General features: G+C 48.7%; 48 protein-coding genes and 4 tRNA genes (2 of these 52 running past the window's edge). 24 read left to right on the top strand and 28 right to left on the bottom strand.

The window, feature by feature from the left end; translation table 11 throughout:
• On the bottom strand, positions 1-1,556 hold the 5' portion of the coding sequence (locus ACTHUR_RS10080) for a TonB-dependent copper receptor (protein WP_004520636.1). Its footprint begins 421 nt before the window's first position; the window shows 1,556 of its 1,977 coding nt (coding positions 1-1,556); it begins with the start codon at positions 1,554-1,556; its stop codon lies beyond the left edge, outside the window.
• A 339-nt stretch (positions 1,557-1,895) separates the two neighbouring features.
• On the opposite strand from ACTHUR_RS10080, the gene ACTHUR_RS10075 reads away from it, so the two are divergent.
• Together ACTHUR_RS10075 and ACTHUR_RS10070 are read left to right on the top strand one after the other, a co-directional pair.
• The gene (locus ACTHUR_RS10075) at positions 1,896-2,669 is read left to right on the top strand and encodes a FadR/GntR family transcriptional regulator (protein WP_004520637.1); all 774 of its coding nucleotides are present in this window, start codon (positions 1,896-1,898) and stop codon (positions 2,667-2,669) included.
• A 110-nt stretch (positions 2,670-2,779) separates the two neighbouring features.
• Positions 2,780-3,970 carry an amino acid aminotransferase gene (locus tag ACTHUR_RS10070; protein ID WP_070695302.1) on the top strand — a complete coding sequence of 397 codons (1,191 nt, stop codon included), beginning with the start codon at positions 2,780-2,782 and terminating at the stop codon, positions 3,968-3,970.
• A 94-nt stretch (positions 3,971-4,064) separates the two neighbouring features.
• Here ACTHUR_RS10070 and ACTHUR_RS10065 read toward each other — a convergent pair.
• Positions 4,065-4,140 (bottom strand) — tRNA-Arg (locus tag ACTHUR_RS10065).
• Between the two features lie 285 nt (positions 4,141-4,425).
• Between ACTHUR_RS10065 and ACTHUR_RS10060 the strand changes: the two genes are divergently transcribed.
• A complete protein-coding gene (locus ACTHUR_RS10060; protein WP_070624823.1) occupies positions 4,426-5,292 on the top strand; it encodes a c-type cytochrome in 867 nt (288 codons plus the stop codon).
• A gap of 216 nt (positions 5,293-5,508) precedes the next feature.
• The gene (glmM, locus tag ACTHUR_RS10055) at positions 5,509-6,846 is read left to right on the top strand and encodes a phosphoglucosamine mutase (RefSeq protein ID WP_004520640.1); all 1,338 of its coding nucleotides are present in this window, start codon (positions 5,509-5,511) and stop codon (positions 6,844-6,846) included.
• Positions 6,847-6,939: 93 nt separating this feature from the next.
• Here glmM and lolA read toward each other — a convergent pair whose 3' ends face one another.
• Positions 6,940-7,560: an outer membrane lipoprotein chaperone LolA gene (gene lolA / locus ACTHUR_RS10050; RefSeq protein ID WP_004520641.1), complete on the bottom strand. Its 621-nt coding sequence runs from the start codon at positions 7,558-7,560 to the stop codon at positions 6,940-6,942.
• 289 nt (positions 7,561-7,849) lie between these two features.
• Between lolA and ACTHUR_RS10045 the strand changes: the two genes are divergently transcribed.
• The 4 genes from ACTHUR_RS10045 to ACTHUR_RS10030 all read left to right on the top strand — a co-directional run bounded on the left by ACTHUR_RS10045 (position 7,850) and on the right by ACTHUR_RS10030 (position 11,651).
• A complete protein-coding gene (locus tag ACTHUR_RS10045) occupies positions 7,850-8,680 on the top strand; it encodes a ferritin-like domain-containing protein (RefSeq protein ID WP_070624822.1) in 831 nt (276 codons plus the stop codon).
• Between the two features lie 15 nt (positions 8,681-8,695).
• Entirely contained in the window at positions 8,696-9,640 is a 945-nt protein-coding gene (locus ACTHUR_RS10040) for a cation diffusion facilitator family transporter (protein WP_070695303.1), read from the top strand.
• Between the two features lie 69 nt (positions 9,641-9,709).
• Positions 9,710-10,360 (top strand): HAD family hydrolase, encoded by a 651-nt coding sequence (locus tag ACTHUR_RS10035; RefSeq protein WP_004520645.1) that lies wholly within the window; start codon positions 9,710-9,712, stop codon positions 10,358-10,360.
• A gap of 97 nt (positions 10,361-10,457) precedes the next feature.
• Positions 10,458-11,651: an amino acid aminotransferase gene (locus ACTHUR_RS10030; RefSeq protein ID WP_004520646.1), complete on the top strand. Its 1,194-nt coding sequence runs from the start codon at positions 10,458-10,460 to the stop codon at positions 11,649-11,651.
• A gap of 65 nt (positions 11,652-11,716) precedes the next feature.
• On the opposite strand, the gene ACTHUR_RS10025 is transcribed toward ACTHUR_RS10030, so the two are convergent.
• Positions 11,717-12,130, bottom strand: a complete 414-nt coding sequence (locus tag ACTHUR_RS10025; RefSeq protein ID WP_004520647.1) for a YqaA family protein — start codon at positions 12,128-12,130, stop codon at positions 11,717-11,719.
• A 274-nt stretch (positions 12,131-12,404) separates the two neighbouring features.
• Between ACTHUR_RS10025 and ACTHUR_RS10020 the strand changes: the two genes are divergently transcribed.
• From ACTHUR_RS10020 to nth, 4 genes are all read left to right on the top strand, one after another.
• Positions 12,405-13,628, top strand: coding sequence for a sugar MFS transporter (locus ACTHUR_RS10020; RefSeq protein ID WP_004520648.1), 1,224 nt, complete (start codon positions 12,405-12,407; stop codon positions 13,626-13,628).
• Between the two features lie 92 nt (positions 13,629-13,720).
• Positions 13,721-14,344 (top strand): alpha/beta fold hydrolase, encoded by a 624-nt coding sequence (locus ACTHUR_RS10015; RefSeq protein ID WP_004520649.1) that lies wholly within the window; start codon positions 13,721-13,723, stop codon positions 14,342-14,344.
• A gap of 180 nt (positions 14,345-14,524) precedes the next feature.
• Positions 14,525-15,904 (top strand): Na+/H+ antiporter NhaC, encoded by a 1,380-nt coding sequence (nhaC, locus tag ACTHUR_RS10010; RefSeq protein WP_039862424.1) that lies wholly within the window; start codon positions 14,525-14,527, stop codon positions 15,902-15,904.
• Positions 15,905-16,040: 136 nt separating this feature from the next.
• On the top strand, positions 16,041-16,670 hold the full coding sequence (nth, locus tag ACTHUR_RS10005) for an endonuclease III (protein ID WP_049323145.1): 630 nt from the start codon (positions 16,041-16,043) through the stop codon (positions 16,668-16,670).
• A gap of 57 nt (positions 16,671-16,727) precedes the next feature.
• Here the strand turns inward: nth and putA are convergent, their stop codons facing one another.
• The 4 genes from putA to ACTHUR_RS09985 form a co-directional block, all read right to left on the bottom strand.
• Positions 16,728-20,333, bottom strand: coding sequence for a bifunctional proline dehydrogenase/L-glutamate gamma-semialdehyde dehydrogenase PutA (gene putA, locus ACTHUR_RS10000; protein ID WP_049344640.1), 3,606 nt, complete (start codon positions 20,331-20,333; stop codon positions 16,728-16,730).
• Positions 20,334-20,556: 223 nt separating this feature from the next.
• Positions 20,557-22,083, bottom strand: a complete 1,527-nt coding sequence (gene putP / locus ACTHUR_RS09995) for a sodium/proline symporter PutP (protein WP_049336262.1) — start codon at positions 22,081-22,083, stop codon at positions 20,557-20,559.
• A 452-nt stretch (positions 22,084-22,535) separates the two neighbouring features.
• Positions 22,536-23,330 carry a formate/nitrite transporter family protein gene (locus tag ACTHUR_RS09990; protein WP_004520655.1) on the bottom strand — a complete coding sequence of 265 codons (795 nt, stop codon included), beginning with the start codon at positions 23,328-23,330 and terminating at the stop codon, positions 22,536-22,538.
• 198 nt (positions 23,331-23,528) lie between these two features.
• Positions 23,529-25,742, bottom strand: coding sequence for a RelA/SpoT family protein (locus ACTHUR_RS09985; protein ID WP_070695305.1), 2,214 nt, complete (start codon positions 25,740-25,742; stop codon positions 23,529-23,531).
• Positions 25,743-25,830: 88 nt separating this feature from the next.
• Here ACTHUR_RS09985 and ACTHUR_RS09980 point away from each other — a divergent pair, with 88 nt between their 5' ends.
• Positions 25,831-26,541, top strand: a complete 711-nt coding sequence (locus tag ACTHUR_RS09980) for a GrxB family glutaredoxin (protein ID WP_070695306.1) — start codon at positions 25,831-25,833, stop codon at positions 26,539-26,541.
• A 54-nt stretch (positions 26,542-26,595) separates the two neighbouring features.
• On the opposite strand, the gene ACTHUR_RS09975 is transcribed toward ACTHUR_RS09980, so the two are convergent.
• The 3 genes from ACTHUR_RS09975 to ACTHUR_RS09965 are packed head-to-tail and all read right to left on the bottom strand — an operon-like array spanning position 26,596 to position 30,082.
• Positions 26,596-27,114, bottom strand: a complete 519-nt coding sequence (locus tag ACTHUR_RS09975) for a PqiC family protein (RefSeq protein WP_070695307.1) — start codon at positions 27,112-27,114, stop codon at positions 26,596-26,598.
• Complete coding sequence (gene pqiB, locus ACTHUR_RS09970; protein WP_049336255.1) at positions 27,114-28,775, bottom strand: intermembrane transport protein PqiB; 1,662 nt, start codon at positions 28,773-28,775, stop codon at positions 27,114-27,116. Before pqiB ends, ACTHUR_RS09975 begins: the two co-directional genes overlap by 1 nt.
• Entirely contained in the window at positions 28,772-30,082 is a 1,311-nt protein-coding gene (locus ACTHUR_RS09965; protein WP_079453695.1) for a paraquat-inducible protein A, read from the bottom strand. The genes pqiB and ACTHUR_RS09965 overlap by 4 nt, the downstream gene beginning before the upstream one ends.
• Before the next feature lie 404 nt (positions 30,083-30,486).
• Here ACTHUR_RS09965 and ACTHUR_RS09960 point away from each other — a divergent pair, with 404 nt between their 5' ends.
• Together ACTHUR_RS09960 and ACTHUR_RS09955 are read left to right on the top strand one after the other, a co-directional pair.
• Positions 30,487-31,110 carry a biliverdin-producing heme oxygenase gene (locus ACTHUR_RS09960; RefSeq protein WP_440361277.1) on the top strand — a complete coding sequence of 208 codons (624 nt, stop codon included), beginning with the start codon at positions 30,487-30,489 and terminating at the stop codon, positions 31,108-31,110.
• Positions 31,111-31,284: 174 nt separating this feature from the next.
• Positions 31,285-33,657 carry a TonB-dependent hemoglobin/transferrin/lactoferrin family receptor gene (locus ACTHUR_RS09955; RefSeq protein WP_440361278.1) on the top strand — a complete coding sequence of 791 codons (2,373 nt, stop codon included), beginning with the start codon at positions 31,285-31,287 and terminating at the stop codon, positions 33,655-33,657.
• Positions 33,658-33,734: 77 nt separating this feature from the next.
• On the opposite strand, the gene mnmC is transcribed toward ACTHUR_RS09955, so the two are convergent.
• Positions 33,735-35,345, bottom strand: a complete 1,611-nt coding sequence (mnmC, locus tag ACTHUR_RS09950; protein ID WP_440361279.1) for an FAD-dependent 5-carboxymethylaminomethyl-2-thiouridine(34) oxidoreductase MnmC — start codon at positions 35,343-35,345, stop codon at positions 33,735-33,737.
• A 125-nt stretch (positions 35,346-35,470) separates the two neighbouring features.
• Between mnmC and ACTHUR_RS09945 the strand changes: the two genes are divergently transcribed.
• Positions 35,471-36,061, top strand: a complete 591-nt coding sequence (locus tag ACTHUR_RS09945) for a tyrosine-protein phosphatase (RefSeq protein ID WP_440361280.1) — start codon at positions 35,471-35,473, stop codon at positions 36,059-36,061.
• Positions 36,062-36,134: 73 nt separating this feature from the next.
• Here the strand turns inward: ACTHUR_RS09945 and cysE are convergent, their stop codons facing one another.
• Entirely contained in the window at positions 36,135-36,953 is an 819-nt protein-coding gene (gene cysE, locus ACTHUR_RS09940; protein WP_004520667.1) for a serine O-acetyltransferase, read from the bottom strand.
• 150 nt (positions 36,954-37,103) lie between these two features.
• Here cysE and grpE point away from each other — a divergent pair, with 150 nt between their 5' ends.
• From grpE to ACTHUR_RS09925, 3 genes are all read left to right on the top strand, one after another.
• Entirely contained in the window at positions 37,104-37,664 is a 561-nt protein-coding gene (gene grpE / locus ACTHUR_RS09935; protein WP_440361281.1) for a nucleotide exchange factor GrpE, read from the top strand.
• A 304-nt stretch (positions 37,665-37,968) separates the two neighbouring features.
• Positions 37,969-39,897 carry a molecular chaperone DnaK gene (gene dnaK, locus ACTHUR_RS09930; RefSeq protein ID WP_440361282.1) on the top strand — a complete coding sequence of 643 codons (1,929 nt, stop codon included), beginning with the start codon at positions 37,969-37,971 and terminating at the stop codon, positions 39,895-39,897.
• A 267-nt stretch (positions 39,898-40,164) separates the two neighbouring features.
• A complete protein-coding gene (locus tag ACTHUR_RS09925) occupies positions 40,165-40,383 on the top strand; it encodes a hypothetical protein (protein ID WP_440361283.1) in 219 nt (72 codons plus the stop codon).
• A 73-nt stretch (positions 40,384-40,456) separates the two neighbouring features.
• On the opposite strand, the gene ACTHUR_RS09920 is transcribed toward ACTHUR_RS09925, so the two are convergent.
• From ACTHUR_RS09920 to ACTHUR_RS09860, 13 genes are all read right to left on the bottom strand, one after another.
• Entirely contained in the window at positions 40,457-41,797 is a 1,341-nt protein-coding gene (locus tag ACTHUR_RS09920; protein WP_440361284.1) for a DUF2868 domain-containing protein, read from the bottom strand.
• A 768-nt stretch (positions 41,798-42,565) separates the two neighbouring features.
• Positions 42,566-42,940, bottom strand: coding sequence for a CopM family metallochaperone (gene copM, locus ACTHUR_RS09915; protein WP_070440423.1), 375 nt, complete (start codon positions 42,938-42,940; stop codon positions 42,566-42,568).
• Positions 42,941-43,169: 229 nt separating this feature from the next.
• Positions 43,170-44,915: a DUF927 domain-containing protein gene (locus ACTHUR_RS09910; protein ID WP_440361285.1), complete on the bottom strand. Its 1,746-nt coding sequence runs from the start codon at positions 44,913-44,915 to the stop codon at positions 43,170-43,172.
• Positions 44,912-46,012, bottom strand: coding sequence for a DUF7146 domain-containing protein (locus ACTHUR_RS09905; protein WP_440361286.1), 1,101 nt, complete (start codon positions 46,010-46,012; stop codon positions 44,912-44,914). The genes ACTHUR_RS09910 and ACTHUR_RS09905 overlap by 4 nt, the downstream gene beginning before the upstream one ends.
• Positions 46,009-46,224: a hypothetical protein gene (locus ACTHUR_RS09900; protein ID WP_049344711.1), complete on the bottom strand. Its 216-nt coding sequence runs from the start codon at positions 46,222-46,224 to the stop codon at positions 46,009-46,011. The genes ACTHUR_RS09905 and ACTHUR_RS09900 overlap by 4 nt, the downstream gene beginning before the upstream one ends.
• Before the next feature lie 199 nt (positions 46,225-46,423).
• The gene (locus tag ACTHUR_RS09895; protein WP_070646041.1) at positions 46,424-46,750 is read right to left on the bottom strand and encodes a hypothetical protein; all 327 of its coding nucleotides are present in this window, start codon (positions 46,748-46,750) and stop codon (positions 46,424-46,426) included.
• 277 nt (positions 46,751-47,027) lie between these two features.
• Positions 47,028-47,294, bottom strand: a complete 267-nt coding sequence (locus ACTHUR_RS09890; RefSeq protein WP_070587516.1) for a helix-turn-helix domain-containing protein — start codon at positions 47,292-47,294, stop codon at positions 47,028-47,030.
• A gap of 118 nt (positions 47,295-47,412) precedes the next feature.
• A complete protein-coding gene (locus ACTHUR_RS09885) occupies positions 47,413-47,619 on the bottom strand; it encodes a helix-turn-helix transcriptional regulator (protein ID WP_070587518.1) in 207 nt (68 codons plus the stop codon).
• Between the two features lie 193 nt (positions 47,620-47,812).
• Entirely contained in the window at positions 47,813-48,229 is a 417-nt protein-coding gene (locus ACTHUR_RS09880) for a hypothetical protein (protein ID WP_070587521.1), read from the bottom strand.
• Between the two features lie 8 nt (positions 48,230-48,237).
• Positions 48,238-48,822, bottom strand: coding sequence for a Panacea domain-containing protein (locus tag ACTHUR_RS09875; RefSeq protein ID WP_083300551.1), 585 nt, complete (start codon positions 48,820-48,822; stop codon positions 48,238-48,240).
• 251 nt (positions 48,823-49,073) lie between these two features.
• Entirely contained in the window at positions 49,074-49,895 is an 822-nt protein-coding gene (locus tag ACTHUR_RS09870; protein ID WP_070587524.1) for a hypothetical protein, read from the bottom strand.
• A 338-nt stretch (positions 49,896-50,233) separates the two neighbouring features.
• Positions 50,234-51,475, bottom strand: coding sequence for a tyrosine-type recombinase/integrase (locus ACTHUR_RS09865; protein ID WP_150540677.1), 1,242 nt, complete (start codon positions 51,473-51,475; stop codon positions 50,234-50,236).
• A 196-nt stretch (positions 51,476-51,671) separates the two neighbouring features.
• Positions 51,672-51,756 (bottom strand) — tRNA-Leu (locus ACTHUR_RS09860).
• Between the two features lie 161 nt (positions 51,757-51,917).
• Here ACTHUR_RS09860 and ACTHUR_RS09855 point away from each other — a divergent pair.
• The 4 genes from ACTHUR_RS09855 to ACTHUR_RS09840 all read left to right on the top strand — a co-directional run bounded on the left by ACTHUR_RS09855 (position 51,918) and on the right by ACTHUR_RS09840 (position 53,479).
• Positions 51,918-52,583 (top strand): hypothetical protein, encoded by a 666-nt coding sequence (locus tag ACTHUR_RS09855; protein ID WP_070695313.1) that lies wholly within the window; start codon positions 51,918-51,920, stop codon positions 52,581-52,583.
• A complete protein-coding gene (gene ribA, locus ACTHUR_RS09850; protein WP_070695314.1) occupies positions 52,576-53,169 on the top strand; it encodes a GTP cyclohydrolase II in 594 nt (197 codons plus the stop codon). The genes ACTHUR_RS09855 and ribA overlap by 8 nt, the downstream gene beginning before the upstream one ends.
• A gap of 125 nt (positions 53,170-53,294) precedes the next feature.
• A tRNA-Val gene (locus tag ACTHUR_RS09845) sits at positions 53,295-53,370 on the top strand.
• Positions 53,371-53,402: 32 nt separating this feature from the next.
• A tRNA-Asp gene (locus tag ACTHUR_RS09840) sits at positions 53,403-53,479 on the top strand.
• Between the two features lie 191 nt (positions 53,480-53,670).
• On the opposite strand, the gene parE is transcribed toward ACTHUR_RS09840, so the two are convergent.
• Positions 53,671-55,656, bottom strand: a complete 1,986-nt coding sequence (gene parE, locus ACTHUR_RS09835; protein WP_440361287.1) for a DNA topoisomerase IV subunit B — start codon at positions 55,654-55,656, stop codon at positions 53,671-53,673.
• A 68-nt stretch (positions 55,657-55,724) separates the two neighbouring features.
• A complete protein-coding gene (locus tag ACTHUR_RS09830) occupies positions 55,725-56,261 on the bottom strand; it encodes an RNA pyrophosphohydrolase (RefSeq protein ID WP_070583356.1) in 537 nt (178 codons plus the stop codon).
• 328 nt (positions 56,262-56,589) lie between these two features.
• Between ACTHUR_RS09830 and ACTHUR_RS09825 the strand changes: the two genes are divergently transcribed.
• Positions 56,590-57,671: the 5' portion of a polyamine ABC transporter substrate-binding protein gene (locus ACTHUR_RS09825; protein ID WP_070646723.1), read on the top strand. It continues 58 nt past the right edge of the window; the window shows 1,082 of its 1,140 coding nt (coding positions 1-1,082); the start codon lies at positions 56,590-56,592; the stop codon falls past the right edge of the window.

Below are 57,671 nucleotides of genomic sequence, written 5' to 3'. Positions count from 1 at the left end.
AATGTCCATTTGACTTCGGCTTCGCCGCCAAAGCGTGAAGCGTTGATGTTGCGCACGTTGAAAATCTTGTCTTTGCTCTCCATCATGATGAAGTCTTTGATGTCGCTGCCGAATACGGATACGGATGCGTGGAGATTAGGACGTTTCCAGATTACGCCTGCATCGATTTGGCGGTTTTGCTCTGCGCGGATGGCTTTGTTTTCAGAGTGCAGGCGTTCCCAGTAGTCAGGCGCGCGTTCGGCAATGCCGAATCCGGCATAGTATTTCAGACCGTTGTCCGTATTTCTTTCCCAACGCAGGAAGCCTGAGTTCAAATTGAATTTCTGATGTTTCAAAACGGGGTCGGTAACACGCGCGGTATCGTAATGCGCTTTGACTTGGTCATGGCGAAAACCTGCTACCCAGCGTTGATTGTCGGTTTGTTGCCAAGAGGCTTCGGTGAAAATACCCCATTGTTTGAAACTTTGGTTGGGCATGTAAGGCTTGTGGCTGTAGCCGTCGCCGCCACGCTCATGACGCGCGACGTGGACGTCGTCCAAATAATCCAAACCGGTTTGCAGGTTGAGCTTGTCCCAATCGAAAGTGGCTTTCAGACGGCCTGTATCGGTATTGCGTTTAGGGTTGTTGGCATTTTTAATCTGCTTGCCGGCAGGATTGTAGATGGTACGCAGGCTGTATGTGTCCATCACGTGGTCGATTTCGCTTTTACCGTAGCGCAGTTCCAACTCGCTGAACCATGGTGTGAGGTTGCGTTGGGTAAAACGGATATTCCACGCATCACGGTCGAATTTGCTGCCGTCCATCATGCGGTCGGCGTAGGCAACCTTGGCTCTGCTGCGCTCGTATGTGCCGGCAATGGTGGTGTTTTCTGTCGGAGTAACACCCAGTTGCAACATTTGGCTGTCGCGTTTGAAGTGGGAGTGAATGCGGTTGCCGTCGCCGTCTTTGTAATCGTCGGCTTCGTTATGGGAGATATTGGTACGGACATAGCCGTATTTGCCGCCGAACTCGGCTTCCAGCGAGCCGTCAAGGCGGTCGTTGCTGCCTGCTGTCAGGGTGGCGTTAATATTGTAAGGTTTCTCAGTGAAATCAGGATCTGTACGGATAAATTGCACTGAGCCGCTGACCAAACCCATGCCTTGGGTAACGGTTTGCGGGCCTTTAGTAACCACGACTTTATCAAATGAATTGGGGTGGATATAGGCAGTCGGCGGGTCCATGCGCATACCGCAACCGCCATAAATAAACTGATCGTCGGCATTGACGGAGAGGCGCGAGCCGCCCAAACCACGGAACAGCGGATCGCCCGAGCTACCTCCTTTACGGATGATGCTCATGTTGGGCACGGATTGTAAAAGGTCTGCCCCGTCTCCGGCAGGGAGGGGTTGCAAAGCAGCTTTGGGGTTGAAAGTAACGCGGTTGGCTTTTTGTTGTTGTGTGCCGGTGACGGTGACAGGGGAAAGGGTAACCGTTTCTTCAGGTGTAGGATCGGTATCTGCCCATGTTTGGGATACGGCTAAGGTAATGGGTAAGATAAGTAATGGTGGGTATTTCATATTGTTTCTCTCTATTATTAGGAATTATGTTAACTAATACCTAAGTATTATACATAAAGTCTAGTTAAATAGAAGCAGCGGGATTTTAATCTAAATCAATATTTTCAGATTTTGGGCGCATAGGTTGTTTATTAAGATTGGTCATACCAAAATATTGATTTGAAGGCATTGGTGAGGTTACTTGATAAAAATGAATGTGTTTGAATTAAACTGCTTGCGATGGGAAGAATGGCATTCCTTGACGAAAAAATAGGGGATTGATTAGAATGAGCGGCCAATTGGTCAATCCAATTTATGGCCGTTTGAATACAACTGTCCTTCAATCATCAGGAATACAACATGACGAAATTGGTTCGTCCGCAAAAAATCAGCGATCAGGTTTTAGCCGTTTTGGAAGAACGTATCGCGACCGGCATTTATGAAGAAGGCAGTAAATTGCCTCCCGAACGTACGCTTGCGGAAGAATTCGGCGTATCGCGTCCGTCAGTCAGGGTGGCATTGAATATCTTGATTGCCAAGCAGGTTTTGGAAGCGCGGCAGGGCGATGGCTATTATGTTTCCGTCAAGCCGCAGCAGGATTTTTTGCAAAGCTGGCAGGAGTTGCTCGGCAAACATACCAATTGGGAAACAGACGTATTCGATTTCAGTTGTCACGTTGAAGGCTGTATGGCGGCGCTGGCCGCCGAAAGACGGACTGACGCCGATTTGAAACGTATTGACTTCTGGCAGCAGAAGTTTGAAACGGCCTGTGAAAGCGGAAATTTGGAACATCAAGCCGAGGCAGACGTCAGTTTCCATCAAACTATTGCTGATGCCGCACACAATATCCTGTTCAGCCACCTTTCCAGCAGCCTGCTCAAAATGCTTTATCAGCAAACACGCAGCGGCATTATCTATATCCATCAAACCGAAGACCCGCGCCCGACGCTAATTGCCCAGCACCGCGCTATTTTTGAAGCCATTGCCCAGGCCAAACCGGCTGAGGCGGCGGAAGCGGCCAAACTGCATTTGAATTATGTCGCCCGCCGCATTTTGCAGGACAGGGAATATCAAAGCCGCAGCGAGCATGCGGATGTATTGGCACAAAACGATTTGAAACGAGTAGATTGGTAGCGTTTAAAAATAATCAGGCCGTCTGAATTTTTCAGACGGCCTGATTTTGCAAATAAGGCCTTTTAGTGCCACAATCTTCATTAATTCTGTCTGAAAACAAAGGAAGCACCATGTACCGTCATGTCGAGTATTATCCGGGCGACCCGATTTTGAGTTTGGTTGAAACCTTCAAACGCGACGAGCGTCCTGAAAAAGTCAATTTGAGCATAGGCATTTATTTTGATGACGAAGGCAAAATGCCGGTTTTGGAATCTGTCCGCCGGGCAGAAGCAGAGCGTGCGGCCGTACCGCGCCCCTCTCCTTATCTGCCGATGGAAGGTTTGGATACTTATCGGAGTGCCGTTCAGCGTTTGTTGTTTGGCAAGGATAATCCGGCATTGGCAGAAGGTAGCGTTGCGACCGTACAGACTTTAGGCGGCTCGGGGGCGTTGAAAGTCGGTGCCGACTTTTTGCGCCGTTGGTTCCCTGATGCAAAAGCCTATGTCAGCGATCCGACTTGGGACAACCATAAAGGCATTTTTGAAGGCGCAGGTTTTGAAGTGGGGACGTATCCTTATTACAACCCTGAAACCGTCGGCGTGAAATTTGAAGAAATGACTGCGTTTTTCAAAACATTGCCGGAAAACAGCGTCTTGATTTTGCATCCATGCTGTCAAAACCCGACCGGCGTAGATATGTCGAAAGCGCAATGGGATGAAGTGTTGGATATTATCAAAACGCACAAGCTGATTCCGTTTATGGATATTGCCTATCAAGGTTTCGGCGAAGATTTAGACAGCGATGCGTATGCAATTCGCAAAGCCGTCGAAATGGGTCTGCCTTTGTTTGTCAGCAACTCTTTCTCGAAAAACCTGTCGCTGTACGGCGAGCGCGTCGGTGGTTTGAGCGTAGTGTGTCCCAATAAGGAAGAAGCAGAGCTGGTGTTCGGACAGTTGAAATTTACCGTCCGCCGCATTTATTCCAGTCCTGCCGCGCATGGCGCATACATCGCTTCTGATGTGATGAACAGCGATGAGCTACGCGCTTTGTGGGAAAACGAGGTTTACGCCATGCGCGACCGCATCCGTGCCATGCGTCAGAAACTTTATGATGTTTTGACGGCCAAAATCCCCAATCGTGATTTCAGCTATTTCATCAAACAGCGCGGTATGTTCAGCTATACAGGCCTAACCGTAGAGCAGGTACACCGCCTGCGTGACGAGTTTGCCGTTTACCTGCTGGATTCGGGTAGGATGTGTGTGGCAGGATTGAATGCATCGAATATCGATTATGTGGCCGAAGCATTTGCCAAAGTGTTGTAATAGCCGTTCAATCTGAAATTGAATGTAGTTTTATTTGAAGTAAATCAAAAGGCCGTCTGAAAAATTTTCATCTTTCAGACGGCCTATTTATAATTGGCGCACCCAACAGGGATCGAACCTGTGACCTCCAGCTTCGGAAACTGACACTCTTCCAACTGAGCTATGGGTGCGAAAGCCGTAAGGTTAACGCATATTGGCTTTATTGGCAAAGTTTATCTTGAAAGTGTCTGAAAGTGGCATTGGCGGTCACTTTTTTGCATAGCTGGAATAATCAATTAACTACAAAGGCTTAGCAGAATTTAGATGGCCTTTTGAGGATTTTTGCGTATCTTTTTCTCAAGATGGATTGGAAAGCCTTTGCGAATTCAGTATAATCCAGCAAAATATTGTTAACTGCGTTTAACACATAAACTATAACTTACAGCACAACCTAACCTAACGGCGAGGCCTACCAAATGAAACAACTCCGCGACCACAAAGCCCAAGGCTCTGCATTGTTCACCCTTGTGAGCGGTATCGTTATTGTCATTGCAGTGATTTACTTCCTGATCAAACTGGCGGGAAGCGGTTCATTCGGCGATGTTGCCGAAACAACCGAAGCTGCGACTCAAACCCGTATCCAGCCAGTCGGCCAACTGAAATTGGGCGATGGTATTCCAGTCGGCGAGCGTCAAGGCGATCAGATTTTCAACAAAATCTGTATTCAATGTCACGCGGCAGACAGCATCGTTCCTAACGCGCCTAAATTTGAAAACAAAGGCGATTGGGCGCCTCGCATTGCACAAGGTTTCGATACCTTGTTCCAACACGCTCTGAATGGTTTCAACGCAATGCCTGCCAAAGGCGGTGCGGCTGATTTGACCGATCAAGAATTGAAACGCGCCATTACTTATATGGCCAACAAAGCCGGCGGTACTTTCCCTGATCCTGATGCCGCAGCTCCTGCCGATGCAGCCGCTTCCGGTGAAGCCGCTTCAGCTCCGGCGGCTGAAGGTGCAGCTCCTGCAGAAGCCCCTAAAGCAGATGTGGCCAAAGCAGATGACAAAGGTGTGGCAGCTCCAGCAGCCGGCGGTGCAGACGGCAAAAAAGTTTACGAAGCCAACTGCCAAGCATGTCACGGCGGCGCAGTTCCAGGTGTTCCTCATGTAGGTAAAAAAGAAGACTGGGCTCCTCGTATCAAACAAGGTAAAGACACCCTGCACAAACACGCACTCGAAGGCTTTAACGCAATGCCTGCCAAAGGTGGTAACGGTAGCCTGAGCGATGATGAAGTGAAAGCTGCAGTTGATTACATGGCTAATCAGTCTGGTGCTAAATTCTAAGATTTGATTTTGAATCTCGAATAGGAAGCGCATTCTGCAAAAGGATGCGCTTTTTTTGTGCAGGAAATCTGGATCTTGCTATAATACTGAAGTAGTAAATTATTCTCATGATCAAGGGTCGTCTGAAAGATTCAGACGGCCTTCGAATACAATCAAGATTCTTTTAAAGAAGTTCAACCATATTCACATACGACAAAACAACCACGGAGTTATCTCATGGCAAAAAAATATTTCGGTACTGACGGTGTGCGTGGCGAAGTCGGTCAGTTTCCTATCAATCCTGATTTTGTCTTGAAATTAGGCTATGCGGCAGGTCAGGTTTTGGTGCAGCACGAAGGCGAAATCAAACCAACCGTCTTGATCGGTAAAGACACGCGTATTTCAGGCTATATGCTGGAAGCTGCGCTGATTGCCGGTTTTACCGCCGCCGGTGTCAATGTTATTCAAACCGGCCCTCTGCCGACTCCGGGCGTAGCGTATTTGACCCGTGCTTTGCGTTTGTCTGCCGGTGTGATGATTTCTGCGTCCCATAACGTTTATTCTGACAACGGCATTAAATTCTTTGCCGAAGGCGGTGTGAAGTTGAGCGATGAAATCGAATTGGAAATCGAAGCCAAAATCGATGAGGAAATGAAAACACAGCCATCCAGCCGTTTAGGCCGTGCGCGCCGGATTAATGGTGCGGATGACCGCTATATCGAGTTCTGTAAATCCACTTTCCCAAGCCATTTGGACTTGCGCGGTCTGAAATTGGTGGTCGATACCGCCAATGGTGCGGGCTATGCAGTTGCGCCTAAAGTATTCCACGAATTGGGTGCGCAAGTAGTAAGCATCGGTGATGAGCCAAACGGCTACAACATCAATGAGAAATGTGGTGCGACCCATCCGAAAGCTTTGCAAGCGGCTGTGTTGCAAAATGAAGCCGATTACGGCATTGCCTTGGATGGCGATGGCGACCGTTTGATGATGGTTGACCGCAATGGCAAAGTGTATGACGGCGACAGCTTGATTTATGTGATTGCCAAAGCACGCGCGCACGAAGGCGTGGAGATCGGCGGCGTGGTGGGTACGGTAATGACCAATATGGCGATGGAAGTTGCTTTGAAAGAGCAGGGCGTTGATTTCTGCCGCGCCAAAGTGGGCGACCGCTATGTGTTGGAACAGCTCCACCAACGCGGTTGGCTGATTGGCGGCGAAGCCAGCGGTCATATTTTGTGTATGGACAAACACAATACCGGTGACGGCATCATTTCCGCGCTGCAAGTTTTGGCCGCATTGCAAACCTTGAATCAAGACCTTGCCACCGTTTGCGCCGATTGGCAGCCGTATCCGCAAACCATGATCAACGTCCGCATCAAAAAAGGCCAAAACTGGCAGGACGCTTCCAAAGAGGCTTTGGCTGAAGTGGAAAAAGAACTCGAAGGCAAAGGCCGCGTGGTCTTGCGCGCATCCGGTACCGAGCCTGTCGTGCGCGTGATGGTGGAAGCCAAGCAGGCAGACTGGGCGAAAAAAGGCGCAGAAAAAATTGCCGCGGCCATTCAAGGTCAAAAGTAACAGTGTGTTTGATTTTGAATTGAACTAAATAAAAGGCCGTCTGTTATAAAAGGCCGTCTGTTGTTCAGACGGCCTTTGTGTTTCATTAGAAGCTTAGTTGCTCAAGACATCAACGCCTTTAGGAGGGGTAAATTTGAACATACCGCTGGAAAGGTTAGGCTTGGTGTTCAAGCCGCTGAAGCTGATGCTGGTTTGGTTGCCGAAGCTGTCTTTCAGCTGCATGGCGGCGAGGTTGTCGCCTTTGAAGCCGATGCGGATGTATTGATAGCCGGCGTTGTTTTTCTTAGGTGTAGCCAAAACGTAGTCGATACCGTTGGCAGAACCGTCTTCTTTCAGCGTGTAGCTGCTGTCCAATGCCGTTTTGTTGGAGAGGATGGCGGCAGGGCTGTCGCCGATGGTTTGGTCTTGTGAGGACTTGGTTACTTGTGCCAAATCTACGTCATAGAGCCAAATGGTTTTGCCGTCGCCGACGATGGTTTGTTTGTAGGGTTTGGTGTACTCCCATTTGAACAAGCCAGGGCGCAGGATTTTGAATGTACCGTGTGTGGTTTGGGTTTTCTTTTTGCTGTGAACGGTTTGGCTGAAGTTGCCGCTGATACCGTCGGCGTCATTATTGAATTTTTTCAGGGCGTCCACTGCGTCGGCTTGTGCAAAGCCGATAGCTGAAGAAAGCAGCGCGGCAGCGGTCAGGGTGAACAGTCGGGTAGTTTTCATGTTTTGGTTCCTTGTTCGGAGAGATGGGTTCAGTATAGACGTTATGGTGTAACAGACAAGGGGTTGAATGGAGGGTTTAATTTGTGTAAATATGAAAAATCCAATCAAGTGACTGAAATAATTTCATTTCTTCAGATGGCCTGCATTTGGTTTTGACGTTTTTTTAATGAAACGCATAAGGGCTTGGTGTGGTATTTAATGTCATTTTACGGAAAGCTTGAAATTATAGTCTTTCTGTTTGCTTTTTAAAACGGTTATAATATTTGTCTTTTTAAAACAATGGTTTTGTATGTATCTGAATCCTTATCCTTTATTGGAACAGGCTTTGCTGTCGGACAATCCGGATGAAAAGGGAAGGTTGACGCAGACCTTGTTTGCGCAGTTGGGCGAGGCGGAAGGTTTGACGGTTGAGGAGTCGAAACCCGTGGATTGCCGTTTTGCCGGACATCCGTTGCGTCCGCGTTTAGTTGCGCCTTCGGAGGTTACGCCGCGCAAGATGAATACGGTCGAAGGCTATGCGGCCATGTTGCATGCGATTGCGCACATTGAATTTAATGCGATTAATCTGGCTTTGGATGCGGCGTATCGTTTTCGCAATATGCCGTTTCAGTTTGTACGCGATTGGGTAAGGGTGGCGAAAGAAGAAGTGTTTCACTTCGGCTTGATGCGTGGCCGTCTGAACAGCTTGGGCTACGATTACGGCGATTTTGAAGCGCACGGGCATTTGTGGGATATGGCATATAAAACTGCTTACGATCCTTTGTTGCGCATGGCTTTGGTACCGCGGGTGTTGGAAGCGCGCGGTTTGGATGTCACGCCGGGTATTCGTGCAAAAGTGGCACAGCGCGGCGATGTGGAAACCTGCGATGTGTTGGATATTATTTATCGCGATGAAGTAGGGCATGTCGCCATCGGCAATCATTGGTATCAGCATCTTTGCCGTGAGCGCGGTTTGGAACCGGTTGCCTTGTTCCGCAGCCTGATTGCGCGTTACGATATGTTTATCTTCCGCGGTTACGTCAATATCGAAGCACGGGAACGCGCGGGATTCAGCCGTTTTGAGTTGGATATGTTGGAAGATTTTGAGAAAAGTTTGAAACAGGATAAAAAGGCCGTCTGAAACGGTAAAATCATTATGGCACATCATCACGATCATTCGCACGCGCACACGCATACCGCCAACAAGCAGGTATTGCGCATTTCATTTTTCGTTATTATCGGATTTATGCTGGTTGAGGCGGTCGGCGGTTGGCTGACCAACTCTTTGGCCCTGCTTTCCGATGCGGGGCATATGTTCAGCGATGCGTTTTCGCTGGGCGTAGCATTGTCGGCATTCAAACTTGGCGAGAAACAGACCACGCTGCAAAAGACATTCGGTTACAAGCGTTTTGAAATTTTGACGGCGATGTTTAACGGATTATCGCTGGTGTTGATTGCGGCGATGATTTTTTATGAAGCAGTCAAACGATTGTTTTATCCGCCGGAAATTTTGACGGGCGGCATGTTGGTGGTCAGTATCATCGGTTTGCTGGTCAACATCGGCGTCGCCGTTTATATGTTGAAGAATGGCGATACCGAAGAAAACGTCAATATGCGCGGCGCGTATCTGCACGTAATCAGCGATTTGTTCGGCTCGATAGGGGCGATTGTCGCAGCGGTACTGATGATGGCGTATGGCTGGCAATGGGCGGATACGGTTGCCAGCGTATTGGTGGCGGCTTTGGTAGGGTGCAGCGGCTGGAAGCTGTTTAAACAGACTTTGCACATTTTGATGGAAGGCGCGCCGGAAAACATCCATACCGATGAGTTGCTCAGCGTTATCCGCAATATGGAGGGCGTAAAATCCGTTCACGACTTGCATGTTTGGACGATTACCAGCAATATCCACGTTTTATCCTGCCATATTGTCGTAGATGGCAACATGACGGTTGCAGAGTCCGAACAAATCGCCTACCGCATCGAACATGAATTGGCGCATCATAACATCGGGCATTGTACGATTCAGATTGAAAGCGAACAGCATCCGCATAAAGATGAAGTTTTGTGTTCGCAGGAAATGCACGAACACCATCACCATTAACCATATTCAGGCCGTCTGAAACTTGTTGGATTGTTCAGACGGCCTTCTAAAATCATCAAAGGAATACTTATGACCCAAGCCGTATTATTCGACCTTGACGGCACGCTTGCCGATACCGCACTTGATTTGGGTGGTGCGCTCAACACGGTATTGCGCCGACACGGTTTGCCAGAAAAAAGCATGGATGAAATCCGTCCGCAGGCCAGCCACGGTGCGAGCGGTTTGCTCAAACTTGGTGCAGGCATTACGCCCGACCATCCGGACTATATGCAATGGCGTAAAGAGTTTTTGGATGAATACAGCCGCTGTTATGCCGATCAAACCATTTTGTTCGACGGCGTAAACGAAATGTTGGAAGCCTTAGTTCAACGCGGTATCCAATGGGGCATTATTACCAACAAGCCCATGCGTTTTACCGATGTCCTCGTGCCTAAGCTCGGGTTTGCCGCGCCTCCCGCCGTCATTGTCAGCGGCGATACCTGCGATGAACCCAAGCCCAGCGTGAAGCCTATGTTTTATGCGTGCGAACAGATTGGCGTTGAGGCGCAGCGATGTTTTTATGTCGGCGATGCCGAGCGCGATATGCAGGCAGGCAAAAATGCAGGAATGATAACCGTGCTTGCCGATTGGGGTTATATTTCTGCCGAAGACCAAACCGAAAACTGGTTCGCCGATTTCCGTATTGCCACACCTTTGGATTTGTTGGCAATCTTGCGTTAAAACCCTGTAATAATCCGTTTTCAGACGGCCTGAAACGGCGTAAAATTACACAAATTTGTATTTTTTCAACCGTTTTACACTTGTAAAGAGAAAAATCATGTTCTTCAAGCATATCGAAGCAGCTCCTGCTGATCCGATTTTAGGTTTGGGCGAAGCGTTTAAAGCCGAAACCCGTCCCGAAAAAGTCAATCTCGGTATCGGCGTGTACAAAGACGCATCCGGCGCAACGCCTATTGTCAAAGCCGTCAAAGAGGCTGAAAAACGCCTGTTGGAAAGCGAGACAACTAAAAATTACCTGACCATCGACGGCGTTGCCGATTACAACGAGCAAACCCAAATCCTGTTATTTGGTAAAGACCACGAAATCATTGCCAGCCGTCGCGCCAAAACAGCGCAAAGCCTTGGCGGTACAGGTGCATTGCGCATTGCGGCCGAATTTGTCAAACGCCAGTTGAACGCGCAAACCATCTGGATTTCCAATCCGACTTGGCCTAACCACAACGCCATCGCCAAAGCGGTCGGTATCCAAGACAAACCGTATCGTTACTATGATGCCGCCAAACACGGTTTGGATTGGGATGGCATGATTGAAGACTTGAGCCAAGCGCAAAAAGGCGACATCGTCCTGCTGCACGGCTGCTGCCACAACCCTACCGGCATCGACCCTACGCCCGAACAATGGGAAACTTTGGCAAAACTTTCTGCCGAAAAAGGCTGGTTGCCACTGTTTGACTTTGCCTACCAAGGCTTCGGCAATGGCTTGGAAGAAGATGCCTACGGCTTGCGCGTGTTCTTGAAACACAATACAGAATTGCTGATTGCCAGTTCTTATTCCAAAAACTTCGGTATGTACAACGAGCGCGTCGGCGCGTTCACTTTGGTGGCCGAAGATGAAGAAACTGCAGCCCGCGCCCACAGCCAAGTCAAAACCATCATCCGTACCTTGTATTCCAACCCAGCTTCACACGGTGCGAACACCATTGCGCTGGTGTTGAAAAATGATGATTTGAAAGCACAATGGATTGCCGAACTTGATGAAATGCGCGGCCGCATCAAAGCCATGCGCCAAAAATTTGTTGAGTTGCTCAAGGCCAAAGGTGCAACCCAAGACTTTGATTTCATTATCGAACAAAACGGTATGTTCTCTTTCAGCGGCTTGACTCCCGAACAAGTTGACCGTTTGAAAAACGAGTTTGCCATTTATGCCGTCCGTTCCGGCCGCATTAATGTTGCAGGCATTACCGATGACAATATCGACTACCTGTGCGAAAGTATTGTGAAAGTCTTGTAATTGTCGAATTAAAGGCAAAGGCCGTCTGAATCATTCAGACGGCCTTTATTTTTGACTGTGGAAACTTATCCGGCAACTATGTTCATTCCCCAATAAATCATGGCATAGCGCAGCAGTTTGCCTGCAATCAGAATGATGGCGCAATGCAAAGCATTAAGCCTGAGCCAGCCTGTGGCAAGGGGGAGGGCATCGCCGATAATCGGCAACCATGCAAATAATAGCGGCCAAATTCCCCATCTTTGTATACGCGCCAATACTTTTTCAGACGGCCTTTTCTTGGCCGGAAACATTCTGCCCATGTAATACGAAACCATACTGCCCAAGCCATTCGCCAAACCGGCACACAAACATGCGCCGAGGGCATGTTGCGGATATTGGTACACAAATGCGGCGTATGCCGCCTCGGATGTACCCGGAAGTAGTGTGGCTGAAGTGAAGGCAGAAGCAATCAGGGCAAGGTAAGCGTAAAGAGGTGGCATGTTTTGAGTTACATCAAGTGATATTGTAAAAAAGAAATAATAGGCTTAGTAAGAGGATTATGCCTTTATTTTTTAATCTAATAAAAGATAAATCCAATATTATTGAAATTTTTAAAATTAAACGTCTGAAGGATAATGTAGTCGGCTGTTAGAAAATAGTTTTCAAAGTGACGGATTATCAGTATGATACGGGCGGCTGTTAATGGGTGTTAAGTTTAATGAACTGATTTAAGCTCATTTTTCCAGCAAATCTTAACAAAACGAAAGGCAAATCATGTCTGCGCATTCACAACAAAATCATACTCCTGCGCTGGTTGTCCTAACCACACTCTTTTTCATGATGGGTTTCATTACCTGCATGAATGATATTTTGATTCCGCATTTGAAAGATATTTTCGACCTAACTTATGTTCAGGCGATGCTGATTCAATTCTGTTTCTTTACCGCTTATGCGATTATGTCGATCCCGATGGGCTATTTGGTCGGCAAAATCGGCTATAAAAACGGCGTGATTAGCGGCTTCGTATTGACTGCCATCGGCTGTCTACTCTTTTATCCTGCTGCTGGCAGTCATTCTTATGCAACTTTTTTGGGTGCATTGTTTATTTTGGCTTCAGGTGTAACACTGTTGCAAGTGGCGGGTAACCCTTATGTGACTTTGCTGTCCAAACCGGGTAAAGAATCTGCAACACTGACTTTGGTTCAGGCATTTAACTCTTTGGGTACGACCATTGCTCCGCAAATCGGCGCATTCCTGATTTTGGCTGATGCGACACAAACTGTCAGCAAAGCCGAGCAAATTTCTTCTGTTCAAATTCCATATTTAGGTTTGGCCGGTCTGCTGATTATTTTGGCTGTATTCGTCAAAATGATTCGTCTGCCTGACGCAAACAAAATTGCTGAAGAAGAGAGCGAACACAACCATGATGGCAAACACAGCGTATGGCAATACCGTCATTTGGTTTTTGGTGCGGCCGGTATTTTCTGTTATGTCGGTGCGGAAGTATCCATCGGTTCTTTATTGGTCAGCGTGTTGGGCTATCTGAAAGGTTTGGACCACGCATCTGCCGCGAAATATTTGTCGTTCTACTGGGGCGGCGCGATGGTCGGCCGTTTCTTAGGCTCTGCCATCATGGCGAAAATTGCGCCTAACCGCTATTTGGCATTTAACGCTACTGCTGCTGTTGCCTTGTTGGGCGTTGCTATGTTGGCAGGTAAAGCCAGTGCGGATATTGCGATGTGGGCATTGTTGGCTATCGGCTTCTTCAACTCCATCATGTTCCCAACCATTTTCTCTTTGGCAACCAAAGGTCTGGGTCGATTTACCAGCAGCGCTTCCGGCGTATTGTGTACTGCGATTGTCGGCGGTGCGGTTGTGCCTGTGGTACAAGGTTGGGCTGCAGATACTTACGGCCTGATGATTTCTTTCGTTGTATCGGCGATTTGTTATGTATACATCGTCTTCTTTGCTATAAAAGGCTATAAAGCTGACGAATAATCCATCATGATAAAAGGCCGTCTGAAACCTTATGGGATTTCAGACGGCCTTTTTACTTTGTGGCATAATGATTTAAATGACAGGAGGAAAAAATGGCCAAAATCATTTTGCTGCATGGCTTGCACATGCATTCATGGGTAATGAAACCGCTGGCGTATTTGCTGGAACAAGAAGGTTTTGAAGTTGCGCTGTTCGATTATTACAGTGTTTTGCATTCGATGAACCGACATGTTGAAGATTTGGCGCGATGGATTGATGAGAACCATGCTGATGAAACACTGCACTTTGTCGGCCATAGTTTGGGCGGGTTGGTCTTACGCAATTTTGCGGCTGCATATCCGAATAAAGTCAGCGGCCGTATCGTTACTATGGGTACGCCGCACCAAGGCAGCCGGGCTGCGCAACGTGTGCTCAATTTGGGTTTGCAAAAGCCGGTATTGGGCGGCTCGTATAAAGGCGCTTTGGACGGCAGTATGCCTGAATTGCCAGAATGCGTTGAGTTGGGCAGTATCGCCGGCAATAAACCGTATGGGCTGGGCCGTGTTTTAGGTTTGCATGGTGAACATGATGGTACGGTTTTGGTCAGCGAAACGCATTGTCCGAATATGCGTGATCATGTCGTTTTGCCTGTCAGCCATAGCGGTATGTTGTTTAACCGTAAAACGGTCGAGCAAGTGGTGGCATTTTTGCATGATGGACGTTTTAAAAAGCAATAAAATTTCATTTATTCTAATTTAAAAGTATTTAATGTTAATAATTTAATATATTTTAAAGAAAGTGTCGCAGTTTTACTGGAGCTGTTTTTATAAAATAACAGGCAGGCCGTCTGAGAATCGGGTTTCAGACGGCCTGTTATGCTAAAATCTGTTAAGTACTTATTTAAAAGGCAAAGAACAATGTTTGCTTTCAAATCCTTACTTAATATGCCGCGCTTTGAGGCCATTGCGGTGGCCTTAGCTTTGGTGGCAGCAATGGGTTATACGATTATTTCGCTTGAATGGCTGCCGCATATGTCGATTGTGACGGCGATCGTGGTCTTGCTTTTGTACGGTTTGATGCGTGGCTTGAAATATCAAGACATGCAAAACGGTATGATCGGCGCGGTCGGGCAGGGCATGGGCGCGATTTATCTGTTTTTCTTTATCGGCCTGATGGTCAGCGCGCTGATGATGAGTGGTGCGATTCCGACGCTGATGTATTACGGTTTCGGATTGATTTCGCCGACTTATTTTTATTTCTCGGCGTTTGCGCTTTGCTCGGTCATCGGTATTTCCATCGGCAGTAGTTTGACGACTTGTGCAACTGTCGGCGTGGCATTTATGGGTATGGCGGCTGCGTTTCATGCCGATATGGCGATGACGGCAGGTGCGATTGTGTCGGGTGCGTTCTTTGGCGATAAAATGTCGCCGCTTTCCGATACGACCGGTATTTCCGCTTCGATTGTCGGCATTGATTTGTTCGAACACATCAAAAACATGATGTACACCACTGTGCCTGCGTGGTTGATCAGTGCAGCATTGATGTTGTGGCTCTTGCCTAATGTTGCCGCGCATGATATGAACAGCGTCGAAGCTTTCCGCGCGCAATTGGAAGCAACCGGTTTGGTGCATGCCTATTCGCTGATTCCGTTTGCCTTGCTGGTTGTCCTCGCCCTGATGCGCGTCAATGCCATTGTGGCCATGTTGTTTACCGTTGTGGTGGCGCTGATTGTGACTTACTTCCATAGTACGCCTGATTTGAAACAGCTGGGCGCGTGGTTTTACGGCGGATACAAACTCGAAGGCGAAGCATTTAAAGACATTGCCCGTTTGATTTCTCGCGGCGGCTTGGAAAGCATGTTCTTTACGCAAACTATTGTGATACTCGGCATGAGCTTGGGCGGCCTGTTGTTTAGCATCGGTGTGATTCCGTCTTTGTTGGAGGCCATTCGTGCGTTCCTGACCAATGCCGGACGCGCTACTTTCAGCGTGGCCATGACATCGGTTGGTGTTAACTTCCTGATTGGCGAGCAATATTTGAGTATTCTGCTTTCCGGCGAAACCTTTAAGCCGGTTTATGACAAGCTTGGTCTGCATTCGCGCAACCTTGCCCGTACGCTTGAAGATGCGGGTACTGTCATCAACCCGTTGGTGCCTTGGAGCGTCTGCGGCGTATTTATCAGCCATGCCTTGGGTGTGCCCGTTTGGGAATATCTGCCTTACGCCTTCTTCTGCTACTTGAGCTTGGCTCTGACGCTGGTGTTTGGCTGGACAGGACTGACTTTGAGTAAGAAGTAAACAGCATTTAAAATAGCAATGCTTTTATAAAACAAGGCCGTCTGAAAACAACTTCAGACGGCCTTGTTTACTTAAAGTAGCCGTATCAACATGATTTCACTATAATTGCTGCGCCAATAAAAAAATAATCCAAACAATGAACAAACAAATCCGCCAAGAAATTTTCGAGCGTTTCCGCGCTGCCAATCCTCATCCGACTACCGAGTTGAATTTCAGCTCGCCATTTGAGCTGCTTATCGCCGTTTTATTGTCTGCACAAGCAACTGATGTCGGCGTGAACAAAGCGACTGCCAAACTCTTTCCCGTTGCCAATACGCCGCAAGCTATGTTGGATTTGGGGCTGGACGGCGTGATGGAATACACCAAAACCATAGGCCTCTACAAAACCAAGTCCAAACACATCATGCAGACTTGCCGTATTTTGCTGGAGAAATATAACGGTGAAGTACCTGCCGACCGAGAGGCTTTGGAATCTTTGCCCGGTGTTGGCCGTAAAACAGCCAATGTGGTGTTGAATACTGCATTCGGGCAACCTGTTATGGCGGTCGATACCCATATTTTCCGTGTGGCCAACCGCACCAAAATCGCGCCGGGCAAGGATGTGCGTGAAGTTGAAGACAAGCTGATGCGCTTTATTCCCAAAGAATTTTTGATGGATGCCCATCACTGGTTGATTTTGCATGGCCGCTATACGTGTAAGGCTTTGAAACCGCAATGCAGCAAATGTTTGATTAACGATTTGTGCGAATATCCGGCAAAAATGTAAATAAAAAAACATAAAAAAGGCCGTCTGAATTTCAGACGGCCTTTGATTTGGCTACGATTAGTCGGCAACTGCCATCAGGCTGGCGTTACCACCGGCAGCGGTAGTATTGATACTGCAAGAGATTTCTTCAAATACTTGCAGGATATCCAGACCTTGTTCAGAAGGCAGGATGCGGATGAGCGCACCGTCGCGGCCGGCCAACTCTTGTTTGCGCTCGCTGCTCAAAGGCTCGATAGCGGCAACATGGCTGATGCCTGCGTTTTCGGGTTTGCTGTTGACTTGCAACAAACCGTCCAAATCGGCTGAGTAGGAAGCCAGTGGGCTGTTTGGCTCAACAACGGTTTGGATGCCTGCGGCTGCCAGCTCGGTCAGGGCAGAGAAGGCTTGCAGCAGATTGCCGCCATGTACCCAAACACGTTCTGGAGAGCGCCAGCTCAATGAGTTGCGTTCGCCGGTCGGGCCGACCAATACGGTTTCGGCTTTGCGCAGGGTACGGACGCGTGCGTGACCCAAAGCTGCGGCTGCGGCTTTTTTCTCTTCTGCGTTAAACGGCAGTTTGTGAACCAGGGTTTCCAAACGTTTGAGCGCGTCTTCGTCTGCTTGGCCGATTCGGCTGAGGGTTGGGGCAACCCATTCAGGAGTACGAACCAGGCGTTGCAGATAGAATGAACCGCCTGCTTTTGGACCGGTACCGGACAAGCCGTGACCGCCGAAAGGTTGTACGCCGACAACAGCACCAACGATGTTGCGGTTAACGTAGATGTTACCAGCTTCGATGCGGTCGCGGATATGGTCAACAGTGCCTTCGATACGGCTGTGTACACCGCTGGTCAGAGCATAGCCTTTGGCGTTGATTTGGTCAATGAGTTGATCCAATTCGCTGGCGCGGTAGCGGACAACGTGCAGTACAGGACCGAACACTTCGCGTTGCAACTCGTTCAGGTTATTCAATTCAAACAGGATTGGACGAACGAAGGTAGAGTTGTTGTCATCAACGTCGGCGGCAGTTTTGATTTCGTGGTAAGCCTTTGCTACGCCTTTCATTTTGTTGATGTGGGCCAACAGGTTTTGTTGGGCTTCAGCATCGATGACAGGGCCAATGTCTGTGGTCAGTTGGGTCGGTTTGCCGACAACCAATTCGTCCATTGCACCTTTGATGATGTTGACCATTTTATCGGCAACATCTTCTTGAACACACAAGATACGCAGGGCGGAACAACGTTGGCCCGCGCTGTCGAAGGCAGAATTCAATACGTCGAGGCAGACTTGTTCCGGCAGGGCGGTAGAGTCCACGATCATCGCGTTTTGACCGCCGGTCTCGGCAATCAGGACAGGGCTGTCGTCGCGTTTGGACAGGGCTTTGTTGATCAGGCGCGCTACTTCGGTAGAACCGGTAAAGATCACGCCGCCGATGCGGGCATCGCCGGTCAGGGCAGAGCCGACATCGCCTGCGCCGAGTACGAGTTGCAGTGCAGAAGTCGGAATACCGGCTTGATGCATCAGGGAAACGGCGTAAGTAGCAATCAGGCTGGTTTGTTCGGCAGGTTTGGCAATAACGGTGTTACCGGCTGCCAATGCAGAAACCACTTCGCCGGTAAAGATGGCCAATGGGAAGTTCCATGGACTGATGGCAACGATTGCGCCGACGGCTTTGGCATCTTTAGGCAGGGTGTTCTCAGCTTCGTTGGCATAGTAGCGGCAGAAGTCAACGGCTTCGCGTACTTCGGCAACGGCGTTGTTCAGGGTTTTACCGGCTTCGCGGACGGCCAGCATCATCAATGCAGGCGTGTGTTGTTCCAACAAATCGGCAAAACGGCGCAGGCAGTTGGCGCGTTCTGAAGCAGGTTTGGCGCTCCACTCAGGCAGGGCGGCAACGGCTGCACCAATAGCTTCTTGAGCCAATGCCGCATCGGCAAAGCTGACAGTGCCGACAACATCGTTGTGGTCTGCAGGGTTGCGGACGGGTTGCGCTTCGCCCACGTTACGCGCTTCGCCATTAACGATAGACGCGGCGTGGAAGTCTTCGGAAGAAGCTTGGTTGAGTTTTTCTTGCAGGTTTTGCAATACGTTTTCGTTGCTGAAATCGACGCCTTGGGAGTTCAGACGGCCTTTGCCATACAAATCGCGCGGCAGAGGCAATGCCGGATGCAGGTGGATGCCTTGTTCGGCGATGGTGTCGAACGGGCTCTTAATCAGGCGGTCGATGCTGATGTTTTCGTCAACGATTTGGTTCACGAAAGAAGAGTTCGCCCCGTTTTCCAACAGACGGCGTACCAAGTAGGCAAGCAGGGTTTCGTGTGTGCCGACCGGGGCATACACGCGTACGCGACGGCCTAAGTTTTGCGGGCCGACCACTTGGTCGTACAGGGTTTCGCCCATGCCGTGCAGACATTGGTGTTCAAAGTCTTTGCCTTTACCCATTTGGTAGATTGCGCCCAAAGTGTAGGCGTTGTGGGTGGCAAATTGTGGGAACACGGCATCTTGCGCATCCAAGAGTTTGCGTGCGCAGGCGAGATAGGAGATGTCGGTATGGACTTTACGGGTGTAAGTCGGATAGCCTTCCATGCCGTCTACTTGAGCCCATTTCACTTCGCTGTCCCAGTATGCACCTTTAACCAAACGGATCATCAGTTTTTGGTTGTTGCGGCGTGCCAGGTCGATCAGATAGTCGATAACGAACGGGCAACGTTTTTGGTAGGCTTGAACAACGAAACCGATACCTTTGTAGCCGGCCAAGTCAGGATCGGAAACCAAAGCTTCCATCAAGTCCAAAGACAATTCGAGACGGTTGGCTTCTTCGGCATCGATGTTGATACCGATATCGTATTTTTTACCCAAAAGGAACAATTCTTTCAGGCGTGGCAACAATTCGCTCATAACGCGTTCGTGTTGGGCGCGTGAATAGCGTGGGTGGATGGCGGAAAGTTTAACGGAGATACCGTTGCCTTCGTAAACGCCTTGGCCTGCGGCATCTTTACCGATGGCGTGAATGGCTTGAACGTAGTCGTTGTAGTAGCGGTTGGCATCTTCTTCGGTGTATGCGGCTTCACCCAACATATCAAAAGAGAAGCGGTAACCCATTTTCTCGCGCTCTTTACCGTTTTGCAGCGCTTCTTCAATGGTTTGGCCGGTTACGAACTGTTTGCCCAACAGGCGCATGGCGTAGTTCACACCTTGACGGATCAGAGGTGCGCCACCTTTGCTGATCAGACGGCTTAATGCGGAACTCATCTGTTTGTCGTTTGTCGCGGTCAGTTTGCCGGTAATCAGCAGACCCCATGCAGCCGCGTTAACGAAGAGGGAAGGGCTATTGTTCAAGTGGCTTTTCCAGTTGCCTTCAGAGATTTTGTCGGCAATCAGGCGGTCACGGGTTGCATTATCCGGAATACGCAGCAGGGCTTCGGCCAGACACATCAGTGCAACACCTTCTTCACTGGAGAGAGAGAACTCGTGCATCAAGGCATCTACGCCGCTTGCTTTGGTGCGGCTGGAGCGGACTTGAGTAACCAAACGACGGGCAAGCTCGGAGGCGGCATTGCGTTCTTCGTCGGTCATCTGTGCACGTTGCAACATATCCTGAACGGCCTCGATTTCATCGCGGCGGTAGGCATCAGTTACAGCTTGACGCAGAGGAGTTTGTGTTGGAAAAGCGAAGTTAAACATTATTTATGTTCTCCAAAGGTTTTTTCATGGTTTCAGACGGCCTGAATTAAGACTGCTAAAACAAGCATTCTGAAGGATAGTAATATCGTAATAAAATTATGATGCGGATACAAGATGCATCCGCATAAATTGCTGTTTTTTCTGATAAGGCTCAGATTATTTTGAAACAGTTTATGTCGTAAAGACGGCCTGCACGGAATCATGCAGGCCGTCTGAAAACGTCTTATTTAGAGGCGCGGTATTCTGCGTCTGCTTTTTCGAAACGTTCTTGCAATTCGCGTGAAGGTTTTTTGTCGATCAGGGACACCAAAACAATCACGAGTGTGCAAATGATAAAGCCGGGGACGATTTCATAGACAGTAGCGAAACCTGTTTCTTGTGCGGCCAAAGCAGGTTTTTTGATCCACTCAGCCCAAACTACTACAGTCAGTGCACCTGCAATCATGCCGGAGAGTGCGCCGTAGGCAGTAATGCGTTTCCACAGTACAGACAGGATAACGACCGGGCCGAATGCGGCACCAAAGCCAGCCCATGCGTAAGCTACCAAGCCTAATACTTTGCTTTCAGGATCAGAAGCAATCAGGATGGAAATCACGGCAATCGCCAATACCATCAGACGGCCAATCCATACCAATTCAGCTTGTTGTGCTTTTTTACGCAGGAAGCCTTTATAGAAGTCTTCGGTAATCGCGCTGGAGCAAACCAACAATTGGCAAGACAGGGTAGACATTACGGCGGCGAGAATCGCGCTCAAGATGATACCGGCAATCCAAGGGTTGAAGAGCAGGGTAGCCAAAGCGATGAAGATACGTTCGTGGTTGCCGTTCATTTCATCAACGTGGGCAGGGTTGGCGCCGAAGTAAGCGATACCGAAGTAGCCGACAGCCACGGCACCGGCCATACACAGAACCATCCAGGTCATACCGATACGGCGTGCAGAAACCAGAGATTTAGCGCTTTCAGCAGCCATGAAACGGGCCAAAATGTGTGGTTGGCCGAAATAGCCCAAGCCCCAAGCGGCGGTAGAGATAATGCCGATGAAAGTAGTACCGGCAAACAGGCTGCCGTATTCTTTACCGGTAGAAGCGGCAACTTGTTGGATGGCAGCGTTCATTTGATCAGCACCGCCCAAACCCAAGTACACCATGACAGGAGTCAGTACCAATGCAAAAATCATCAAAGAAGCTTGCAGGGTATCGGTCCAGCTTACTGCCAAGAAACCGCCCAAGAAAGTGTAGGCGATGGTCGCGCCGGCACCCAGCCACATGGCTTGAGTGTAAGACATACCGTGGAACAGGCTTTGGAACAGGGTAGCACCGGCTACGATGCCTGAAGCACAGTAAATAGTGAAGAAGAACAAGATAATCAGTGCGGAAACCACTTTCATCAAGTGACCGCCGGCACCGAAGCGGTGGAAGAAGTAATCAGGAAGCGTCAGTGCGTTGTTGGCGTATTCGGTATGCACGCGCAAACGGCCTGCAACCAAGAGCCAGTTGAGGTATGCACCCACAATCAGACCAATGGCAATCCAAGCTTCATTCAAACCGCTCAGGTAAATGGCACCTGGCAAACCCATCAAAAGCCAACCTGACATATCGGAAGCACCGGCAGACATCGCGGTCACGAACGGACCTAAGCTGCGGCCGCCGAGAATGTAGTCGTCGAAGTTTCGTGTTGAAAAATAGGCGGCGAGGCCGATCAGTAATACGGCGACCAAATAGATCGCGAAAGTGATATACATGGGATTCATGTACTTATTCCTCATCTAACTTTTAAAACGGGTTTGAAATTGCAAGCAATTCATACCCAAACTTTTTTCTAATAAAAATACAGCTTAAAAATCCTGTTTTTTGCGAGAGAGACAGGATAAATTATTTTCAAATACAATAAAATACGAAATTTTAATGCATTAAATTGTAAATAATTTAAACCAGCATACCGTAAAAAGTCGCTTTTGCAAAGCGAAGAACTCAGCCTTTATTCGAAATTGATGCCGCCTTTTGGCTAAGTCATTTAAAAACATAAAAATATATAAATTTTTACCGATGATGACGAAGGAAAGTGTGTGAAACTATCTTTCCTGATGTTTTTTGGGGATTAAAGAGAAAAAGTAATTAAACGACTTGGACTTTCAGACGGCCTTGTGCAGAAACCCCGTATCTGTGTCGGGCAAATACGGGATTTTTAGAAAAAAAGACTACATTAAATAGAAAAATCGTCTTTTAGTAAGTGTTTGTAAGCAAAGAGATAAGAGGCTGCGACAAAGGATGACCCGCCCAGGACGTTGCCTAAGAAAACGGGAATCATATTGTAGAAAAATTGACCCCAGCTGACGTTTGCGCCCGCCCAAATGCCGGCCGGAATGATGAACATATTGGCAACAAAGTGTTGAAAGCCGATTAATACGAAGATCATAACAGGGAACCACATGGCTAAGATTCGTCCTGAAGTATGGCGTGCGCCGAAGTAAAACCAGATGCCCATACACACCATCCAGTTACATGCGATGGCAGAAACGAATGCGCGGCCGAAGTCCATATTGACTTTAGCTTCGGCAATGGCAATGGTTTTCGCTGCGGCCGGTCCTTCGGCAAGGCCAACGTAGTGGCCGAGGAAATAGGCCATGGCAACGGCGCCTGCCAGATTGCCCAAGCTGACAATGAGCCAGTTGCGTACCAGTTTGTAGGTGCTGACACGGCCGGTTAATCTGCCCAAAGCCATAATCATCATATTGCCTGTTGCCAACTCGCCGCCGCCGATTAAGATACAAATCAGTGCGATAGGGAACACGGATGCGCCCAACAGGGCGGCCAGACCGTTCCATTCGGCAGGAATGCCGCTGATGACGCGCAGGCAGGCAAGATAACCGAAGCCGACATAACCGCCGCCCAAGAAACTCAAAATCACCAACATCTTGATGCTGAATTCAGATTTGGCGCAACTTTTGCCGATGGCGTCCTGCAAAATTTCATGAGGGAACAGGTCTCGTGTGTCCATGAAGTTTCCTTAAGGTTAATATAAGAATAAAAATATCTTTCTTTATCATGCGGATGGCGAGTTTGCCTGAGAATATGGCAAACAGGAAATAACGGCTGATTGTAAGGATAGAAGCGTAGGTTATATATTGGCAGCCGATGTGTGAAAGGCCGTCTGAAAGCAATACTTTCAGACGGCCTTTAGATGGGGGAATGGGAATTATAAGCGCGTTACGCTTAAAACGCCTTTGATGTCGCCCAAGCTGGCTAATACGCGCGGCAGGTCGTTGACTTGGCGGACTTCAAGGGTAAAGCGCATACTGGCTTCCAAATCGCGCGATTGGGTTTGCACCGCGGTAACGTTGAGTTTATGACGCGCCAGCGCATCCGAAACGTCGCGCAGCAAACCGGAGCGGTCTTGAGCGCGGATTTCGACATCGACGGCAAATACTTGTCCTTCTTGCAAGGCTGCCCAGCTTGCATTCAACACTTTTTCCGGAGCCTGCTCGGCGAGGTGGCGGAAAGAAGGGCAGGTGCAGCGATGGACGGAAATACCGCGGTCGCGTGTAACGAAACCGATAATGTCGTCAGGAGGTGCTGGTTTGCAGCATTTGGCAAGCGTGGTCATCAGGCCGTCTTCGCCGTCAATCAAAATGCCATTTTTGCCGCCTTTTTTGATTTTGGACTGCTTGACGATATTGGTTTCATCAATCGGCACGGGAGGCGGTTCATTCAGCGCGCCGCAGGCTTTGTGGATGGCGCGGTTGGAAACTTCGCCCTGACCGATGGCCGTATAGAGTTCGTCGGTTTTTTTGAAGCCGAGTTTTTCCGCCAATGCTTGCAGATTGGGTTTTGGGAAGATTTTTGACAACTGTTTGTCCAATTGGGCGCGGCCTTCTTCGCGCACGGTATCTGCATTTTGCTGGCGGATATAGGCACGGATTTTGCTGATGGCGCGGTTGGATTTGACCCAGCCTTCGTAGAGCCAGTTGACGGAAGGATTTCCCTCTTTGGCGGTAATGATTTCAACGCGTTGTCCGTTTTCCAACGGCGTTGACAGCGGCACGATTTGTCCTTCGACTTTTGCGCCGCGGCAACGGTCGCCTACGCTGCTGTGCAGGGCATAGGCAAAGTCGATGGGGGTGGCGCCCGTAGGCAGGGAGAGGACTTTGCCGTGCGGAGTCAAAACATAAATCGTGTCGTTGAACAGCTCGGTTTTGAAAGCGGCGGCAAGGTCTTCTTTGCCGCTTTCGGCCATGTTTTCGCGCCAGTCCAAGAGTTGGCGCAACCAAGCGATTTTCTGTTCATAGGCGGAATCACCCTTGCCACCTTCTTTATAACGCCAGTGGGCGGCAACACCGAATTCGTTGAATTGGTGCATGTCGAAGGTGCGGATTTGGACTTCCACACCTTTGTCTTCCGGGCCGACGATGACAGTGTGCAAACTTTTATAGCCGTTGCCTTTTGGGTTGGCGATATAGTCGTCGAACTCGCCCGGAATCGGCTGCCAGAGGCTGTGGACAATGCCCAAGGTGGTGTAACACTCGGGAATGGTGTCCACCAAAATCCGTACGGCACGGATGTCGAACAGGCCGTCGAAAGTGAGCTTTTTCTTCACCATTTTTTTGTAAATGGAGTAGATGTGCTTCGGTCTTCCGGCAACTTCAAAATGAATATTGTATTTTTTCAGTTCCGTACGCAGGATATTGAGGAAGTTTTCGATGTATTCGAGGCGCTCGGTGCGTTTTTCGTCCAAAAGTAGGGCGATTTCGCGGTATTTTTCCGGCTCTTGATGACGGAAGCCCAAGTCTTCGAGCTGCCATTTGAGTTGCCACACGCCCAAGCGGTTGGCGAGCGGGGCAAAAATGTCGAGGGTTTCTTTGGCAACGGCGCGTTTTTCAGGATTGTCGGGAACGTTGCTTAAGAATTGCAGGGTGCGCGTGCGCATCGCCAGTTTGATCAGGACGACGCGGATGTCGGTAACCATCGCCAACAGCATTTTGCGCATGGTTTCGGCTTGTTGGCTGCGTTCTTCCGGCGTGGCAAGGCTATCCACGCGGGCGAATTGGGTCAGTTTTTGTACTTCGTCTACGCCTTTGACCAGCTCGCAAACGGTGCTGTTGCAGCGTTCGGCAACCAATTCTTGCCAAGTGGGAACGTATTTGCCGATGTCGGACAAAATCGTAGCCGCCACGGCATCGGGCAATAAGTCGAGTTCGCTGACGATTTGCATCGAGCCGAGGAAATGTTCCATTAAAGGCTCGCCGTAAGTCGTTAGGGCATCGGCGGGATAATGTTCTTTAGCCAGGTCAAAGGCCGTCTGAATCAGGTTTTTATCGGGATCAGGCAGCGCGGCAACATAGCTGTCGAACCATGCGAGGAGGCCTTCCAGCGTTACGCTCGATGTTTGGGGCGTTTGGCGAATAGTGGTCATGGCGTGCGTTTTTTTCTTTTTGATAAAAACGTTGCCATTGTAACAGTTTATTGCCGGCAGCCCTAGATTTGTATGCGAAGGTGGCACTATGTTTCAGGAAGCCTTGTTTCAGACGGCCTTGGGTGTTATGGTTAACCGTTTTGAAATTTTAAGGAGTATTTTGATGAAACTGTATATTTACGACCATTGCCCGTTTTGCGTTCGTGCAAGGATGATTTTCGGCTTGCGCGATGTGGCGGTGGAAGAGGTCGTCTTAGCAAACGATGATGAAGCTACGCCGATTGGCATGATTGGTTCAAAACAAGTGCCGATTTTGCAAAAAGAAGACGGTTCGTTTATGGGCGAGAGTTTGGATATTGTCCGTTACATCGATCAAGGCCGTCTGAAAGAAGAAGTTCGTCCAGAAGTACAGGCTTGGTTGGACAAAGTGGGTGAATACAATAACAAATTGGTACAGCCGCGCATGGTCAAAATCGGCCTGCCCGAATTTGAGACTGATGAAGCGAAAAAATACTTTATCGACAAAAAAGAGAAAAGTATCGGCAATTTCGAGACTAATCTGAACAAAACGGCGCAATATCTGGAGCGTCTGCATCAAGACTTGGCAGAACTGGAAGCGCTGGTGTGCGAAGGCGAGGGCTTGGGCGGTGAAATCAGTTTGGAAGATATCCTGACTTTCCCTATTTTGCGCAACCTGACCGTTGTGCGCGGTATTCAATGGCCGCAAAAATTGATGGATTATTTGCTGGCGATGAGCGAGCGATCCGGCGTGGCTCTGTATTTTGACCGCGCGTTGTAATGAATGTTTGAGACATAAAAAAGGCCGTCTGAAAATGTTCAGACGGCCTTTCGTTTAATAAGCAATCGTATCGGCAACCTGTGACAAACCGTTTTCCAACGATTCGAGCATGGCGGTATAGCCGTCGCCTTGCTGCGGCGTGACGGCGTTAAACGGTTTGCTGCGTCCGTCCGGCCATTGTGCATAACCGCTGATGGTGGTCTGCCCCTGATAGCTGCCTTGGAAGGCTTCGATATAGACTTTTAGGGTTTGGCTGCTTTGGCTGCGTGAAGCAGGGACGAAAGTATGGCGCGGATTGAGGCGGTTGAGCTTGTTGCTGAGGTTGGCCGCCAACGCGCCATCGAGTGGTGCCGCCCAAAGGTGGTTTTTCGCCAGATTCACATGATAGGCATCGGTTTGGTAAACGAGGCCGCCGTTGGCAAGCGGTTCGGCAAGGTTGACTTTGACCGCGATTTCGTTGCCATACGCAGCCGGACGGATGTACTGGCTGTCGGGCAGGACGAAATATTGTGTGCTTTGAGCAGTGCCGCAGGCGGCAAGCGTCAGGGCGGCGGCAATCGGGAAGAGGCGCATTATCGGCTTCCTTTCGGGATAGGGTCTTTGCTGCTGCTGTTGAAAATCAGCGCGTTGGGTTTTTCTTTCAAAGTATTAATCACGGGTTGAACGTCTTTTAAGGTTTTGTCCAAACTTTGCAGCGTATTTTGTACGTCGCCGTAGATAGGCGATTGAGGCGATACGCCTTGCAGGGTTTGACGCAACTCTTTCAGGGTTTGGTTCAACTCGTTCGGAATGTTTTGTGTCTGCGGTTTGCCGACCAGTTTGTCGATAGAGCTTAAAGCAGCATTGGCAGATTTGAGTGTGGATTTGAGCTCGGCAAGCGAACCGTTCAAGCCGGCAACGGTTTTATCCAATGGCAGATTGTTGAACTTGTCTAACAAATCGGCCACTTTTGCCTGCAAATCGTCCAAACCGCCGCCTTGGGTCGCGATAACGGTATCGCCTGCATAAACGGTATGCGGTCGCAGCTTAGGCGAGGCGGAAGGTTGATCGTTCAACTCAATCATTTTGCTGCCGGTCAGCAGGTTGTTGCTGGAGATGGTGGCGGTCAGGCCTTTGTTTAAGGCCGTCTGAAATTGTTGTTTCCAATGTTCTTTGCTTTGCTCGTCGGCATTGATTTCCAAACGGGAAGGCTCGATGCGGATGCGTACGGGAATCCAACCGTTTTCAAACAAATGCAGGCTGTCGTTGCGGTCGAAATAAGGGACATCGGAAACCACGCCGACATTCAGGCCTTTGTATTCGACAGGCGAACCGGCAGACAGGCCGCGTACGGATTGTTTGAAGAATGCGGTGTAGTACAGCGAGCGGTCGTCAGGCAGGTTGGCGACTTCGCTGCGGCTGTCATAAAGCGTGAAGCTGTCTTCGCTTTTGACGTTTTTGCTGTCGCTTGTTTTGGGCGAATCAAACGAAATCGCACCGGACAGCAGGGCAGGCAGAGGGGCGGAATTGAGTTTGACACCACTGCCTGTGGTTTCGATATTAATGCCGCTTTCCAGCCAAAAACGGCTGGCGGAATTAATCAGTTTGTCGTTGGGGCTTTGAATGAAAATGGTGTAATGCACGCTTTGGTCGGACGGGTCGAAATGCGCGCTTTCTACTTGACCGACCATAAAGTTTTCATACAAAACAGGGCTGCTGACGTTGAGGATGCGGTCGTTTTTGCCGATCAAATTCAGGCGCAGGCCGCTTTGACCGATGGCGGCAATCGGCGGAATGTCTTGGACGACAAATACATCTTTGGTTTCTTGGCTTTTGCCCGGTGTAAATGCAATATATGAGCCGGAAAGCAAGGTTCCCAAGCCGGTAACGCCACTTTGGTCGATACGCGGTTTGACCACCCAAAATTGGGTATCACTGCGGATAAGGTCTTTGGCGTCGGCGCTGAGCTGGGCAGTAACTTCCACGCCTTTTTGGTCGTCGCGCAATTTGATGCGGGTAACGCGTCCGACATCGACGTTCAACACCTTAATAACGGTGTTGTTGACTTCGATGCCTTCGGCGCTGTCCATCAACAGTGTAACGACAGGGCCGCGGTTGCGGATGTCTTTAACCAAAAGCCAGCCGCCGGCAATTAGCGCAATCAGCGGAATCAGCCACACGATAGACGTGAAGACATTGGTTTTCTTGACACGCGCTGGGGCATGATAATTGGGTGAAGAATCGTGTTTTTTCATTGTGTTAAGGTCTGGTCAGAATCAAGGCCGTCTGAAAGCTGCTGTTGCTTGTCCCAAATCAGACGGGGATCGAAATAATAGGCCGAAAGCATGGTCAAAATAACAACCAGGCAGAAGTAAATCGCCGCACCACCCGGCACGACGCGCGCCATATTGGTGTGGAACGAACTCATCAAAATAATAATCACAAAAATATCAATCATCGACCAGCGGCCGATGGATTCGGTGATCCGATACAAAACCGACATCTTTTCCGCGCTCATCACGGGTTTGAAGTATGCGGAATAAATCAAAACCGCCATCGCAATAATCTTCAAAACCGGCACCATAATACTGGCACTAAAGATAATCACGGCAATCAACCGATCGCCATCGTCCCACATATAAACAATGCCGTTGAAAATCGTGTTGATCTCCAAAGCCGTCGGATTGGACGAAATCATAATCGGCAGGATGTTGGCAGGGAAATACAGGATAAACGCCGCCATTAAAAACGCCAGCGAAATGCTCAGGCTTTTCGGGCGGCGGCGGTATAAGTCTGCGCCGCATACGCCGCAAGGCTGCTCGTCTTTATTGCGGAAATACAGGCAGCGGCTGCAACAGATTTTGTCTTCAGTGGCCGTCTGAACCGCATGGCCGCCGGTTAAACGGTGAATCTTATAATAAACCCAATGCTGCGGAATCGATACCGAAGTCCGAATCAGCATGACCGACAGCGGAAACATCAGATAAAACGCTGAGCCGAATTCCACTGTAGCAACGGACGAGAGCTTGATATATGCCACCAAAGTGGAAATGAAAAACACATCCACCATAATCCAATGACGCAGCCGAACCAATACACGCGTTGCAAAGCGCAGCGCAGGGTAGGCCTTTTCGCGTATCAAAGCCGTATAAACATAAAGGCAGAGCAGCAGAAACAGTAAGGGCGCGCCGAAGGTGAGGATAAACATCACTTCCGCCAGAAAACCGTAATCCAGCGAAATCAAAAGCCGCATCATTTGCGGCAACGACAAAATCGATGTTACGCCGAACAAATCCACGCGGATATACACCATATTGTACGCGAACGCCATCAGAATCAAGGTTGTCAGCGCATAGGCAATCGGCGCGATATACGGATTGTTTTCCACCTCCACAATTTCATGGTTGCACACCGGACAATGCGCTTCCTGTCCCTGACGCAGGCGCGGAATATCCATACGGCAGCCGCAATCCGGGCATTCCACCGTATGTGCAGGCAGCGTCGCATCAGGAAGATAAGACTTGTAGCGCCACCAGCGATGGTAGGCAGGAATCCGTTTCATGGTTCGGCAGGGGATAAAGAAGGTGCAAAGAATGTCGCATTATAAAGGAAAACAGAAGGATAGCCCAAATTTAGGTCGATATTTGATTGAATGGCGGCTGCTTAATAAGGTTTGGGCCGTCTGAAAAGTTTGAAAAGGGTTTAGAAGGTTATTGCTATGGGCTGTTAAATTTTATTAATAGGTCTTAGTTTGGTTTATTGTTATTATATTAAAAATAATATATATTCTCAATATTTAAAAACACGATGAGTCTTGTAGATCTGTGGAAGGTACGCGGTCAACGAATCTGAAGCAGGTTAAAAATTATCTTCTTTGTTTTTAAAACGATTCTTTTCAAATTAGACGGTATTTTTAACTATAAAGGCCGTCTGAAACCATTAGTCTCTTAATTCAAAGGAAACATCATGAGTGAAACACAAGAGCTGACTTTCGCCAAACGCTTGAAAGAGCAAACCACAGTTACACACGACAGCGTTGATAACTTGGTTATGTTTGTTCAGCCTTTCGTCAGCAAAGAAAACTACATCAAATTTTTGAAACTCCAATCAGTCTTCCACAAAGCTGTCGATCACATCTATAAAGATGCCGAATTAAACAAAGCCATTCCCGAACTCGAATACATGGCGCGTTACGATGCCGTAACCCAAGACCTAAAAGACTTGGGTGAAGAGCCTTACAAATTCGACAAAGAATTGCCGCATGAAACAGGCAATAAAGCCATCGGCTGGCTCTATTGCGCCGAAGGTTCAAATTTGGGTGCTGCTTTCTTGTTCAAACACGCTCAAAAACTCGAATACAACGGCGAACACGGCGCACGCCACCTGGCCCCGCATCCCAACGGCCGCGGCAAACACTGGCGCGCCTTCGTCGAGCACCTGAATGCCCTGAACTTAACTCCGGAAGCTGAAGCAGAAGCCATTCAAGGCGCGCGCGAAGCTTTTGAATTCTATAAAGTGATTCTGCGCGAAACCTTCGGTCTGCCGAAAGGTGCGGAAGCGCCTGAAGGTATGACGCCGCACAGACTCTAAAAAATAATTAAATCAAACAGACAAGGTCTCGGCGTAGATGTTTGCAGGGGCCTTTAATTACACAACAAAGTTTTGTTTGAACGGGTTGCTGTCTTATTAATCATTAATGATTATCAGAAATTTTTTATGCATTAACTGATGGATGAACAATCCATTACATCTTGAGTTGATAATATGAAACCATTACAAATGCTTCCTATTGCCGCACTGGTCGGCAGTATTTTTGGCAATCCAGTATTAGCAGCAGATGAAGCTGCAACTGAAACCACACCCGTTAAAGCAGAGATAAAAGAAGTCCGCGTTAAAGGTCAGCGCAATGCGCCTGCAGCCGTGGAACGTGTCAACCTTGGCCGTATCCAACAAGAAATGGTACGTGACAACAAAGACTTGGTACGTTATTCCACCGACGTTGGCTTGAGCGACAGTGGTCGCCATCAAAAAGGCTTTGCCGTACGCGGCGTGGAAGGCAACCGTGTCGGCGTCAGCATTGACGGCGTAAACCTGCCTGATTCTGAAGAAAACTCGCTGTATGCCCGTTATGGCAACTTCAACAGCTCGCGTCTGTCTATCGACCCCGAACTCGTGCGCAACATCGAAATCGTGAAGGGCGCAGACTCTTTCAATACCGGTAGCGGTGCATTGGGTGGCGGTGTGAATTACCAAACCTTGCAAGGTCATGATTTGCTGTTGCCTGAGCGTCAGTTCGGCGTGATGATGAAAAACGGTTACAGCAGCCGCAACCGCGAATGGACAAATACACTTGGGTTCGGTTTGAACAACGACCGCGTGGATGCCGCTTTGCTGTATTCGCAACGTCGCGGCCATGAGACTGAAAGCGCGGGCGAGCGTGGTTATCCGGTAGAGGGCGCCGGCAGCGGAGCGAATATCCGTGGTTCTGCGCGCGGTATTCCTGACCCGTCCAAACATAAATACCACAGCTTCTTGGGTAAGATTGCTTACCAAATCAACGACAACCATCGTATCGGCGCATCTCTCAACGGTCAGCAGGGCCACAATTACACGATCGAAGAGTCTTATAACCTGACCGCTTCTTCTTGGCGCGAAGCCGATGACGTAAACAGACGGCGCAATGCTAACCTGTTTTACGAGTGGACGCCCGATTCGAATTGGTTGTCGTTGTTGAAAGCGGACTTCGATTATCAGAAAACCAAAGTAGCGGCGGTTAACAACAAAGGCTCGTTCCCGATGGATTATTCTACCTGGACGCGCAACTATAATCAGAAGGATTTGGACGAAATCTACAACCGCAGCATGGATACAACCTTCAAACGCATTACATTGCGTATGGATAGCCAACCGTTGCAAATGGGCGGCCAACATCGCTTGTCGTTTAAAACTTTCGCCAGCCAGCGTGAGTTTGAAAACTTAAACCGCGACGACTACTACTTCAGCGGCCGTATTTTACGCACGTCCAGCACGATTCAGCATCCAGTGAAAACCAACAACTACGGTTTCTCGCTGTCTGACCAAATCCAATGGAACGACGTGTTCAGCAGCCGCGCAGGTATCCGTTACGACTACACCAAAATGACGCCGCAGCAACTGAATGCCGAGTGTCATGCTTGTGACAAAACACCACCTGCAGCCAACACTTATAAAGGCTGGAGCGGTTTTGTCGGCTTGGCTGCACAGCTGAGTCAGACATGGCGTTTGGGTTACGATGTAACTTCCGGTTTCCGCGTGCCGAATGCGTCTGAAGTGTATTTCACTTACAACCACGGCTCAGGTAACTGGTTGCCTAATCCGAACCTGAAAGCCGAGCGCAGCACCACCCATACCCTTTCTCTGCAAGGCCGCAGCGAAAAAGGTACTTTGGATGCCAACCTGTATCAAAGCAATTACCGCAACTTCTTGTCTGAAGAGCGGACGCTGACCACCAGCGGCGATGTCGGCTGTACTCAGATGAATTACTACTATGGTATTTGTAGCAATCCTTATTCCGAAAAACTGGATTGGCAGATGCAAAACATTGACAAGGCCCGAATCCGTGGTCTTGAGCTGACAGGCCGACTGAATTTGGGACAAGTGGTTTCTTTCGTACCTGAAGGCTGGAAACTGTTTGGTTCTGTCGGTTACGCGAAGAGCAAACTGTCAGGCAACAACAGCCTGTTGTCCACTCAGCCTCTGAAAGTGATTGCCGGTGTCGATTACGAGAGCCCGAGCGAAAAATGGGGTGTATTCTCCCGCCTGACTTATTTGGGTGCGAAAAAAGCTAAAGATGCGCAGTACACCGTGTTTGAAAACAACGGTTGGGGTACGCCTTTGCAAGAAAAAGTAGTAGATTATCCATGGCTGAACAAATCGGCTTATGTGTTTGATATGTACGGCTTCTACAAACCGGCTAAAAACCTGACTTTGCGTGCCGGCGTATACAATATGTTCAACCGCAAATACACCACTTGGGACTCCCTGCGCGGCCTGTACAGCTATAGCACCACCAACGGCGTTGACCGCGATGGCAAAGGCTTAGACCGCTATCGCGCCCCAGGCCGCAATTACGCCGTATCTCTGGAATGGAAATTCTAAGCAGTTAACGGATAGCTAAAGGCCGTCTGAAAGTTTTAATGACTTTCAGACGGCCTTTTTTATTTAAAACGAAATTTTTAAACGGATAACAACGGCTGCTGCCGAACAATCGCGCGGATGATGGCGCGGTTGGGGTGTAACGCGGTTCTCAGCCTTTGCGATAGCGGATGCGGCAAGCCGAGTATTTCGGCTGCAATGGCGGCGGCGCAGATGGGGGCTGTCGCCAGTCCGCGCGTGCCGTGTGCCGTATTGATGTAGGCATTGGTCAGGTAAGGGCAGGGGATTTTGTCGAGGCGGTAGTTTTTGTCCAATGCCAGCTTGGCGTAGGCGGACTGCATGGCGGTGATGTCGCCGAGCGCGCCGACAACGGGCAAGTGGTCGAGGCTGTCGCAACGTAGGGCGGCATGGCCTTGTGTGTTTTGAAGGCCGTCTGAAAACGAATCTTGCTCAAACAGGGATTGTGCCAATGGCGGATTGAGCTGGTGCAGGGCGGCGCGGTTTTCGGTTTCTTCGTGCGGATACCAAGTTTCATCGTTGCTGTTGAGGATAAATGTTGCGCCGTAGCAGTGACGGCCTTGCCAGCTTGGGCTGATGTAGCTTTCGCCGGAAATGGCGCAACGCAGTTTTTGTGAAAACGGGCTGGCGGACACAACACCGGTTTGACCGCGGATTTGGCGGAAAGGCAGGGCGGAGACGTTGGTGTCGGCGGCAGTCGGGCTATGCGCGCCCATACAGTAAACGATATGGCTGGCATTGAAATACGCGTCTGGTGTGTGTGCTGTCCATTGTGAGCCGTCATACGATACGGCGGTCAGCGGCGAGTGTTCGTGCAACTCAATCAGCGGATGATTCAATAAGGTATGAACGACGGCGGGCGGATTCAGCCATACGCCTTGCGGCCAGTAAAGGCCGTCTGAAAATACGTTTATGCCTGCGATGGACGCAGCTTCTTCGGCAGATACGCTGTGGTAAAGGTGTTTATGCTGGTGTTGCAAAACCAAGGCTTGATTGCGTTTGCGTTCGCTGTCGTCAAAATTCAAATGCAATACGCCGTCGCCGCCCCATACGTCGGAGTCGGGCAGCAAGTCTTCCAACAATCGGCGCGTGTAGCCGTAGCCTGTCAGCAGCAGCTCGGTTTGTTCGGTATCGTGTGGCGAGATTTTGGCATAGAGTAAGCCTTGGCGGTTGCCGCTGCCTGCCTGCGCCGCTTTGCCTGCCTCCAAAACCGTAACGCGTACGCCGTGCTCCGCCAGTTTGTGCGCGGTTGCTGCGCCGGCAATGCCTGCGCCGATAATCAGGACGTGTTCGGGCACGGCTTGATGTTCGGGCCGTCTGAACCAAGGTTTTAGAGGAATAGGGGCGGATTGGGATATGGCTTCGGTTTGCCATTCTATATGATGGAAATGTTCGTGTAAGCGGTCGGCGCGGTGTGGCGGAACCAGCCAGAGATGCACATCAGGCAAGAGGTTTTCTAAAACATTGACGCTGTTGAACTGAAGGCATTTCATGGCTTGAGCGAGACGATTGTTCAGACGGCCTTCAAGCTCGGAGGGAAGATTTGACAGCGGAAAATCGGGAATATGGTTTTCAGGCAGGCAGACAATCAAATAAAGCGGCGCGGTATGTTGTTCGATCGCGCGGCAAAGGGTAGCAAGGGAAGGCGTGGTGTTCCAAGCAAGGCAGGTCATGATGAAAGGCCGTCTGAAAAAAGAGGCTTTATTGTAACGCGGTTTGCGCGGATAGAATATCCGAACGGGTTTTGATAGAATCGCATGATATTTTGATTTCCAATTGATTTTCATACAGGAATTTTATGCGCCGTCTTTTATTGTGCCTTCTCGCTTCCGGCTTGCCCATCGCTTGCTCGTCCGCGCCGCCGGATAACGGCAACAAAGCCGTTCAGTCCGCACGTTGGGCAACGCCCGTCAAACACGATGCCAACCTTTATCGTATCGACGACAAGCTTTACCGCAGCGAGCAGCCTGTTGCCGAAGATGGCGAAGCCATCGTCAAGCTGGGCATTCAAAGCGTGATCAACTTGCGCTTTTTCGACCGCAACGATGACGACCATTTGAAAGAGCATGGTTTGACCTTGCTAAACCGTCCGTTGCTGTCATGGAGCATTAAGCCGAAAGAGATTGCGGAAATCCTATACCTGATTGAAAAACAACAGCAAAACGGCGCAGTGCTCATTCATTGTTATCATGGCGCAGACCGTACCGGTTTGATTGCCGGAATGTACCGCATCATCTATCAAGGCTGGTCGGTGGAGGAGGCAAAAGTCGAAATGCAACATGGGCCTTACGGTTATCACAGCATTTGGAAAAACATTGCCAACCTGTTTACCGAAGAGAAAGTCAAGCAGGTTAAAATGCATTTGGAAGCCTTGCGAAAACGTGGTTAACATCAAGATTTAAATGATAAAAGGCCGTCTGAAAGAACAAATCTTTCAGACGGCCTTTAAAATGGCAGATTGCTTAAATAACAAAATCCGTAGTCGATAATTGAATGCTTTGATCCATATCGGCAGACGGGGTTTTGGACGAGCGGCCAACCGGTTTGGCGGGTACGCCGACAACGGTAATCGAAGACGGCACATCGGCAACCACCACGCTGCCTGCGCCGATTTTGGCATTTTCGCCGATACGGATGTTGCCCAAAATCGAAGCGTTCGCACCAATCATCACGCCATTGCCGATTTTCGGGTGGCGGTCGCCGCTTTCTTTGCCCGAACCGCCCAGCGTTACGCCGTGGAGGATAGAAATATTGTTGCCCAAGACGGCGGTTTCGCCGGCCACAAAACCGGTGGCATGGTCGAGCATCAAACCGTGACCGAAACGGGCGGCAGGGTGAATGTCAACACCGAAGACTTCCGACATGCGGTTTTGCAGGAAATACGCCAGCGTTTTACGGCCGTTTTGATAGAGCCAGTGGTTGATGCGGTGTGCCTGTACGGCGTGGAAACCTTTGAAATACAACAGCGGCAGCGAATATTCATCACAAGCTGGGTCGCGCTCGTAAATGGCTTTTAAGTCGGCCTCGACACATTTGCTGATACGGGTGTCCACGCTCAAAGCCTGCTGATAGATTTCAAACAGCGCGCGCACGTCCATAATCGGGCTACCGAGCTTGCTGGAAAGATGGTAGGCAAGTACCGAATCGAGCGAATCGTGGCGCAACACGGTTTGATGCAGGAAGCTTGCCAGCATCGGTTCGGCCGCAGCGGCCGCTTCGGTTTCTTCGCGAATGGTGTGCCACAGATTAAAATCGGTTGAATTCAAATGGTCTTTTTTCATATTCGAGGCCGTCTGAAGAATAAAATCAGATGGCTATCTTACCGTTTTCCAACGTCTTTTAACAAGGCATTTGATAATCGGTATTCAAATGCTTGAAGTTTTTTCAGACGGCCTTATATATGAAACATCGAATATCAACACGCTAAAAGGATGTCAGAAATGACGGAGCATAACGAACAACATCAGCACGAAGCAGAAGAAGCGGCAGCCGTAGAAACTGCCGAAACCGTTGAAACCGAACAAGCAGAACCGACTTACGAAGAGCTTCAGGCGCGTGTCGCCGAGTTGGAAGGTCAGCTCAAAGACAGCGAGCTGCGCGGTTTGGCAAATGAGCAAAACCTGCGTCGCCGCCATCAGCAGGAAATCGCCGACACCCATAAATTCGCCGGACAAAAATTTGCAGCAGAAATGTTGCCGGTTAAAGATTATCTCGAAATGGCGCTGCTCGACCAAAGCGGTAATTTCGATGCGCTGAAAATGGGCGTGCAAATGACTTTGAACGAGCTGCAAAAAGCATTTGATGCCACACACATTAAAGAAATCGACCCACAGCCGGGTGACAAACTCGATCCGCACCAACATCAAGCGATGCAGGCAGTCGTCAGCGAGCAAGAGCCGAATACCATCGTCAGTGTGATGAAAAAAGGCTACACACTATCTGACCGCGTGCTGCGTCCTGCGATGGTTGTCGTGGCGAAAAAAGAAGATTGAAGGAACCGCTTGATAAAGTTTATCAAGCATAAAATCTTCAGACGGCCTTATCCGGTTTCAAATTCCGATGTTCCGCTATTGGAAAATCATTCCGATAAACCGGAATTGGAAAATTAAAGCCGGCCATCTGAAAAAAGAATAAACGGCTTGTGGATAAATAAATCAAGTACTTGAATTTAATTTAAAAAAAAATTCAAATTAAGCCTTGAAAAAAAATGAAGCAACCTTATTTACAAGCCATCGGAACGAAATGTTCCACAGGATTATTAATTTAGAAAAGTTTATTTATTAGGAGCAACATAATATGGCAAAAGTAATCGGTATTGACTTAGGTACAACCAACTCTTGTTTGGCTATTTCTGAAAACGGTCAAACCAAAGTGATCGAAAATGCAGAAGGTGCACGCACCACTCCTTCCGTTATCGCTTATTTGGACGGCGGCGAAATCCTCGTCGGTGCGCCTGCAAAACGCCAAGCGGTAACCAACGCTAAAAACACTATTTACGCCGCCAAACGTTTGATCGGCCACAAATTTGAAGACAAAGAAGTTCAACGCGACATCGAATCTATGCCTTTCGAAATCATCAAAGCCAGCAACGGCGACGCATGGGTGAAAGCGCAAGGTAAAGAGCTGTCTCCTCCTCAAATTTCCGCAGAAGTTTTGCGTAAAATGAAAGAAGCCGCTGAAGCTTACTTGGGCGAGAAAGTCACTGAAGCTGTGATTACCGTTCCTGCCTACTTCAACGACAGCCAACGTCAAGCGACTAAAGACGCAGGCCGTATCGCAGGTTTGGAAGTAAAACGTATCATTAACGAACCAACCGCTGCCGCTTTGGCATTCGGTATGGACAAAGGCGACAACAAAGACCGTAAAGTAGCCGTATATGACTTGGGTGGCGGTACTTTCGATATTTCCATCATCGAAATCGCCAACCTCGACGGCGACAAACAATTCGAAGTATTGGCAACCAACGGCGATACTTTCTTGGGCGGTGAAGACTTCGACCAACGCTTGATCGACTACATCATTGACGAGTTCAAAAAAGAACAAGGCATTGATTTGAAACAAGACGTAATGGCTCTGCAACGTCTGAAAGAAGCTGCTGAAAAAGCCAAAATCGAATTGTCCAGCGGTCAGCAAACTGAAATCAACCTGCCATACATCACTATGGATGCAACCGGTCCTAAACACTTGGCCATGAAAATTACCCGTGCCAAATTTGAAAGCCTGGTTGAAGACTTGATCCAACGTTCTATCGAGCCTTGTAAAATCGCATTGAAAGATGCCGGCTTGAGCACCAGCGACATCGACGACGTGATTTTGGTCGGCGGTCAAAGCCGTATGCCGAAAGTACAAGAAGCCGTTAAAGCCTTCTTCGGTAAAGAGCCTCGTAAAGACGTGAACCCTGACGAAGCTGTTGCCGTAGGTGCAGCGATTCAAGGCGAAGTATTGAGCGGCGGCCGTAGCGACGTATTGCTGCTGGACGTAACTCCTCTGTCTTTGGGTATCGAAACCATGGGCGGTGTGATGACCAAGCTGATTCAAAAGAACACTACTATTCCGACTAAAGCGTCTCAAGTGTTCTCTACTGCCGAAGACAACCAAAGCGCAGTAACCATCCATGTACTGCAAGGAGAACGCGAACGCGCTTCTGCCAACAAATCTTTGGGTCAGTTCAACTTGACCGATATCGCACCTGCACCACGCGGTATGCCGCAAATTGAAGTTACTTTCGACATTGACGCCAACGGTATCTTGCACGTTTCTGCCAAAGACAAAGGCACCGGCAAAGCGGCCAACATTACCATCCAAGGTTCTTCAGGTTTGAGCGAAGAAGAAATCGAACGCATGGTGAAAGATGCCGAAGCCAATGCTGAAGAGGATAAAAAACTGACTGAATTGGTCGCTTCTCGCAACCAAGCTGAAGCCCTGATTCATTCTGTGAAAAAATCTCTGACTGACTACGGCGATAAACTCGACGCTGCTGAGAAAGAAAAAATCGAAGCTGCGTTGAAAGAAGCTGAAGAAGCAGTTAAAGGCGACGACAAAGCCGCTATCGATGCTAAAGCCGAAGCTTTGGGTACAGCCAGCCAAAAACTGGGCGAAATGGTTTACGCTCAAGCGCAAGCCGAAGCACAAGCAGGCGAGGGCGCACAAGCCGAGTCTTCTGCTAAGAAAGACGACGACGTTGTAGATGCCGACTTTGAAGAAGTAAAAGACGACAAAAAATAATTGATGCCGTCTGAAAAAAGCGCGAATCGAAAGGTTCGCGCTTTTTGTCGTTTGGGGAATGTGTAAAGACGCTTTGTCAAAATTGACGGTAAACTTTCAAAACCTTATTGCGTCATTGTGTTGCCATACTTCTATTGTCGAATTTTGAACAGATTTCGCCGACATCTGACAGCAGCTGACAGTTAAAGCCATTAATATTTGACCATCGCTTGAGTGCGAATAAATTCTTATTTTCACCTCAAATCGACCCCTTGAAAGAAGATAAATATGAAAAAACTGATTCAAATAACCTCTTTGATGGTTGCGGCTGCCGGCTTGGTATTGGCTCCTGTCGCTTCTGCACACGGCAAACACGAAATGCATCCGAAACAAGAACGTATGCACAAAAAAGCCAAACCGCAAAAAATGAAAAAACCTGCACCTAAAGCCAAACACCACGCAGCCAAGCCTAAACATCATCAAGAGCATCGCCACGACCATCATTAAGATGAATCCTCAACAATAAATAAGGCCGTCTGAAACCCAAACATCAGTTTTCAGACGGCCTTCGGTTTATCTGTCAAATAGCGCTTTGCCGTTTTTCTTGTGCCAAACGGGTCGGCTCCAGCCAGGCAATGTTTCTTTCTGCCAGCGCATCGCGCCAATAATCCAGTTTGGTATCCAAATCTTCAGAGAAACTGCCTTGATTCAAAAGTTGAATGATAACGCCGCCGTTCGTAGCTTCGGCCAAGCGGCTGATTTGACGCAAAATACCGCGATCGGGAACAGTTTGCGTGCGTACGCCGATGAGAAGTTGCGCCGGAGTTTGTTTCAATTCGGCTTCCAATTGTTCCAAATCTTTTCTGCCGGCGGCAACGCCTTTGTCTATCCACTCTTGCGCCAAAACGCCGGAAAACCAAAGCGGTTCAGGCCATTCCGTTTCCAGTGTAACTGCCCATTTGGGCGCATTATTCAGCGTAATTTTAGATGAAACGGGAACGATGTTTTCCTGAAAATCATCGGCATCAACAATCTTCGTTTGCCATGTGCGGAGAATGTTTTGATAGTAGGGCTGATTCAAATCCAAACGTTCGCGTAGGGTTTTTAAAGTAATCTTGCAAGCCAGCCAAGCAAGCAAGCGCGGCAGAATGCCATAGCAGATAATGCTGCCGATGAGTAAACCCGCCCAAGCGCGCGCATCTTCGATATGGTTGTTCAGACGGCCTGCAATCACAGCCTGACCGTCTGGAACAGGAAAGCCCAAACGTTCCGGCAGCCATGACAAAGCCTCAACCGTTTTCACCAATGCCGTATTACTTAAAAGCGTACTTTCCCAGTTGAACGTATATTGACGCACCAAAAGCAGCAGCAAAACAGAAACCAACATTCCCGACAGCGTGCATAGCCACAGACCGTGTGAAGTTGCACCAATCAGCCAACGCGTTTGCGGTTTGCGCCATTCATCCACATAAAGCCGCAAAATTGCCTGATTGACAGGATCTTTGCCTCGGAACCAAGTTGCCGGACTGCTGATAAAGTGCACATTTTTCAAATGCAGGAATAAAGTCGCCAGCCACACCAGCAGCATGACTGTATTCATGCCCAAAATCCCGGCCAATACCAGAAAAAAGTTCAGCCCCTGATTGTCCATCAAAAGATAAGTACTGGAAAAACCGACCGTAAACAACAACGTCGCCGCAACAATCCAAAGCCAAAACGAGCCTGTCTCCACCTGTTGCAACACATATTTCAAATGCTGGTCGCGGTCAATAATTTGGGCACGGTGTATCAGTTTTTCCTCGTTGCCGCCATCAATATGTCGCAACGCTTCCGTCGCCTGAACGGGATCTCCCGGAAAAATATAGGCACGTTCTTCAAGGATACGGACCAATTCGACAAGTTTTTGCGATGGATTCAACATAAATGATAGGCCGTCTGAAAGATAAGTGGAAACGTCTGTTATACCCCCAAATAAACCCCTTTTTTGCAAAGGTCAAAAAATTAAAAGCAGTTTTGATTTTGAATAGGGTATATAGTGGAATAGATGTAAAAAAAGCAGCCCGAAAGCTGCTCATTTTGAGTGTGGTGCGGACGGAGGGACATGAACTAAAGAGATAATTCATTGTTTTATATTATAAAAATAATAAAGCAATTCAAATATCCCCACAAATATCACCACATTTTGCAAAGGTCAAAAAATAATTTAGCAGTCTAGTGCCGGTCATTATAACTTTTTTTGGTGCGTGTTGTTATTTGAGTGATTAGGCCGGCGGCTTCCATCTCAAATTTAAAACGCTATATATATATATACAAAATGCACTGGTTACTCTGGTTACTTGGTTACCAGCCCCTAAAAACCTTTATAAATCAACGATAATGCGGTAACAAGTTATGCTCTTGTCATTGGTTACCAGTGCCGGTTAAGTGGTTACCCGCCGCCTTTTGCTTTCTTTTCATGGACTTGCAAAAATCTAGGGACTGCGTTATTACGCGCGCGCGCGTATTGGTGTCGAAATTATTTATTCCACTGCCTGCCTTTTGGGTAGATATGGCGTAAATAGACTAAAATTGCGCTGTAAACGTGTTTCATTGATTGGGTAGCAACTGTATTTTTGCCAGACGGGGTGAAAAATACAGTTGCTACACCTTGGTTTTAAAGAACGCGGTTAGCGAGGATGCAGGCTACGGCTTACTTTTTTTTGTTGTGTGCTTTAAGCCATTTTTGCATTTGTTCAATTTCCGCTTGTTGTGCGTTAATAATATCCTCAGCAAGCTTACGCATTTCAGGATCCTTTCCGTATTTTAATTCAACTTCCGCCATTTTTACTGCGCCAATATGGTGTGGCAGCATACCTGCTGCAAAAGCAACATCAGGATCTTTATATTGCGCAGCTGCCATCATGTCTTGATTCATTTGATCCATACCTTGCATTAATTCTTGTTGCATTGCAGAACCTGTCGACATTTGCATATTCATGTGTGCTTGATGCGGTTGCTCATTAGCTTGGGCATAATTTGAAATTGCAATAGCGCTAAGTGTGATAAAAGTCATAAGTTTTTTCATGTTTTTCGCCTATGTGATAACTAAAGGAACACAAATCATAAACTTTGACCTAGGGTTAAAGTCAATATTTATTTCGATACACAAGGGTTGGTATAAGGAAAGGGGCAAACAGTCCTAATTTTTGAAATTTAGGGGCTTCCTGTTGATTTTATGCTTTCTTGGTTGGTCTGCCTGAATGTTTGGACGTAAAAAAGCCCGCCATTGTCGGTAATAGCGGGCTTGCTCTTGGTTATTCGTCAAAGTCGGGCGGGGCTTCTCCCATCAAAACATAGAATCGGCTTGCACTGCCGTTGCGTTTGCGCTGGTGTTGCCATCTGCCGTTATCGGCTTTTTTTAACCATTCGTGATCATGTAGGACTTCACACACTTTACGCAGGCTATATCCTTTACAGACTTCATTTTCAAAGGTAAAGGGGATTATCCAATATTCATCTATGCTTCCCTCTTGTTTCCGATAACCTGCGTGATTTTGGTTTGTGGTTTGGGCGTTCCAGTCTGAAAAGCGCATAGATAGGGCGTTAACGTCCATAAAGGCGGTTACTTGCTCAATGATTCGGCGGTCTTCGCGGTTTCCTGTGCCGTTTTCTTCAAGCCATTCATTGAAACACTGCCTTACTCCTGCTTCTCCTGCTCCTTGTCTCATGCCGGTAATAGGGGCGGCATATTCCAAGACGGCGGCCAAAAGGGCGAAGCGGCGGGCAATTCTTCGCGCCTGTCCCTCCATTGGTGGTAAGGTCTCAAGGAATCGGGCGCGGCTAGCTTCTACGGCTTGGGCGGCGGCTTCTTTTCCATCTTTGAGGATTTGGCGGATAAGGGCGCGGCCTGCTGTTCCTCGTTGCTTGGCTGTGGCTTGGTTGATATGCTCCGACAGTTTCGCGCCATCTGCGAAGCCGTGTAACGTGTCGTAAATGCCATATCTTGCCTCTGCTTGTATGTCAGGCAATCTAACATGGTTACCCGCTTTCCATTGGGCGCGGTCTCCTATCAGGCTTTCCGGGTTTATTTCGCCGGTCGAAAGTATCAGATTGCGCCATGTTTTCTGTCTGCGGTTGCCGCCATCTTTTGCGCCCTGTGTTTTTGAAACGCCGTTGATAACGCTGTAAACCATTTGCGGGATTTTTCGGGGGTCGGCTGTTTGCCCGATTTCATCTAACACTAGCAAGCCATCATTACGGGCTAAAGCTAAATTCTGTAAGCCAAGCGGGGTAGTGTCCCAATTGCCTTTAGTGGTTTCAGGGTCTCCCCATACACTCAAGGCAAGCCGCGCGGCGGTTGTTTTGCCTTTTGAGGAATCGCCCGCTAAATGGAAACCGCCTCCCTCTTCGTTCAAAAGTGCCAAGAATGGCGCGGCCATGCTTAAACCTAAAGCAAGGCATAGGCGGCTATTGTTCTCTGCGTATCGCGCGGCCTGTTCCTGCCATTTCTTGAGGCTGCCTTTTTCTGTGTAACCGTCTTTTTGGCTGTTGTCTCCGTTGTATAGAATATTTGCGCCGTCTGCGTTAACGGCTTCCCCGCCTGCCAGTATGTAGGCTTCCCCGTTCCACCCGGCGCGGTCGGTAATGGTAAAGGCCGCCTGGCTTCCCTCTTTCTGCAAATAGTCTGCCAGTTTTTCCCTTTTTGCCCGCCCGCTCATGATGACTAGGCCGAAATTCTGCAAACGCTGCCAGCCTTGAACTGTGCCGATTTCTGCTTGTGGTAGGGCGGCGGTTTTATGCCGGCGTGTGATTTTGTCTTTAAACTTGATAATCTGATAATACGCGCCGTCATTGTCTTGCCCCGTGCCTATAATGTCGATAGGGTCGGAAAGAAATAGCGGCTCTGCTTCGATAATATCGCCGTCTTTGTCGGTTCTAACGTTTACCCACCATACGCCCCGATTATCGATTTCAAAGTGAGGGCGTGGGCGGAATGGCTCGGCATTTTCAAGGTTGTAATCGTTGGTGCTTTCCTGCTTCGCTGTTTCGGTATTTTTCATGCTGTCTGTCCTCCGAAATGATTGTCTGATTGCTTCTTCTCGTTCAGCTCGTCCAGTGCGTCATAGCCTGGCGTTTTGCTTTGCCATATGCTCGCCTTGATTCCCTGCTTAATGGCTCGCATTGCCAAGTCATAAGCGGCTCTGTAACCAACGGGGCGGGGCGTGTCGTTATCGGCAGTAATTGCAATTTCTTTTATACCGTTCGGAAAGTGAAAATTAGTCATGCCGCTTGTACTTAAGGCTGCGTATAAGCCCCAATCGTAAGCCTTGTACAATTCACGGGCGGCAAGGGCGGTTTCTATGCCCTCTGCAATGACAAGACGGCCATTTTCAGGAATCGGGAACAAGTGGACGGCTTGCCCCGATATGCTGCCTTTCTTACGGCTTCTCATTTTCTTTGCCGGTAATGTTTCGCCCGTTTCAGGGTGTTTGATTGCCAGTTTCTGATAGCGCGGGGCGTGTAGTCCGTCCTCTCCGCATGGCTTGTCATAGCTAGGCTGTAAATAGGTTAGGTGTAAGCCTTGTAGCTCTTCGTCCATATCGCGGATAGCGCAAACCATACAGGGGAAACGGCCAAGCAAAAGCGGCTTATTCGCGCCCGTTGTCCAATAGTCTTTTTCAGGTAGAAAACGGACGTTTTCGGGCAAATGCGCCATGTCCAAACCGCGTGATTTCAAATACTGGATAACAGGGGAATCGGGGCGGATAGGTTCTGTGCTTCTCCACAATTCGGCCAGTTTCTCGATTTGGTCTTTTTCGGGGCATGGTTGCGCTTGTGGGTGTTTGGGCGGTATCGGCAAAGGGTCTGCATTATCCATGCCTAAAACGCCTGAAACCTGCTTTAAGGCCGTCTGAAAATCACACCCGAAAAAGTGCATTACCAAGCCGAAACCATCGCCCGCGCCGTTGTTGTAATGGCTGCAAATGAATGTGCCGTTTCCGTCCTTGTCGTCATATCTGAAACGGTCTTTCCCTCCACACGCGGGGCAGGGCTGGTGTTTGTTTTTCAGGTATCGCGTGTCTATGCCTAATGCCGCGTGTATTTCCGGCCAGTGGTATTGTGCGGCGGCTTTAATGTCTTGATATGTTGGCTTCATTGCTCTGCCTCCTCTGTTACAGGTTCTAAAACGATTCCGGCTGTCGGGTCTGTTTCCCATATTGCGGGCGTTTCCGGCTCTAGTTGCTCCGTGTCGGCGTGGGCGGGCTGGTTACAGGCTCGGACTACCAAAGCCAAAAGCAACACCCAAAACACCAGCAAGGCGCGGTTTAAATACCGGCGGAAACGGTCTGATTTATTGGTCTGTTTCATGGTTTATCCTTTGCTATGCCTCCAGTGTTTCAAAACGTGAATCTAATAAAATCAATAAGTTATAAAAACACTAGGGCGAAGTTTGCCCTATGCCGTCTGAAATAGGCGGCATAAAGGCGGGTAAATTTCAGGGAATAGGTGGGCTTAACCGGCGTGGGTTACGCTGTAAGCAGCCCATTCTTTCAGGCCGTCTGAATCGTCAGGGCGCGGGGACGGGGTCAGTTTGAATGTATCCCGCAAGCTCGGATGACAAATCGAAAGATTCCAAGTTTTCCGCATGGGGGACTAGGGTTTGAATGACTGTGGCAAGTCGTGCCGTGCTTCCGCTCGCACTTATGGGGGTGTCGCGGACGGAATGGTCGGCCATGTTGTCGCAAATGGTGTCGATGATTGCGCCCGTATTGGCGATAAATTCGCCGCCGTAGTACAGCGCGTTCATAATGCGGTTTGCCAGCTCTAAGGGGATGGTTACCGTTTGGGCTTGATTTTGAATGGTTTGGATTTGGGTAGAAGTGCAAGATTGCATTTGAAATGCTCCTAATCGTAAAGTGAGATTTGAGAAATGCCCGAAATAGGGGGCGGTGCTCTCTCCTGCGATTAGTCAGGCGTGGACGTTGCCGTTACCACACACCGCCATAAACTTTGATACGCCGTCCAAAGCCTGTGGATAGGCTTCAAACGCCATAGGGGAAAATGGCGATAAAAAATCAGCGTTTACCCTGCTGATTTGGGCTAATCGTATTTGAGAGAGAAACTAAATTCTGCTTCTCAAAGCTCAATCTGTCAAATAGTTTTTTACGGGATTAGACGGCGTTATGCTTACTCTTTCCCGACACCAGCAAAGAAAACCGCCCGCATTTCACGGTCTCCCCGAATTGGTTTTGCACTTCTTCCATCACGGTTATGATTTCATGCCCGGCTCTGCGAAGCTCCATAATGCGTGTGTTATAGCTAAGTATGCCCATCTGTGCCAGCTCCCATGAAGTAACGCTCCCTTTTCTCAATCGAGCTAAAATGCGCTCTCTTTGGCTTGGCGTTTTGGCCTTAATACTGCTAGAATAATTTTTCATAATTTTTTACCTCTTAATTTGTTTGGCCGTCTGAATGTCCGTTCAGGCGGTTTTATTTTGTCTAAAGGGATAGATTCCCGCTGATTCTTCGCGCGCGCGCGTATTGCTACGAAAACTCCTACTCTTCACGCTTGGCGGCCAGTTTGTTGAGATACTCTTCAATCTCACTGGAAAGCCAGCCGGTAATATTTTCAGAAAGTTTGATAGGCTTAGGAAAATCAGGGCGGTGATGGCGGCTCTTAGGGTTTACCCAATTCCAGATAGTCGCTCGTGAAACACCCATAACGCGGGCGGTATCGTTTACTCTTAATACAGTGTTATTCATTGATTGCCTTTCTTAGTCGGGGTTATATGACAGGCAAAAGAATAGCCGCCTCTGTGGGCGGCTTCTAGGAAGTAGCTTGCTGATTTCCTGTAATAGCTAGCTGATTTCCTGTAATAGCTAGCTGATTTCATGAAATGAACTAGTTGATTTCATGTTTGATATACGAAAAAGCCCGCGTAATGCGGGCGGAGGATTATGCTATAGCAAATTTTGCAATCAGAAGCTTAACTTCCCTGCTGGCATATTGTGATGTTGAAGCCCCGGCAATGATACGCCCCAACAGTTGTTCGCTACATGGTGATTTCACGGAGAATATCCCTTCGTGCACACGGTTTTCTATGTGTTCGACGGCATCAATCCTTGCATCACGGTAGCGGACATAACTGTCATGTTGGACAAAAGGATGTTCTCCCTGCCTGATGATGCAGGCATTATCATATGGGATATTTTCCCGGATAGAAGAAATGCCGACAGAAAGAACCTGCGGCTTATTCCCACGGTTGGGCAGAATACACGGATTGACTAGGATGGTAAATAAGTGTTGGTAGCTATTTGGACCGGATGGGATGAGTAGGCATTCTCCTTGCCTGCATTGCCACGATTGAGGCATACCGTCTCCTACCCGAAAGCGCGATTGATGTAAGCCTGTTCTTCCAGTCTTTCTACAATCGCTACGGCTTGTTCGTCATCATAACCAAGCACAGACAACAGTTTTTTGATGGGAATTGGGCGGCTTGAGCCGTGAGGGTCTTCCCATTCCGGGCATAACCCGTTGTGGGTCATGTTGCGCAGATCCCATGCGGAATAATGGCCGTAATTCTCCCAAACCGATTCCAGTACTTCCAAATCGGTTTCGGATAATGCCAATAAGTCTTCCTCGGGCGTCCGAATCATACTTGGATCGCGTAAGGCAAGCATTCTGTTTTCGCGGTCGCTAACCCACGTTGCCCATCCGTTTGGAACGGACTCATGTCCGCCGTTAATGAAATCCAAGGTCATGGAGAGTACCGGGCCATGCGGCATTGAAACCAATGCGTCACCTGTCAGGCCTTCTCCGAAGCGCAAAAAAGACTCACGTTCAGCCAAGTACATCAGCTTCATCAGCTTCAGTACTTCAAGCCTGCCGTTTGCCTTGTACAGCATGAAGGCGGCCGCTTGGGCAGCCTTTGGCTCTTGGAAAATGGTATCGTTGTGCGGTTTCATACTTTTAATTATATGCGGTTGTTTGTAAAGCAGGCAATCTAAATCTGGCACATTTCCGTACATTTTACATCTTTTCGATATATCTCAGCATATTCCTCAATCCGACACGAACCGTTTGTGTCGTTTCAGGTTCGGCGAGGTGTGAAAAAGCCCGCGTGTGCGGGCGGGTTGAATGGGGTGGGCTATGCCTGATTCATGGCGATCAGGGCGGCTTCTAGGAAGTAGCTTGCTGATTTCCTGTAATAGCTTGCTCATTTCATATTTTTAAAGTTGTCTATCCATTTAAGTATCGTTTTTTCTGTTGGCTCTCCAGGCGCGGGAATAACTCCTGAAGCAATTAAATCTCTTATCAATTTGTACAATGTCGTTTTGCCGCCCTTTTGTTTCAGAATATCTTGTTTTTCTTCTAGTAGCTCATTCACTGCTGTTATCGTGCCGGCTTTTTCGTAAGGGCTTTGCTTGGCGCGTCCTCCTTTTCGGGCAGCTTCTATAAGAGATTCATCCGGATTGGCTTCAAGTTCTATCGCTCCCAAAGAAGCGGTTATAAAGTTTGCAAGTCCTTGAAATTTATAAAACCTATCTTCGTAACTAAGGCCATCAAATTCTGTTACATAATCAAAAATGGCTTTTGCTGTAAAGAAATTCAGCATATTTACGGCTGTTTCCCAATCTGCATCATCAAGTATAAAGGATTCAAAAGGGTTTAGTTCCTCCAGATAATTATATGGCTGGTTATATTCCTCCTCATATCTTTTAATAGCTTCCAAACATTTTTGTTCAGTTCGTTCAATTTCTTTTATGCCTTTTATTATCCAGCCGAAAAATTCAGGCTGTTCTAAATGCTTGAAGTCATGGAAAGCCCTGATTACAACTCTTTCAGCGTTAAACCAATATATCCCCAATGCTTCATAGAACATTTTTGAGTTTTTTATTTGATAAATAGCGTTGTATTTTTCATGGTCAAGACAGGATTTATCATCGCTATCTGTACTAAAAAACATATGATCAATAGGATATTCATCTACCACGTCATTTATCTGCTCAATAGGTTTGTCATCTGTAAAGTCAGTCATTTGCTTATATCTCCTTTGTTGTAACCACAAAAAGGGCTTAGAAGTTTCACGCCTCAATGCTCAATACCGGCGGCCGTTGCGTGTTGCTCCGTGTCGGTATCATCTCTCACGTCCAAGCCAACCAACGAAAGCAAAACATCTAATGCACTGTATTTCATAGGGTTAATTTCTTTCTGTATAAAATGGTAACCAGTGGTAACCAGTTGGTAACCAGTAAATTTACGTTAACTGGTTACCGCTTTTTCTTTGTATTTATATTTATATTCATATAGTTATATTTGTTAAATTTTGTGGTAACCAGTGTAACCACTATATTTACTCACGCGCATAGGGAATTTTTAAACCGTCCTGCTCTCTTGGATCATCTGTAATGCCTGGTTGTATTGCTCCCGCAAATAGTCGCTATACCATTGCATAAACTCGATACGCTGGGGCATATACTCGGCCATGTAGGCGTATGAATCCTTTGTTTTATCTTCTTCAACGTGGGCAAGCTGAATCTCGATTGCGCCGCCGTTGAAGTTGTTTTCATAAAGCAAACTACTTGCTACTGCTCTGAAGCCATGCGGCGTGGCCTTGCCCTTGTAGCCTAGCTTCTCGTTAATGATTTTTCCTAGCGTGTTCTCGCTGATATGGCGGTTTACGCTGGTTCTACTTGGAAACATAAACCGGCTATGCCCTGTCAGCGTGTGTAACTCTTGTAGCAGCTCTATCGCCCAATCAGAAAGAGGAACACATAAAGCGGGCTTGGGCTTCATCTTTTCATGCTTCATTCTTTCAGCGGGAATGATCCAACGCTTGTTTTTAAAATCCACTTCTTGCCATTGCCCGCTGCGCAATTCGTTATTTCTCACAAACACCAGCATGATCAGCATGATGGCAATTTTGTTTTGCCGCTCTATGTTGGTTGCCAGTATCAAGCGGCGGTAAAACTCCGGCAATTCTTCACGGGGCAGGGCGGGTTTATGTTTGGTGGGTAAATTGGGAATGTGATTTTTCAACAGGCGGGCTGGGTTGTTTTCTGAAATTTCCAGCATGGCGGAATAGTCAAAAACCGCCCCGATCCAGCCCCTGATTTTGTCGGCGGTATCAGTAACGCCCCTTGCCATAATGTCATCAAGCAAGTTTTTGATGTGGGTTACCTTGATTTCATTAACGGGGATTTCTCCAATGACTGGGAAAACGTCATTTTTCAAATAACGCATGATCCGCTCGGCGTGGTGTTCTTTCCAGCGGGGCAAATTGTCCTTGTGCCATTGCTTGGCCAAATGCTCAAAAGTATTTAACAAGGCGGCTTGCTGGGCTGCTTTGGCTTCTTGCTTGGCTTTGGTAGGGTCTTGCCCTTGTGCAATCATGCGGCGGGCGTTTTCGGTGGCTTGTCGGGCTTCTACCAGTGAAACGGCTGGATATTTCCCGATAGTGAAGTCTTTATCTTTGCCATTCATGCGGTATCTCATGCGGAATATTTTCCCGCCCGCTGGCGTAATTTCAAGATATAGGCTGTTTCCGTCAAATAACTTAACTTTCTTTCCAGTGTTAGACGGTTTGGCAGCTTTAATTTGGCGGTCGTTTAGTGGCATTGTGGGGATGTTTTTCAGTGGTTTTGGCTGATTCCCTGAATCATACCCACAATTTGTGGTTTACTCAATTAAACGGCATTATTTGTATTAGACGATTAGAAAGCGGTTGAACGGCCTTAAGGCATTGATATTACTGGGATTGGTTGCCCGTGTTGGGCGAGATTAGACGAAAAAAAAGCCCCGTAAAGGGGTTGGGTGGTGCGGACGGAGAGACTCGAACTCTCACACCTCGCGGCGCCAGAACCTAAATCTGGTGCGTCTACCAATTTCGCCACGTCCGCACTAATTTGAACCGTGGATTATACACAAGATTAATGGGGGTGCAAAGTCTTGTTTGCTTGAATTTTTCGGCTTATCCCTTATATAATGGTTTATTCCGGCCGTCTGAAAGCAGGGTTTGTTTTCAGACGGCCTCAACTTTACTATTGGTGAGGAAGGGCAGATGCCTGCTTTATTGATTAAAGATTTTTTGCAGACGCAAGGTTTGAAGTTGTCTGCGGATGATATACATGTTGCTTATTTGACTGCCCAGGCTGTGATTAAAATGGGCAATGCTTCGGTTGAGCGTTCGATTTTGTGGCCGTCTGAAAATGGTTGGCAGTTGGCGGATTATGTCGATGCCGAACATGAATGGTTGCTGAAACAGATTTTTATGGCTTTGGACTCAGTTGCCGAGCGCACTGAGCATTTGAAAAGCGCAGCAGTTTATACAGCGTTTCCGAAAGATGGCGCGTTGTCGCTGGTTCGTCTGTGCCGCTGGGGCGTGCCGTTGGAAAATGTGATTCCAATCGACGAGCAGGCCGGACAGGCTTTTTTGGCTGTGCGTACGGCACAAAGCGGTTGGATGAATGTTTGTCAGAATGTGGCGTATTGGCAGGAAATTGGTGAATTGTCGAACGAACGCAATCATCCTGGTTTGAGTCAGATTTCTGTTCCTGTCTGTATGCCCAGCGGTGCGGTTTTGGGTGTGGTACATGCCGAGTTTGATGTCAAAGACGGCGCGCCCGATGAAGTATTGGTGGCTTGGATTGCCCTTGCCTTGGCGCTGTCGGATTCTTTGAAAAATCTGTTGGGCGTGGCTGAAAACGAGGAAGCGGAAAATGAGTAACGCGTTGAAGTTTGTCGCGTCATGCCGTTTGCCTACGGAATGGGGCGAATTTACCATGCACGGCTTTGAAGAAGAGGGCGGGCAGGAACATGTCGCATTGACGATGGGCGATGTTTCAGACGGCCTGCCTGTGTTGTCGCGTATTCATTCCGAGTGCTTGACCGGCGATGCTTTATTTTCGGTGAAATGTGATTGTGGCCCTCAGCTTCAAGCGGCGATGCAAGCCGTTCAGAAAGAAGGGCGTGGCGTTATCGTATATTTGCGCCAAGAAGGCAGGGGCATTGGTTTGATAAACAAAATCCGTGCTTATCGTCTGCAAGATCAGGGCTTGGATACGGTTGAGGCCAATGTAGCGCTCGGCCTTCCTGTTGATGCGCGCGACTTCACTTTGGCTAAGCAGATTTATGATTGTCTGCATATTCGGGAGGTCAGATTGTTGACCAATAATCCTGAAAAAATCCAAACGTTGAAAGATTCCGGCATTAATGTGGTCGAACGGATTGCATTACATGTCGGCGAAAATGTGGAAAATGAGCGTTATCTGCATACTAAAGCGGATAAATTGGGGCATTTGATTTTTGATTGATAGATAGGCATAACGGTGTTTTTTGCGATTAAATAAAATATTCTATATTCTTTCAATGGGATATATTTTTATTTAAATAAAAACCTTGCGCGTAGCCTGATTTTTTGATTTAATGTCGGCTTATCGGGTGATTAGCTCAGTTGGTAGAGCGTCTGCCTTACAAGCAGAATGTCGGCGGTTCGACTCCGTCATCACCCACCAAGTTTCCTTTCATTGTCTTTGACAGTGGATGCGCGGTGGTAGCTCAGTTGGTTAGAGTACCGGCCTGTCACGCCGGGGGTCGCGGGTTCGAGCCCCGTCCGCCGCGCCATTATTTAAAAAGCACTGATTATATCAGTGCTTTTTTATTTGTCTTAAAAACTCAATCAAGCTGCAAAAATAGAAATAGGGTAAGTAACGGGGTATGGAAATACTGTTTGACCTTAAATTCTGATGATTTTGAAAAAGGCCGTCTGAAACTTTTAACGTTTCAGACGGCCTTTAGTCTATTGAAACAATAGATTAGATATCCAATTCTGCCGTATCGCCTTCTTTTTCCATCCATGCGCGGCGGGCGGCGGCTTCGCCTTTGCCCATCAGTTTGACGAAGATATCGCGTGTTTCGTCATCTGCACCTTCTGGGATTTGTACCTGCAACAGACGGCGGGTGTCGGGGTGCATGGTGGTGTCTTTGAGCTGGTCGGGGTTCATCTCGCCCAAGCCTTTGAAACGGCTGATGGAATAAGCAGTTTCTTTAACGCCTTCTTTTTGCAGTCGCTCCAAAATGCTGTCGAGTTCGTTTTGGTCGAGGGCGTAGAATTTGCGGGCGGGTTTGCTTTTGCCTTGTGCGTTGACATCGACGCGGAACAGCGGCGGCTGGGCGACGTAGATGTGTCCGTCGGCGACCAGTTTCGGGAAGTGGCGGTAGAACAGGGTCAACAGCAAAACTTGAATATGCGAGCCGTCCACGTCGGCATCGGACAGGATGGCAATTTTGCCGTAGCGCAGGCCGCTTAAATCGGGATTATCGTTGATTCCATGCGGATCAACGCCGATGGCAACGGAAATATCATGGATTTCGGCATTACCGAAGAGCTGGTCGGGGTGGACTTCAAAGCTGTTAAGCACTTTGCCGCGCAGGGGCAGGATGGCCTGTGTGGCTTTGTCGCGGGCAAGTTTGGCTGAGCCGCCGGCGGAATCGCCTTCGACGAGGAAGAGTTCGTTTTCGCGGATATCTTCACTTTCGCAGTCGGTCAGCTTACCGGGCAGGACGGCGACGCCGCTGCCTTTTTTCTTTTCAATCTTTTTAACTGAATGCATCCGTGCTTGTGCCTGACGGATAGCGAGTTCGGCGATTTTTTTGCCGAAGTCCACGTTTTGGTTCAGCCACAATTCCAAAGGGTCACCCGATACGGTGGCAACAAGTTTCAGTGCGTCGCGGTTGGTCAGTTTGTCTTTGGTTTGACCTTGGAACTGCGGGTCGAGGACACGGGCAGAGAGGACGAAGGCGGTTTTGCTGAACACGTCGTCGCTTTGTACTTTTACCCCGCGCGGCAAGAGGTTGTGCAGATTGATGAAGTTGTTGACGGCGTTGAACACGGCTTGTTTCAAGCCTGCTTCGTGCGTGCCGCCCAAAGGGGTGGGGATGAGGTTGACATAGCTTTCGTTGGCGCATGAGCCTTCTTCCAGCCAAGTCAGGGCAAATGCTGCACCTTCGCCAATGCTGAAATCGCCATTGTGGCCGTCTGAAATGTAGTTTTCACAAGAGAAGATAGGCACGGCTTCTTGCGCGTCGGCAATGAGGTCGGTCAGATAGCTTTTCAGGCCGTCCGGGTAGTGCCAAGTTTGGGTGTGCGCTTCATCTTCGCCTTTGACCGGGCGGGTTAGGGAAACGCGCACGCCGGGCAGCAATACGGCTTTGGCGCGCAGCAGGCGTTCAAGTTCGGGAATGCTGTAATTCGGGCTTTCAAAATATTTGCCGTCCGGCCACATGCGCACTTCGGTACCGCTGTCTTTGACGGCGCATTTGCCCACTTCAGTCAATGGCTCAATGACGTCGCCACCGGAAAAGACGATGCGGTGGATTTTTCCTTCGCGTTTGACCGTTACTTCAAGGCGGGTGGAGAGGGCGTTGGTAACAGATACGCCAACGCCGTGCAGGCCGCCTGAAAAGGCATACGCGCTGCCGCCGTCTTTTTTGTTGAACTTGCCGCCTGCGTGCAGACGGGTGAACACGAGTTCGACTACGGGTACGCCTTCTTCAGGGTGCAGGCCGACGGGAATACCGCGGCCGTTATCACGGACGGAAAGAGAACCGTCTTCATGAATTTGCACGTCAATTTCAGTCGCGAAACCGCCCAACGCCTCGTCCGCCGCGTTATCAATCACTTCCTGACAGATATGGGTCGGGCTGTCGGTACGGGTGTACATACCGGGACGTTCTTTGACCGGCTCCAAGCCTTTGAGGACGGTAATGCTGGATTCGCTGTATTGATTGTTTTTAGCCATAGGAATGATGTAAAGGCCGTCTGAAAGGATGAAAAACAACGCTTTCAGACGGCCTGAAAGCGTTTGGGTTATAGGTTTTCTATTGGATTGCGACGGATAAAGTCTTCATAGCTTTCTATGCCGCGCAAGAAACGGGAGAGTTCGGTCAATGCGTCCAAATACACGCCGCGCTTGAAGTCGATGACTTCGTCAACCGGCGCCCAGTATTGGTGCCAACGCCAGCCGTCGAATTCAGGATGGTGGCAGGCGCGGAGGTTGACGTCGCTGTCGCGGCCGACCAAACGCAAAAGATACCAAATCTGTTTTTGTCCGCGATACGAACCGCGCCATTCGCGCCGCACCCAGTGGCTGGGCACGTCATAACGCAACCAGTCGCGTGTACGGCCAACGATTTTGACATGTTGCGGCAGCAGGCCGACTTCTTCGTACAACTCGCGGTACATGGCGGTCTCAGGGCTTTCGCCCGGCTTGATGCCGCCTTGCGGAAATTGCCATGAATGTTCGCGTACGCGTTTGCCCCAAAAGACTTCGTTACGTTCGTTAATCAGGATAATACCGACATTGGGGCGATAGCCTTCTCTGTCTAACACGGTGTCGCCCTTCATTAAATTCAATCGTGCAATTTTCCCACAAATTGGGCGGTTTTGACAAATCTTGAGGTCGTCTGAATAAGCCCACAGTTTTTTCCAGACGGCATGAAACCGTTTCTGAAAAAATGTTGTTTATGAATAAAACCATAGCTTCAGGCCGTCTGAAAAATGAAATTTTTTTCTGCTTTAAGGTCTTGCATTCAAAAGCTTTTTGCCGTTTAATGCAAACCTTGCTGAATCAAGGGCAAAGGACACATGCCGGCCGCCCCCACAGTTTCCCTTTTGTAAGTGGCATCTGCCACCGCTGCAATATTTTTACCCCCCGAACAAAAGGTCTGAAACCATGAAAAAATCTTTGATGGCGGCGGCAATTGTGAGCCTCGTCTTGACTGCGTGTAGCGGTGGAAAAGAAACCGCCGCAGAATCTTCCGCATCTCAAACTTCTTCTTCCCAAACTGATAAACTCAATATCTATAACTGGTCGGATTATGTCGATCCGGCCACGCTGTCTGCGTTTGAAAAAAATACGCATATCAACGTCCGCTACGATTACTACGACAGCAACGAAGCGCTGGAAGCCAAGCTGCTGACCGGCAAGTCGGGTTATGACCTGGTTGCGCCGTCTATTGCCAATGTCGGCCGCCAGATTAAAGCCGGCGCGTATCAAAAAATCGACAAATCGCAAATTCCCGATTACGCCAATATCGATCCCGATTTGTTGAAAATGATGGAAACCGTCGATCCGGGCAACGAATATGCCGTCCCTTATTTCTGGGGCATCAATACGCTGGCGATTAACAAGCAGCAGGTTCAAAAGGCGTTGGGTACGGATAAGTTGCCTGAAAACGAATGGGATTTGGTGTTTAACCCTGAATACACCCAAAAATTGAAATCCTGCGGCATCAGCTATTTCGACAGCGCCATCGAGCAAATTCCTTTGGCTTTGCATTATTTGGGCAAAGATCCGAATAGCGAAAACCCTGACGACATCAAAGCCGCAGTCGATATGATGAAAAAAGTGCGTCCCGACATCAAACGCTTTACCTCGTCGGGCTATATCGATGATATGGCGGCCGGTAATCTTTGCGTATCGGTAGGCTATGGCGGCGACCTCAATATTGCCAAAACCCGTGCCAAAGAAGCCGGAAACGGCGTCGAAGTCGAAGTATTGGCGCCGAAAAGCGGCGTCGGTATTTGGGTGGATTCGCTGATGATTCCGCGTGATGCGCAAAATGTGGCTAATGCACACAAATACATCAATCACACGCTCAATCCGGAAACAGCGGCCAAAAACGGCAACTATGTGACTTATGCTCCGGCCAGTCGTCCGGCGCGTGATTTGATGGATGAAAAATACACTTCTGACGAATCGATTTTCCCAAGTAAAGAATTGATGGAAAAAAGCTTCATTGTCTCCCCTAAGTC

This window comes from Neisseria sp. P0021.S007 (assembly GCF_051956855.1).
Note: the sequence above shows the minus strand (reverse complement) of the source record. Positions and strands in the feature narration are given on the sequence as shown.

What these genes read in the sequence shown, in the direction of transcription:
- ACTHUR_RS10075 (WP_004520637.1), top strand. Translation starts at nt 1,896, where the DNA reads ATGACGAAATTGGTTCGTCCGCAAAAAATCAGCGATCAGGTTTTAGCC.
- ACTHUR_RS10070 (WP_070695302.1), top strand. Translation starts at nt 2,780, where the DNA reads ATGTACCGTCATGTCGAGTATTATCCGGGCGACCCGATTTTGAGTTTG.
- ACTHUR_RS10060 (WP_070624823.1), top strand. Translation starts at nt 4,426, where the DNA reads ATGAAACAACTCCGCGACCACAAAGCCCAAGGCTCTGCATTGTTCACC.
- glmM (WP_004520640.1), top strand. Translation starts at nt 5,509, where the DNA reads ATGGCAAAAAAATATTTCGGTACTGACGGTGTGCGTGGCGAAGTCGGT.
- lolA (WP_004520641.1), bottom strand. Translation starts at nt 7,560, where the DNA reads ATGAAAACTACCCGACTGTTCACCCTGACCGCTGCCGCGCTGCTTTCT.
- ACTHUR_RS10045 (WP_070624822.1), top strand. Translation starts at nt 7,850, where the DNA reads ATGTATCTGAATCCTTATCCTTTATTGGAACAGGCTTTGCTGTCGGAC.
- ACTHUR_RS10040 (WP_070695303.1), top strand. Translation starts at nt 8,696, where the DNA reads ATGGCACATCATCACGATCATTCGCACGCGCACACGCATACCGCCAAC.
- ACTHUR_RS10035 (WP_004520645.1), top strand. Translation starts at nt 9,710, where the DNA reads ATGACCCAAGCCGTATTATTCGACCTTGACGGCACGCTTGCCGATACC.
- ACTHUR_RS10030 (WP_004520646.1), top strand. Translation starts at nt 10,458, where the DNA reads ATGTTCTTCAAGCATATCGAAGCAGCTCCTGCTGATCCGATTTTAGGT.
- ACTHUR_RS10025 (WP_004520647.1), bottom strand. Translation starts at nt 12,130, where the DNA reads ATGCCACCTCTTTACGCTTACCTTGCCCTGATTGCTTCTGCCTTCACT.
- ACTHUR_RS10020 (WP_004520648.1), top strand. Translation starts at nt 12,405, where the DNA reads ATGTCTGCGCATTCACAACAAAATCATACTCCTGCGCTGGTTGTCCTA.
- ACTHUR_RS10015 (WP_004520649.1), top strand. Translation starts at nt 13,721, where the DNA reads ATGGCCAAAATCATTTTGCTGCATGGCTTGCACATGCATTCATGGGTA.
- nhaC (WP_039862424.1), top strand. Translation starts at nt 14,525, where the DNA reads ATGTTTGCTTTCAAATCCTTACTTAATATGCCGCGCTTTGAGGCCATT.
- nth (WP_049323145.1), top strand. Translation starts at nt 16,041, where the DNA reads ATGAACAAACAAATCCGCCAAGAAATTTTCGAGCGTTTCCGCGCTGCC.
- putA (WP_049344640.1), bottom strand. Translation starts at nt 20,333, where the DNA reads ATGTTTAACTTCGCTTTTCCAACACAAACTCCTCTGCGTCAAGCTGTA.
- putP (WP_049336262.1), bottom strand. Translation starts at nt 22,083, where the DNA reads ATGAATCCCATGTATATCACTTTCGCGATCTATTTGGTCGCCGTATTA.
- ACTHUR_RS09990 (WP_004520655.1), bottom strand. Translation starts at nt 23,330, where the DNA reads ATGGACACACGAGACCTGTTCCCTCATGAAATTTTGCAGGACGCCATC.
- ACTHUR_RS09985 (WP_070695305.1), bottom strand. Translation starts at nt 25,742, where the DNA reads ATGACCACTATTCGCCAAACGCCCCAAACATCGAGCGTAACGCTGGAA.
- ACTHUR_RS09980 (WP_070695306.1), top strand. Translation starts at nt 25,831, where the DNA reads ATGTTTCAGGAAGCCTTGTTTCAGACGGCCTTGGGTGTTATGGTTAAC.
- ACTHUR_RS09975 (WP_070695307.1), bottom strand. Translation starts at nt 27,114, where the DNA reads ATGCGCCTCTTCCCGATTGCCGCCGCCCTGACGCTTGCCGCCTGCGGC.
- pqiB (WP_049336255.1), bottom strand. Translation starts at nt 28,775, where the DNA reads ATGAAAAAACACGATTCTTCACCCAATTATCATGCCCCAGCGCGTGTC.
- ACTHUR_RS09965 (WP_079453695.1), bottom strand. Translation starts at nt 30,082, where the DNA reads ATGAAACGGATTCCTGCCTACCATCGCTGGTGGCGCTACAAGTCTTAT.
- ACTHUR_RS09960 (WP_440361277.1), top strand. Translation starts at nt 30,487, where the DNA reads ATGAGTGAAACACAAGAGCTGACTTTCGCCAAACGCTTGAAAGAGCAA.
- ACTHUR_RS09955 (WP_440361278.1), top strand. Translation starts at nt 31,285, where the DNA reads ATGAAACCATTACAAATGCTTCCTATTGCCGCACTGGTCGGCAGTATT.
- mnmC (WP_440361279.1), bottom strand. Translation starts at nt 35,345, where the DNA reads ATGACCTGCCTTGCTTGGAACACCACGCCTTCCCTTGCTACCCTTTGC.
- ACTHUR_RS09945 (WP_440361280.1), top strand. Translation starts at nt 35,471, where the DNA reads ATGCGCCGTCTTTTATTGTGCCTTCTCGCTTCCGGCTTGCCCATCGCT.
- cysE (WP_004520667.1), bottom strand. Translation starts at nt 36,953, where the DNA reads ATGAAAAAAGACCATTTGAATTCAACCGATTTTAATCTGTGGCACACC.
- grpE (WP_440361281.1), top strand. Translation starts at nt 37,104, where the DNA reads ATGTCAGAAATGACGGAGCATAACGAACAACATCAGCACGAAGCAGAA.
- dnaK (WP_440361282.1), top strand. Translation starts at nt 37,969, where the DNA reads ATGGCAAAAGTAATCGGTATTGACTTAGGTACAACCAACTCTTGTTTG.
- ACTHUR_RS09925 (WP_440361283.1), top strand. Translation starts at nt 40,165, where the DNA reads ATGAAAAAACTGATTCAAATAACCTCTTTGATGGTTGCGGCTGCCGGC.
- ACTHUR_RS09920 (WP_440361284.1), bottom strand. Translation starts at nt 41,797, where the DNA reads ATGTTGAATCCATCGCAAAAACTTGTCGAATTGGTCCGTATCCTTGAA.
- copM (WP_070440423.1), bottom strand. Translation starts at nt 42,940, where the DNA reads ATGAAAAAACTTATGACTTTTATCACACTTAGCGCTATTGCAATTTCA.
- ACTHUR_RS09910 (WP_440361285.1), bottom strand. Translation starts at nt 44,915, where the DNA reads ATGAAAAATACCGAAACAGCGAAGCAGGAAAGCACCAACGATTACAAC.
- ACTHUR_RS09905 (WP_440361286.1), bottom strand. Translation starts at nt 46,012, where the DNA reads ATGAAGCCAACATATCAAGACATTAAAGCCGCCGCACAATACCACTGG.
- ACTHUR_RS09900 (WP_049344711.1), bottom strand. Translation starts at nt 46,224, where the DNA reads ATGAAACAGACCAATAAATCAGACCGTTTCCGCCGGTATTTAAACCGC.
- ACTHUR_RS09895 (WP_070646041.1), bottom strand. Translation starts at nt 46,750, where the DNA reads ATGCAATCTTGCACTTCTACCCAAATCCAAACCATTCAAAATCAAGCC.
- ACTHUR_RS09890 (WP_070587516.1), bottom strand. Translation starts at nt 47,294, where the DNA reads ATGAAAAATTATTCTAGCAGTATTAAGGCCAAAACGCCAAGCCAAAGA.
- ACTHUR_RS09885 (WP_070587518.1), bottom strand. Translation starts at nt 47,619, where the DNA reads ATGAATAACACTGTATTAAGAGTAAACGATACCGCCCGCGTTATGGGT.
- ACTHUR_RS09880 (WP_070587521.1), bottom strand. Translation starts at nt 48,229, where the DNA reads ATGCCTCAATCGTGGCAATGCAGGCAAGGAGAATGCCTACTCATCCCA.
- ACTHUR_RS09875 (WP_083300551.1), bottom strand. Translation starts at nt 48,822, where the DNA reads ATGAAACCGCACAACGATACCATTTTCCAAGAGCCAAAGGCTGCCCAA.
- ACTHUR_RS09870 (WP_070587524.1), bottom strand. Translation starts at nt 49,895, where the DNA reads ATGACTGACTTTACAGATGACAAACCTATTGAGCAGATAAATGACGTG.
- ACTHUR_RS09865 (WP_150540677.1), bottom strand. Translation starts at nt 51,475, where the DNA reads ATGCCACTAAACGACCGCCAAATTAAAGCTGCCAAACCGTCTAACACT.
- ACTHUR_RS09855 (WP_070695313.1), top strand. Translation starts at nt 51,918, where the DNA reads ATGCCTGCTTTATTGATTAAAGATTTTTTGCAGACGCAAGGTTTGAAG.
- ribA (WP_070695314.1), top strand. Translation starts at nt 52,576, where the DNA reads ATGAGTAACGCGTTGAAGTTTGTCGCGTCATGCCGTTTGCCTACGGAA.
- parE (WP_440361287.1), bottom strand. Translation starts at nt 55,656, where the DNA reads ATGGCTAAAAACAATCAATACAGCGAATCCAGCATTACCGTCCTCAAA.
- ACTHUR_RS09830 (WP_070583356.1), bottom strand. Translation starts at nt 56,261, where the DNA reads ATGAAGGGCGACACCGTGTTAGACAGAGAAGGCTATCGCCCCAATGTC.